The following is a 56,990-nucleotide window of genomic DNA, read 5'->3' as shown; positions in this document are numbered from 1 at the left end:
GCCGTCTTCCGTGACAAACACCTCGCCATGCTGGAAAGGGCTCATCGTGCCGGGATCGACATTGATGTAGGGATCTAGCTTGAGGAGGGTGACTTTGAGGCCGCGCGACTCGAGAATGGCCGCGAGCGAAGCAGCAGCGATGCCCTTGCCGAGAGAAGAGACGACGCCACCGGTGACGAAGACGAATTTGGTCATAAACCGAGCTTGCCGGGGAAATCGGGATTATACATGAGAGCCCGCCTGCTGCAGCGCCGCATTTGTGACAGGCGGCCGCGCCGCGGGCCGGGCGAGCGCATGCGGCGTTTGCCTCTCATCCCGTCATCAGAGCCGCTGGCCGGCCTCGCGCCGCATGCCGCCGAGCAGCTCGTGGATCAGCGCGGCGGTCTGCTCCGGGCGCTCCATCGGGTACAGGTGCCCGCCTTCGATGAAGCGCAGGCGCTCGCCCACCAGCTTGCGCGTGGCGCCAAGCCCGCATTGCCGGACCTCGCGCGAGTGCTTGCCGGCGACAAAGCCGACCGGCACCGGCGCGCCGCGCGACACGCGCGCGCCAAGGCCGGTCGGCAGCGTGCGGTAGATCTGGTATTCGATCTCGCGCTCGAAGCGCAGGCGGCGCTCGGCGTCGCGTCCGGTGGGTTCGGTGCCGTGCTCGGCATAGTCGCGCAGCACGTCTTCGTCCCACGCCGCGAACAGCGGCTTGCTGCGAAAGTGCTGCCAGACCGCCTCGGCATCGGGCCAATGCGTGCGCCGCCTGCGCGTCACCGCCGCCGGGCCGGGCGCCTCGTCCAGGCCGAAGCGCTGCCCCGCCTTGAGCAGCGCCGCGCGCCAGCCGGCGATCACCGGCGAGTCGAGCATGACCACGCCGCGCACCAGCTGCGGGCGCCGCAGGGCCGCCATCAGCGACAGGAAGCCCCCCAGGGAATGCCCCACCAGCCACACCGGCTCGCGGTACTTCTGCTCTACCGAGGCCAGCAGTTCATCCACCAGGTGCGGCCACTCGCGCGTGACCGGGTATTTCGGGTCGTGCCCGTAGCGGTCCACCGCGCGGATCTCGAACTCGTCTTCCAGGCGCGAAAACAGTTTGCGGTAGGTGCTGACCGGGAAACCGTTGGCATGCGAGAAATGCAGGATGTCACGCATGGCGAACCCTCAGCCGCGGCCGTTGCTGCGCTCGCGCTTGGCGCGCACGGGCTGGCCCCAGCGATCGGCTTCGCCCGGGCGCGCCAGCGGAAACTCCGCCGGGGCTGCCGCATCCCATTCGGGGTCGTGGATTTCGCCGAAGACCTGGCGCAGGCGCTGGCCCCAGGTATCGCGGATCATGCGGAAGTAGGCGTTCTTCTCGTCGATGTTGACGAAGCGGCTCACCCGCAGCGCATTGGCTTCATACACCAGCAGGTCCAGCGGCAGGCCTACCGAGATATTCGACTTGAGCGTGGAGTCCATCGAGATCAGCGCGCACTTGGCGGCCTCGCCCAGCGGCAGCGAAGGCTCCACCACACGGTCGATGATGGGCTTGCCGTACTTGGCCTCGCCGATCTGGAAATAGCAGTTCTCGGGCGTGGCTTCGACAAAGTTGCCGGCCGCGTACACATTGAACAGGCGCACGCGCTCCCCGCGGATCTGCCCGCCGAAGATCAGGCTGACATTGAACTCGATACCGGCATCGCGCAGCGCGTGGGCATCATGCTTGTGCACCTGGCGCACGGCGTCGCCGACGATGGTGGCGGCTTCGAACAGATCGCGCGCGGTCCACAGCGAGCGCTTCTCGTCACGCCCTTCGGCCAGGATCTGCCGCACCGCCTGGCTGATTGCCAGGTTGCCGGCCGTGAGCAGCACCATGACGCGGTCGCCGGGCTCTTCGAACACGGTCATCTTGCGCGCGCTGGAAATCGCGTCGACACCCGCATTCGTGCGCGAGTCGGAGAGAAACACCAGGCCGGCGTCCAGGCGCATGGCAACACAGTACGTCATGATCTTGTCTAGTTATGGTGAACACTCAGCGTGCACACTCGGCGCGCACATTCAGCGTGGACATTCCGCGCACGTCCGGCCTTGCCATGCCATGCCATGCCATCTGGCACGAGGCCACTTCAATGCCGCATTCTAGCGCCGCGGGGGCGCGTTCGATACCGCAACGGGCGCCCGCGCGTGGTGCGCGGCGCACCGTCCGATTCACTGTTCCGGTGCAATCGCGATCTCGACCGCCAGCCGCTCGCCACTGCCCCCCTCGCGCACGCCGCGAACCGGCGCGGCCATGCGGTAGTCGCGGCCCACGGCCAGCCGCACGTGGCGCGCATCGCTGAGGCAGCGATGGGTCACGTCGACGCTGCACCACAATTCCCTGCCCGCATCCACGCAGATATCGGCCCAGGCATGGCCGGCCAGCGCCGCGGCCGCAGGGTCGTAGAAATAACCGCTGACATAGCGCGCCGGCACGCCGAGGGCGCGGCAGCATGCCACCATCACCTGCGCCTGGTCCTGGCAGACGCCGCCGCCCAGCGCGAACGCCTCGCTGGCCGAAGTGCCGACATCGGTGCTGTCGGGCACGTAGCGCACGCGCTCGGCAATGCCGCCGGCCAGCGCCAGCAGCGCAGGCACCTCATGCCCCGCCGCGAGGTAAGGCGCGGCAAAGCGGATCATCTCGGGTTCGGCCGCGGTCAGCGGCGTGCCGCCCAGGTAATACAGCGGCGACACGCGCGCCTCGCCCGCGGGCGGCGCATCGCAGAACAGCGGCGCGCTGCCGCCCGCCGCCGGCGTCACTTCCACCACGCCGCTGGCTTCGATCACCAGGGTCCGGGCCGGACCGGCGACGGTGAAGCTGTGCACGATATTGCCGAAACCGTCGCGCGCCTCGGACAGGTTGCCCGGCACCGACAGGTGCCACTCCCGCACGGTCTGGAGCGGCCCCGAGCGCGGTGCCAGGCGCAGTTCGTGCACGCTGCGGCGGACCGGCTCGGCATAGCGGTAGACGGTCTTGTGATGGATCTTGTATTTCACGATATGGCGAGGCCGGCGCGACTACCACGCGAGTGGTTCAGGCAGCCAGCAGCGGCACGAGGAAATCCCGGCTGATGCCGTTGCCGAGGTCGCCGATGCGCTCTAGGAAACTGGTCAGGTAAGCGTGCAGGCCGACGGCGAAGATGTCGTCGATGCGCGCGTATTTCAAATCGGCGTGGAGTTTACCAGCCTGCCGCTCGGTCTCCGAGGAATGCTGGTTGCCCACCAGCGCCAGGATCGCCACCACCTCGTCCAGGCTCGACACCAGCGAACGCGGCATGTCCGGGCGCAGCACCAGCAGCTCCGCCACGCGCTCGGGCGTGATCACCGTGCGGTAGATCTTGCGGTAGACCTCGAACCCCGACACCGAGCGCAGCACCGCCGCCCAGTGATAGAAATCGTTGGCGTCGCGGTTGGGATCGCTGTCGTCGACGGTGCTGGCCTGGAACTTCACGTCGAGGATCCGCGCGGTATTGTCAGCGCGCTCGAGGAAGGTGCCCAGCCGCATGAAGTGGAAGGCGTCGTCCTTGAGCATGGTGCCGAACTGCACGCCGCGCGCCAGGTGCGAGCGGAACTTGACCCACTCGAAGAACTGCGCCGGGTCCTCGCACAGCACGCCATCTGCGATCAGGCGCTGCACATCGAGCCAGGTGGTGTTGATGGTTTCCCAGACCTCGGTGGTGAGCGAGCCGCGCACCGCGCGCGCGTTCTCGCGGGCAGCGCGCAGGCAGCTCATGATCGACGACGGATTGGTCATGTCGCGCACCATGAAGTCGATCACATCGTCGCGCGTGAGCAGGCCGTATTTGTTGTCGAACACGGCGGTCAGCTCGGAAATGTCGAGCATCGCCCACCAGCCCTGCTCCGCCACTTCCGCCGATTGCGGCAGCAGCGAAGTCTGGTAGTTCACGTCGAGCATGCGCGCGGTGTTCTCCGCGCGTTCGGTATAGCGCGCCATCCAGAACAGATGGTCGGCGGTGCGGCTTAGCATGGTCAGTCCCCTCGTACTGCGCTGTTCGTCCACGCCGCCCGCGCATGGACAGCGGCGGCGCGGCAATCCCAACAATCCGCGGGCACGCCTGGCGCGCCCCGCATCCGGCCATTCCGGCGCTTCAGCGCTCCAGCACCCAGGTGTCCTTGGTGCCGCCGCCCTGCGACGAATTGACCACCAGCGAGCCTTCGCGCAAGGCCACGCGCGTCAGCCCGCCCGGCACCATGCGCACATCCTTGCCCGACAGCACGAAGGGCCGCAGGTCGATATGGCGCGGCGCGATGCCCGCTTCCACGTAGGTCGGGCAGGTCGACAGCGCCAGCGTGGGCTGCGCGATGTACTGCTCCGGACGCGCGCGCACCACTTCACGGAAAGTGTCGATCTCCGCGCGCGTGGCGGCGGGCCCCACCAGCATGCCGTAGCCGCCGGCGCCGTGGGTTTCCTTGACCACCAGTTCGTCCATGTGGTCGAGCACGTACTGCAGGTCGTCGGGGCGCCTGCACATATAGGTCGGCACGTTGTTGAGGATCGCTTCCTCGCCGAGGTAGAAGCGGATCATGTCGGGCACGTAGGGGTAGATCGACTTGTCGTCGGCCACGCCGGTGCCGATGGCATTGCAGATGGTCACGTTGCCGGCACGGTAGACCGACAGCAGCCCCGCCGCGCCCAGCGTGGAGTCGGGACGGAACACGAGCGGATCGAGGAAATCGTCGTCGACGCGACGGTAGATCACGTCGATGCGCTGCGGCCCCTGCGTGGTGCGCATGTAGAGGTGCTCGTCCTGCACGAACAGGTCGCTGCCCTCGACCAGTTCCACGCCCATCTGCTGCGCGAGGAAGGCGTGCTCGAAGTAGGCCGAGTTGTACATGCCCGGCGTGAGCACCACCACGGTCGGATCGGCGATGTTCTGCGGCGAGACGCCGCGCAGCATGTCGAGCAGCAGGTCGGGATAGTGGGCCACCGGCGCCACGCGGTTGCGCGCGAACAGGTCCGGGAACAGCCGCATCATCATCTTGCGGTTTTCCAGCATGTAGGACACGCCGGAGGGCACGCGCAGGTTGTCTTCCAGCACGTAGAACTCGCCCTCGCCCGCGCGCACCACGTCGATGCCGGCCACGTGGGCGTAGATGTCGCGCGGCACGTCGATGCCGAGCATCTCTGGCCGGTACTGGGCGTTGTTGTAGATCTGGTCGGGCGGGATCACGCCGGCGCGGATGATGTCCTGGCCGTGGTAGATGTCATGGATGAAGCGGTTCAGCGCCGATACGCGCTGGCGCAGCCCGCGCTCCAGCGTGGCCCACTCGCTGGCGGGAAAGATGCGGGGAATCACGTCGAACGGAATGGTGCGCTCGGTGCCGCTGTTGGACTCGTCCTTGTCGCCGTAGACAGCGAAGGTGATGCCCACGCGCCGGAAGATCAGGTCCGCCTCCGCGCGCTTGTTGCCCATGGTTCCTTCGGACTGGCGCGCCAGCCAGTCCGCGAACTGCTTGTAGTGCCCGCGCACCGCCCCTGCCGGCAGGGGCTGCCCCGCGTGGATTGCCGCTGCCACGCCATCTTGCCAATCGAGCATCTCGTCGAAAAACCGCGCCGCCATGATGGCCGTTCCCCCATGATTTGGGCGCCGCCCAAGCTGCCGGCGATCCCGTTTTGATTGGCTTGTTCTTCCCGGCACAGCATTTCGAGGCCACCACCCGGGCCGGCGAAGCCGCTGGCCATGCGTCATGCGTCGAAGTGCTGTCCTGATTGGGATGATACCCATGGCCACGAAAGCCGCAAGCAGCAAGCGTCCGCGCCATCGATGATATATGTAGCAAGATGCCTGCCAGCCCCGGCGCGCCCAAGGGGAAAAGCGCGCCCCGGACCGGAGTCACCCCCCTAGCGCACCGCCGCGGTCGCGGGCACCTGGGCCAGGATGCGCTGCACCAGCGCCTCCGGCGTCTGCCGGATATCGAGCACCAGCGCGTCGCTCGGCTCTTCCAGCGTCTCGAACTGGCTTTGCAGCAAGGCCGGGTTGAAGAAGTGGTCGCTGCGCTCGGACAGGCGCCCGCCGATCACCGCGGCGTCGCCTTTCATATAGACGAAGGTCACGCCGCCCTCGGACGGCAACAGGCGGTCGCGGTAGACCTGGCGCAGCGCCGAGCAGGTGAACACATGGGTACGGCCCTCGGCGCGGGCCGCGTCGATCGCCGCGCGCATGGCGGCCAGCCAGGGCCAGCGGTCTTCGTCGGTCAGGGGGATGCCGTTATGCATCTTCTCCTTGTTGGCCGCGCTGTGGAATTCATCGGCGTCATGGAAGCCGCAATGCAGGTTCTTGGCCAGCAACTGGCCGACCGTGGTTTTCCCGCTGCCGGAAACGCCCATCAGGATGTAGATCATGTCTGCTCCAACGATCGTGATCGGATGGTTTTCCCATCCTTGTCGGTAGTCCCCGCGCCGTGCGACGGGTGGTTCCTGGAAACCGCCCGTCCCTGCAGCCATGTTCCATGATAGGTCTGGCGTGCGCAGGCTTGGGGTCGCCCCTGCCCGCCGGACGGCGGACAGGGGCACAAAACGGATGAATTGCCCGGGGCGCGGCCTATTGTGCGACGGCCACGGCGGTTTGGACAGCGCCAGGCGCGTCGGCCTCGGACAGGTCGAGCGCGCTGCCGCCCTCTTCGGCGATCCGCGCATGGCGGCGGAACAGCCCGAACAGGCCGCGGCCGACGCTGAAACTGGCGAAGTCGTCGTCCGGCGAGGGCGCCAGCGCGCGCGCCTCGAGCGCGGATTCGCCGGGCGCGCCGCCAAGCCATTCGAGCGTGCCGGCGACAGCGTCGACGCGGATGCGGTCACCGTCGCGCACGCGCGCCAGCGGTCCGCCAGAAAGCGCCTCCGGACACACATGAATCACCGCCGGCACCTTGCCGGAGGCGCCCGACATGCGGCCGTCGGTCACCAGCGCGACCTTGTGCCCGGCGTCCTGCAGCGAGCCCAGCACCGGCGTGAGGCGGTGCAGTTCGGGCATGCCGTTGGCGTTGGGCCCCTGGAAGCGCACCACCGCGACCATGTCGCCGGTCAGCTCGCCGGCCTCGAAGGCGGCCTGCAGGCCTTCCTGCGAATCGAACACGCGCGCCGGCGCCTCCACCACGCGGTGCTCGGGCGCCACCGCCGACACCTTGATCATGCCGCGGCCGAGATTGCCCTGCAGCAGGCGCAGCCCGCCTTCGGGCGAGAACGGCTCGACCGCGCTGGCCAGCACCGCCGCGTCGCCGCTGGCGGTGGGGCCGTCGCGCCACCGCAGCACGCCGTCGGTCATGACCGGTTCCTGCGTATAGCGCGCCAACCCGCGGCCGGCCACGGTTTCCACGTCTTCGTGCAGCAGCCCGGCTGCGAGCAGCTGGCGGATCACGTAGGCCACGCCGCCGGCGGCATGGAAATGGTTCACGTCGGCCGAGCCGTTGGGATAGACCCGTGCCAGCAGCGGCGTGATGCGCGACAGGCGGTCGAAATCGTCCCAGTCGATCACGATCCCGGCCGCGCGTGCCATCGCCACCAGGTGGATGGTGTGGTTGGTCGAGCCACCGGTGGCCAGCAGGCCGACGATGGCGTTGACCACCGCGCGTTCGTCGACGATGCGTGCCAGCGGCAGGTAGTCCGGGCCACGGGCCGTGAGCGCCAGCGCGCGCTGCGCGGCGGCCGCGGTCAGCGCGTCGCGCAGGCCGCTGTCCGGATGGACGAAGGCCGAGCCCGGCATATGCAGGCCCATGATCTCCATCAGGAACTGGTTGCTGTTGGCGGTACCGTAGAAGGTGCAGGTGCCGGCCCCGTGATAGGCCTCGCACTCTGCCTCCAGCAAGGCTTCGCGGCCAACCTGTCCGGTCGCGTAGAGCTGGCGCACGCGCGCCTTTTCCTTGTTGGACAGGCCCGTCGCCATGGGCCCGGCCGGCACGAACACCACCGGCAGGTGGCCGAACTGCAGCGCGCCCATCAGCAGGCCCGGCACGATCTTGTCGCACACGCCAAGCATCACGGCGGCGTCGAAGGTGTTGTGCGACAGCGATACCGCCGTGGCCATGGCGATGGCGTCGCGCGAGAACAGCGACAGCTCCATGCCGGCATTGCCTTGCGTGATGCCGTCGCACATCGCCGGCACGCCGCCCGCCACCTGCGCCACCGCGCCCACCGCGCGGGCGGCCTCGCGGATCACGCCGGGATAGCGCTCGTACGGCTGGTGGGCGGAAAGCATGTCGTTGTAGGCCGTGACAATGCCGAGATTGGCGGCATGTTCGACCCGCAGCTTGAGCTTGTCATGCGCGGGCAGCGCAGCGATGCCGTGCGCCACGTTGGCACACGACAAGCCACGCAGCGGCCCCAGTTCTTGCTGGGCCCGCTCGCAGCGCGCCAGGTAGGCAGCGCGACCGCGCTGGCTGCGCGCGACCACGCGCGCGGTGACGGCCTGCACTTCGGAATGGAGGGCTTGCGACATTCGTGGGAGTTCCTGGTTTGTAGATCCGTGAACGTGTTTTCTTGTAGATTTTCTACATTATATAGAAAGGATCGACAAAAGCATCTCGCGCATGGATCACAATGCGTCGACTAATCCTCAAATATGGCCGGAATAGGTGAAATCCCTAGCAGAAACGCGGGCTCACAGGCGCGGCATTCCATCGCCATTTATGTAGAATATCTACATACTCATCGAACCGCCGGCACATGAATCCGGCAGGCATGCCCGACGAAATCGCCGGCACGCCAACACCGGCCTCCCCCACCATGCGCGACCGAATTCTTGCTGTCTACGACACGCTTCGCCCCTCCGAACGCCGCCTGGCGGATTACGTGACCCGCCACGGCGCCAGCGTGATCCGCTTGTCCATGCCCGAACTGGCCGAACGCGCGGGCGTCTCGCAACCCACCATCGCGCGCTTCTGCGCCGCGCTCGGCTACGACGGCTTCCGCGAGTTCAAGCTGCAGTTCGCCCAGAACGTCGGTGGCGGCACGCCCTTCGTGCACCAGGACGTCAAGGCCGAGGACCGCCCCGCCGATATCGCCGGCAAGGTGTTCGACCGCACCATCGCCACCCTGATGACGGTGCGCAACGCGCTGTCCGCGGATCAGATCGAGCACGGCATCAAGCTGCTCGCCGCGGCGCATCGCATCGAGTTCTATGGCTGCGGCAATTCCGGCATCGTCGCGCTGGACATCCAGCACAAGTTCTTCCGCCTCGGCATCCCCACCACCGCCTACTCGGATTCGCACGTGTTCAGCATGTCCGCCGCCCTGCTCGGCCCGGGCGACGTTGCCGTGCTGGTGTCCAACAGCGGCCGCACCTGGGACATGCTGGCCGCCGCCACGCTGGCCCGCGCGAGCGGCGCCAGCGTGCTGGCGCTGACGCACAGCGGCTCGCCGCTGGCCAAGCTGGCCGATGTCTGCGTGTTCTCCGACGTCGAGGAAGACAGCGAGGTCTACACCCCGATGACCTCGCGCATCTGCCACCTGGTGCTGGGCGACGTGCTGGCGGCGGGCGTTGCGCTGGAGCGTGCCGACATTGTCTCTGCCGGCCTGCAGCGCGCCAAGGCCCACCTGCGCGAGCGCCGCATCGCCCAGGCCGAACCCGCCCAGGTCAACGGGGCGCAGGCGGCGCCGCGCGCCAGTAGCGCCGCTCGTGCTGACGGTAAGCCTGCAGCGCGTAAGCGCCGCCCCGCGTCGTGATCTGCACCGCGCCGGTCTCGTCGCTGCGGTAGCGGGCGATCTCGCGCGAGGCGTAGCGCTCCCACACGTCCGCGCGCGGATGCCGGTAGCGGTTGCCGTGGCCGAGCTGGAACAACGCCAGCTCGGGCGCCACCACGGCCAGGAACGACGCGCTCGATGAGGTGCCGCTGCCATGGTGCGGCACCTGCAGGAAGTCCGCGCGCAGGTCTTGCCCCGGCAGGCGCGCCAGCAAGGCGGCCTCATCGCGCCGGCCGATGTCTCCGGTCAGCAAGAGGCTGCGCCCGCTGCCCGCCACCTTCAGTACGCACGAACGCGCATTGCTGTCGAACGCGGCATTGCCTGCCGCCTGCGGCAGCGGATGCAACATCGAAAAGCGTACGCCGTCCCATTCCCACGCCTGCCCCGCCGCGCAGGGACCGACAGCGGGCAATGCCATGCCGGGGGGCAGCACCAGCAGCGGGTGCGCCGCTGGCGCGGCCGTCAGCACTGCCTGCACCGGCAGCGCCGCCATCACGTCGCGCGCGCCGCCGGCATGGTCGGCGTCTTCATGGCTGATCACCAGGCGGTCGAGCGCGCGCACGCCGGCGCCGCGCAGGTAAGGCACGATGACGCGCGCACCGGCGCTGTTGCCCGGCTGCGCCGCGTCGGCGCCCCAGCCATAGGCTGGCCCGGCGTCGTAGAGCAGCACGTGCGAGCGCGTCTCCACCAGGACCGCGGTGCCCTGGCCGATATCGAGCGCGGTGGCGCGGAATTCGCCATGCGCCACCGGCTGCCGCCCGGCCAGCACCATCGGCAACAACAACATGGCGCCGTGCAGGCGCGCACGCAGTCCGCAGCGCATCGGGGCCAGCAACACCAGCGCGCCGGCCAGCGCCAGGGCAACCGCCAGCGGGCCGGCGCGCGCCGCCTGCCAGACCGCCCACGGCGGCGCCGCCATCGCCTCGAGCGCAACCATCAGCCAGTCCAGCAGCAAGTGCGCCGGCGCCAGCAGCCAGCCGGCCGCCGGTGCCGGCAAGGCAGCCGCAAGCAGTGCCAGCGGCGTCACCAGCAGGCTGATCAGCGGAATCGCCACCGCATTCGCCAGCGGGGAGATCACGGAAACCTGCTGGAACAACAGCAGGGTCAGCGGCACCAGGCCGATGGTCACGACCCATTGCGTGCGCGCGGCCTGCGCCAGCGCGTGGCGCGCGCGCTGCCACCGCGACGCTCCGGGCCCGCGGGCGGGCGCCGTGGCGCACAGGAAGATCACGCCCACCGCGCCGAACGAAAGCCAGAACCCCGGCGACAATACCGCCCACGGATCGAGCGCGACCGCCACGAACGCGGCCCAGGCCAGCACCAGCGAGGCCGGCGGCGCGCGTCCGCTCCACAGCGCCAGCGCCGCCACCGCCAGCATCGATACGGTGCGCTGGGCCGGCACCTGCATGCCCGCCAGCAAGCTGTAGGCGAAGGCCGCCAGCACCGCCACCACCAGCGCCGCGCGCCGCGCCGGCCACCACAGCGGCAAGGGCCGGCGCAGCCAGCGCCCCAGGCCGAAGGAATGCCGCCATAGCCAGGCCGCCAGCGTGGAACAGAGACCGGAGATCATGGTGATGTGCAAGCCCGAGATGCTGATATTGTGTCTATGAATACATACAGTGCCACCGGAAGTCTTGACTTGGATAGCGAACCAGTGGCAGACCGGGAACCGGTATGAAGATGGCGAACCAATGCAGCAGTCGGCCAGTTGCTGCACAGTCGATGCCACCATTGCGTAAGCCATCGTGGTATTGCAGACCGGTTCACATCTTCGTCATTGGAGAGCGCCCATGTCACGCCCACGTAGGAAAAGAAGGAGCGACGAACTGCTACAGCGTTCGGGCGAAATTAAGCGGCTTCGCGCCAGCTTGGGTATTCGCGCCGACAGACCCCGATCATTGCCGCCAGAACGGGTGACCATGCTCACCATGCACGTCGAGGGTGAACTCACAGAACCGATAGCAGGAACTTCGCAGTTTTCCATCATGGCCTATGTCAATGCGAACCCGGTCGTCGGTCGGGTGGAGGTGCCATCGATTGGCGCAATCATTGCTATCAAGCCGGTTCTACAGGGCGTTATCGACCTATCCCCAAGTGAATTTCAGTCTCTACTAGCGATGGCGTCTACTGGAATGCTTCGATCATGTTATCTTGTCGTCACAAAACCTCGTTACCGCTCGGCCTTGATTGTCACCATCGACTTCAATTCGAAGACGGTGGATGAGGTGGACGAATAGCCGATACCCATCGATGTATCAGTCGGCCAATCACTAGCATTGCAACGGTCGCCACTACTACAGCCGATGACTGTGTTCGGTCAGTGCCCCAGCCCATTTGGCAATGGTCATAGTCAAAGCAGGCAGTCCGACACTCACAGTGCGGGCTGTAAACCATTGGAAGCGCCATGCGTTTCCATACGTGACCAATGGTTGCAACAGTCGCACGACACTGGTCCCAGCAGTCATTGGTGGGCAGTGGTCCTATCCGCGCCATTGCTACCATTGGAAGCGCCAGCCGCTACCATATGCAGCCAACGGCCCAATAGTCAGGAGAACGAATTTGACAGAAGAAAATGATGGATTCGCAGGACTGTTGCCGGATCATGGGTCCAATGCGGCCATTGGCGGACTGGTCGGCTTACTGGTTGGCGATGCGCTCGGGGTCGGTTACGAGTTTCATCCGCCAGAAGACTTGCCGAGTCGGGACCAGATCGAGATGGAACCACCGGTTGGCTTCAGGCGTGCGCATGCTGGCGTACCCATTGGGACCTACAGTGACGATGGTGCCCAAGCCCTTTGTCTTCTCGCCAGTCTGCTGGAATGCGGCAAATTCTCACTGACCGACTTCGCGGACAGGCTGCTGCGCTGGCTGGATGATGGTTACATGGCCGTTGATGGCGATGTCTTTGATTGTGGCAACCAGACCGCTGAAGCCTTGGGCTACCTGCGCGACGGCGTGGCACCGCACGAATCTGGTGGTACATCCGAGAGGGACAACGGAAACGGATCACTGATGCGTGTTCTGCCGTTGGCCCTATGGCATACCGGCAGCGATGAAGCATTGGTCCGGGACGCACACCTTCAGTCATTACCGACCCATGCCCATCCCCGGTCACTGGTAGCCTGTGCGTTCTACTGTTTGGCCGCAAGGGGATACTTGAACCAGCTTCCCGATCCGTGGGTCTGGGCTGATGGCCGTCTGGCCGAAATTTACCAAGACTGGCCCAATGAACGAGAACGGAAGGCGTTCTTGCGCGAACTGGACGTGCTGAGAGGCTTCCCAAAGACTGACCAGCCGCGAGGGACCGGGTATGTCATTGACACAGTCTGGTCCACGCGTCGCGCACTGGAAGAAGCGTCGTTCGAAGCCGTGGTCCGCGCTGCTATCCAATTCGGGCACGACACTGACACGACTGCTGCCGTCGCTGGTGGGCTGGCCGGGATCAGGTTCGGACTGGCCGGGATGCCAACGCGATGGCTGGAACAGCTTCGCGGGTTCGAAGTGGTGGAACCATTGATCTTCCGATTCGAGGCGACGATGCCAGACAACCCGTAGTCGTCATTTAGCGAATTCGCCCCACGGCGTGCAGGAATGCATGGCCGTGGGGCGTGATGCGACTGGAGGTCTGTGGCTCAGGAAAGCAATGTCGTGATAGCGGCTGTGAGACCAGAGGCAATAAGGTTTCCGGCTGCGCCTTCACAAACCTGCCGGATGGAGTTCAGCGCGGTTCTAAGCCTACCTTCATCAGGTTCGGACTTGCATGTTTCACGGTCGAGGTCGTCCAAGAGTTGTGATACCTGATTTGCCGTGTTGGCAGGTAGCGCATTGATTGATGCTCTTGTTTGCTGAACTAGATCACGCACACTATCAACAGATAGCGATCCTGTGACCTGTTGATTGTTAGTCACCGTTGCGTTGTCGGAAACGTTTCCTACAACGCCTGCATTTTGGATAAAAAACTGTTGTGTCACTGGTTTCGCCTCCTGCTTTTCCGTAAGGGTGAACGACATGTTTTCACCCAGAACGCCAGCCTGTTCCAGCTTGAGACTCCAATCAAGGGTAAGATTTCGAACTGAATCGAAGATTCCAGTTAGGTGTCCCTTCGACAAGCGGAGACTGAACTTCATGTCTTCGCGAAACAGTTGTTGGAGACCCCGTTGCTGTTCGAAGGGGAACGGAAGCATTGCATGATCGCTATCATCGGCGAGCAACGGTTCCATCGATCCAAGAGATTGGCCCACCCGTGCCTCTGAACAAAGGTCGTGAAGTTCCGAATCTGGAAACTGCACAGGAATCCACCCACGAATTGGGTTGAATGCTTGGCATTCGCCAGTAAAGATTCGATACTTTGGCAGATAGGATAGGTCGCGGTATCCGTTCAGCTCGCAATCGATCCAGTCCACTGCATCAGCCACTGCAAGTTTTGTCGCCACCAGTTTTGCCGTTCGGACTAACTGAACAACGGACGCGCTTTGATCCACGGCCATACGTTGTAGTTCTATAACCAGCGGGAGGCTCATCGCATTACTGGTGTAGTTTGAAAGCAACAGTATGCCACACGGAAATTCCGTCGATGGCTGAACTCGCCATCCTCATCGGCAACGACACAGACACAACTGCTGCCGTCGCTGGTGGGCTGACCGGGATCAGGTTCGGACTGGCCGGGATGCCAACGCGATGGCTGGAACAGTTGCCGGACACTGACCGGACGACATTGTTAGCAGTTGAGGATGTAGCCGTCAGCGATGGCCCACGCCGTCGTCAACAGCTTGACGGCGTCTGCTTCCGGGACGACATCGGGTTCTCCGTGACGTGTTGCCCGCGCTGCGGTTTCCAGTAACCTTGTTGCAGATTCATCACAACCTGCGATCTGACGTAAGGTGTTCCACTGCGTTGCCTTGTTTGTCCGGTCGAGTGATCGGGTGGCAATGCAGTGCTGTCGCAGCGATTCAATGGCGCGGTAACAGTGGAACGCAACGTCATCGGGTTCCTTCATCGCCGTGATAAGGTCCCGCAAGCAACGGTGGATGAAAACCCCCGCTTCGCCTTGCAGCTTGGGACGCATGGCCGCAATTCGAACGTCAAGATCGACCCCGCGATTTAGGTCGCTGATACACCGCACGTCAATGCCAAAGACTTGATCGAGGCCGACTTCCGGGCAAATCGCCCTTCGGATTTCGACATCGTGGGTGTGGCCTAGGACGTATCCCACCATGTCCATTTCCAACTGGACAAAGTACTTGACGACGTTTCTCAGGTCCAGTGCGTTCCACTCAACGTCTGTTTCAACCCAGACGGCAACCTGATTCAGAAGAATTCGAACATCGGCTTTCGCATCGACGCCGGATGCAGCATGCCTGAACTTCGCGGAGATGCGGTGATCCGGTATCTGAGCGCGTTCGGGATGGACTATGCCATCAAGGAAGTATCGGTACATGGGTCGTGCTTACCCGTTTAGCCATTAATTCCGTCATGCGCGAGAACGCTCGGATGTTCAACGCGCTCCCAGTTTGCCAATGCGGAAGTCAAGCCGTGCGCATGTCGATCCAAAATACTGTCTCCGCCATCTAGCTGCGGCATCAGCAGTCGTATCGATGTCCATAGGCGACGCACATGCTGTACCGAATCAGGAAGTAGAAAGGCGTCGGGTGACAGGCGAGACGCATACTTTCGCAACAGCATTCGGGCTCTTGGATGCGGGTGTCCTCCAACTTCGCAATGGTGCCAATACTCTTGATCGCGGAAAATTCCGCCTGACGCCTTGCGCATGGCCTGCGGTGTGAACTGCCGACGTAAGGCAACCGGGTCCGCGCCATACCATCTTTCAAGCTGCGAAGGGTCGGCATAGGCTTGGAACGCGAGATATTCAACCTCGATAAGTTGCCTGAGAAGAGTCCCTGCCGGGTACTCTCGCTGTGCGCGAAGCAGGATCGCAATTCCACTTGCAAGCTCCGACGCAAGGTTGGCTAGAAGGGCGGCAGCGAGTAGTCGGTCGCTTTTGAAGAGATGACCCGCGACGTGCAATTCGCCAGCTATTCCGCTGAACGCAACGGACGCCGATTCGAGTGCTTCGTAGCGCGATGAAACAATCTCGTCGTTTGCTGCGGCGGCCATGAACGACTCGATCATGCCTAATCCGTTCGAACCTGAACTCATGTTAGTGCCTCATGGCTGTCGCAATCTGAAGCATGTGATTATCCTCTGGCATCTGACGGACATCGCCAGTATCGGCGCAGAACATGAAGTCGATCCCATCGAAGACCTTCGACCGGCCTGTCCGAACTGCCACGCGATGCCGGTCCCCGACGTTGCTTCGGGCGACCGTAACACCCACCAGTATCGACGACAAGTGTTACCGCTGGCCTTTCTTGGCACGTACTCGGGCACGATCCCAATCGACCACGGCACAGGGTACGCCATTCGGGCCAAGCACGCCTTGTTCAACTTCATCGTCCTCTTCCTGCTGACCGCTGTCGGCAACAACCGTCAGCGCAGGTGCGGCTACCGCATGCTTCGACTTGCCATCCGGCTGGACCGATTGCTGAATATCCAGTCGTGGCAGCGACCGAACGATCTTCATCGTTTCCAGACTTACCGTCACCACGCGCTGGAACAATTCCAGTGGGTAGCGTGGGTTGCCTATGGTTTCCGCCGCCCAATCGTTCGCGTCATTGACAATGCCGCTGTCCTTGTCGGTCTTCACGCACTGGCGTTCTACTACCCAATCCAGCGCCGGTTTGCCGTTCACCACGTACTCATAGGCTTCCAGCGGGATGCCGGTCAGGGTGATCTTGTCGTTGTAGTGCAGCGTAGTCAGGTCTTTGTCCTTGCCCTTCTTGCCATAGCGCATCTTCTCGACGCGGTAGTCGGCATCGGTCAACAGCAAGCCGCCGCCGACGATGTTCAGCGGGTACTTCTCCACCGATTCATAGTTGACGTGCAGATCGGCCAGCTTTCGGCCAGCCTTCGAGAAGGCCCAGAAGGCAGCAGCGGTCTTCACGCAAGGGATACGGGGCAGTTCCTTGCGCAGCGTGTCGGCGTATCGTTCCCGGTAGTCCGGCGCGTGCAGCAGGCCGTAGACGTAGTAGAACACATCGTCTTTGCCAATGTGCTCACCCGGATAGGCCGCTTGGACGTGCATCAGACCTTCGTCCGTCAGCGCATCTCGGCGTTCGTGCTGTGCCGTGGCTGCGGTCGGTGTTTCGAACAGTTCGGCGTTCGGTGACGCTTCGGCGATTTCATCGACAGGTTCGTCATACAAGTACAACGGGAAGCATTGGGACCCGTCGATGTCCGCCGTATGCAGACTTGGCACGCTGTTGACCATCAATGCCGTGAATGCTGTACGCCCGCCAGTACCTGACAAGACGATGACCAGATTCTCCGCTTCCGCGTGCGGGAACATGCGTGGCACCCGGTACACCATTTCATTGAAGCGACGGTTGAAGTACAGCCACTGTTTTGTGAACGGGCGATACACGCTAGGGATGAGGCATTGCGCTTCAAACTCAAAGCGGCGGTCTTTCACCAGTTCTTGCTTCAGTGCACGCGTCCAACTGATCTTCGTGGGGTCGGTGTCGATGAAGCCATCGACCTTGGCTTCCCGCGCCTTTTTGTCCACCCCTGCCGTGGCTTTGGCAAACCGCATCGCTTCATCGTTGTAAGCGTCGATCATGCGGGTCATGTTCGCCACTACGTCGGCCTTGGAAGAGTTGTAACACCAAGCATCGCGCTGAGTCTTGACGCCACCGGAGTAGCTTTCAAACAGCGCCTGCTGTTCCTTCCCATCCTTGTCGCCAAGGGCGATGTACTCACCAAAGCGGTCGTCCCGCTGCTTCAACCAATCGCCATGCTGGTCCGGCGTGATAGACCGCCAGCCGTCACCTTCCGTGATCCCGGCGATGCTGGCGAAAGCACCAATCCTGTCCAGCTTCTCTTCGCGGGTCAGGTAGTCGCCGATGTCGTGGAAGTAAATCTGGCCGTGCCGAGTTGCGTTTGGATTCTTGATCAGCACCGAAATCGCAATCGGCGCACGGCTGCCACCGCCAAAAATCTTGCCGCCTTCCCTACGCGATACTTCACCAGAAGTTCTCTGATTTCCCCGCAGATGGAACACATAGATGCTGCTGAACTCGTCGGCCAAGCACTTACGCAGGCCATCGGCGGTGTTGGCATCCAAAAATCCCGCATTGGTGACAAAGCCGATCACACCGCTGTTGCCGACGCGGTCGCTGGCCCACCGGATCGCGCGGATGTAGCTGTCGTACAGCGCATTCTTGTTCGTGGCACTGGACCGCTCGGCATACGTGCTTCGGATGCGGCTGTCGAGATGTGGGTATGCCACATTCTGGTTGTTGTCGTTCGCGCTGTCCTGACCAGCCGAGTATGGCGGGTTGCCGAAGATGACGCGGATGTCCAACTTCTTCTGGCGCTTGCGGCGGGCGCTGTTGTTCGCCAGCAAGGCGTCCACCATATCTTCCTTCTCGTAAAGCTGGAAGGTGTCGGTGAGACAGATGCCTTCAAAGGGCTGGTACTTACCGCCGACAATGCCGTGATACACCGCTTCGATGTTGATTGCGGCGATGTAATACGCCAGCAGCACGATCTCGTTCGCGTGAATTTCGTGCTTGTACTTATGCGGCAGTTCTTCCGGCTTGATCAGTCCGCTTTGCAGTAGCCGAGTGATGAAGGTTCCAGTTCCGGTGAACGGATCGATAATGTGCACGCCCTTGCTGCCAAGCGTCTGGCCGAATTCGGCTTGCAGGATGTGGGCAACGCTGTGGATGATGAAGTCCACCACTTCGACTGGCGTGTAGACGATGCCCAACCGCTCGGTCATCTTGGGGAAGGCATTGCGGAAGAATTTATCGTACAACTCCACGACGATCTTTTGCTTGCCCGCCGCATTGTCGATGCCTTCGGCACGCAGCTTCACGCTTTCATAGAAGCGTTCCAGTGTGTCCGCTTCCTTGTCCAGTCGGTGTTCATGTAGCACATCCAGAACGTTCTGCATGGCGATGGACATTGGATTGTGCTGTGCGAAGCTGTAGTCTTGGAACAGTGCGTCGAACACCGGCTTGGTGATGAGATGCTGCGCCAGCATCTCGATGATTTCGCCGTCCGTGATGCTGCCGTTCAGGTCGTCGCGTAGTTCGTGGGCGAAGGCGTGGAAGGCTTCCCGTTCCTTGGCATTGTCGGGGTTCTCGATGATGCCGGTGATGCGGTCGATGTGGGTGCGGGCGATCTTGGCGATGTCGTTGGCCCAATCTTCCCAATGGTGGCGGTTGCCGACCTTCTGTACCAGCTTGGCATAGATGGCCTTCTCGATCTCGCCGATCTCAAATTGCAGGTCGATCTGATCTTCTTTACTAGAACGTTTGCCGACTTCGCCGATGGTATAGCCGCCCTTCGCGGCGTCCTTGTTCTTGGCACCCTTGGACTTCTTATCCTGCTTCTTCTGGATTTTGTCGGTGATGGCGATGATCTCCATCTTGCTGGTGTCCTTGCCGACCAAATCCAACTTGTTCACCATCGCATCGAAGCGGTCATCGTGCGAGCGCAGGGCTTGCAGAACTTGCCACACCACACCATAGGTCTTGTTGTCGTTGAGTGCGTCATGCGCTTCCACGCCTGCCGGGATCACCACGGGCAGGATGACGTATCCCCGCTTCTTTCCGGGGGCGGTGCGCATAACACGACCCACAGACTGCACTACGTCTACCTGAGAGTTGCGCGGCGTCAGGAACAGCACGGCATCCAATGCGGGAACGTCCACACCTTCGGAAAGGCAACGGACATTGCTAAGGATACGGCAGGTGTTTTCCGGTGTTTCAGCCTTGAGCCACGTGAGCTTTTGTTCTTTTTCGCTGGCGTTCATGCTGCCATCCACGTGTTCGGCTTCGCAGGTAAGGCGGGCCACCTGTTCGAATTCTTCCTGTTCCTGATACGCCTCAACCACGGCTTGGAACATGCCTGCGATCTGCTTCGAACTGACCTTATGCGCCTTCGCACCTTTCGAGACTTCAATGACCTGACAGAAGGCCACGGCACGTTGCATGGCTGCGCCATCGCCCACCAAGTCATCAGTCAGCCCCTGTTTCGAGAGTGCCTTCCAACAGCCGACGATCTTGGCGGCGTCGTCCACCTTGAGTTGGTTGTTGTCATCTGCCAGCAGGGATTGCAGGCGACGGCTGACGTGGGCTTCTTCCACCGCCAGTACGATGACTTTGTAATCGACCAGCAGACCACGCTTGACGGCTTCCGAAAATGTGATGACGAACAGTTCCGTGCCGAACAGTTCTTCGTCATCCATCGAACACAGCGCCACATTGTCCTTTTCGGCGCTGGCCTTCGCGGCATCGCCATAGATACGCGGCGTGGCAGTCATGTACAGGCGCTTGGCACTGCGGATGAAGTCGGCGTCGTGGACCTTGACGAAGGCGCTTTCGTCGTCGCTGTCGAAGGTGGCCCCGGTGGTGCGGTGCGCTTCGTCACAGACGATCAGGTCGAACGCCGGTAGGCCGGATTCCTTCTGGGCACGGCTGATGACATCAATGGAATGGTAAGTGCTGAAAACGACGCTCATATGCTGCGCGTCGTGTCGCTTGTTCATTTCCGCCGCAAGGCGTGCCGGTTCGGTCGTCGCCGGATAGCGCAATTCGTGAACGAAGGTCTGAACAGCGTCATCTTCCTTCTTCCGCTTTTTGCCCACGTCGCTGTCCGAACACACGGCAAAGCTATGAAGCGGCGTCTCGCTTTCCTGTGTCCATTCGGTCAAGGATTGCGACAGCAATGACAGGCTTGGAACAAGGAACAGGACGCGCTTGCCAGCACCAGCCAATGCTTCCGCAATCTTCAAACTGCAAAAAGTCTTCCCCGTACCACATGCCATTATCAACTTGCCACGGTCGGCATCCGCAAGACCATGAACGACCGCGTTCAACGCACTCGTTTGGTGCTCGCGCAACAGCTTTTTCGGCTTGATGACCGGTACGGCCTTCGGCTGGTACTGGCTCCAATCGATCTGGCTCTCTTCAAGGGCGGTCAGGTCGATCTTGCTGACAGGCGGCTGCTGGTCAAGCAACGCGTCTTCGGCGTGGTCACTCCAATGATTCGTCGTGGCGACGATGATCCGGCGCGTGAAGGGCTTCTTGCCCGATGCCGTGAAGAAGCTGTCGATGTCGCTCTTCTGGACCTTATGATCCGGCGCAAACAGCTTGCACTGAATGGCGTGATATTCGCCGGTGCCCTGCGTCTTCGAAACAAGGTCGATACCAGCGTCGCGTTTGTCCAGTCCTTGTAGGTCCGCCCACTGTGCATAAGTCCACACATCGCTGTACAGATCGCGGTAAGTGGCTTCGTTGCGCAGGTAGCAGACGATCAACTCTTCGAAGTAGGTTCCTTTCTCACGTTCGGACGCGGCGGCTTGGCGGAAGGTATCGAGCAGTTTTTCTAGGGCGGTCATTCTTGGCTTGTCGTCCGAAGGTCGCTTGGCGCAACGTGAAGGTGGCTATTATGCCTTCGCGTTCCGACGTATCGGGCGGATCAGTTGTTGCGAATGACAGACGGTGGCTAAAGATCGGTTGCCCGAAGCAGCATTTGTGATGGCGATGCAATCGGGCCAATCCGGAAGCACATGAAAAGTCCCGCCGAAGCGCCGGGGGGCGTTGGGGCGGGCAGAAGTGTGGGAATCAGGGAGTGTGATCCCGTACATCTGATGTATAGGACCGTTGATGCTTATGTTCAATCCTTCATATGACGACGCATGGTCCACGCCGATCCGAGAAAGCTGGCCTGCGCGGCATGTCCGAAACCGAGCACATGCGGACTGCCCGAATTTGCATGTCCGAAACTATGCTTGTAAACATTTCGGACGGGGTGTAATATTCGTACTCCACTTTCGGACACATGAGGTGCGGATGTCACGACTTTTTGCTTACTGCCGGGTATCGACTGCGGACCAGACGACTGAGAACCAAGTCAGGGAGATTGAAGCGGCGGGATTCACTGTGGCGAAGCAGCGGATTATTGCGGAAACGATATCAGGTTCCGTCGCCGCATCCGAACGCAAGGGCTTCTCCAAGCTGCTGGATCGGCTTGAAGGTGGAGATGTACTTATCGTCACAAAACTTGATCGGCTCGGCAGAAATGCCATCGACGTGCGAACCACGGTGGACCGTCTGGAAGCTGCCGGGGTCCGCGTTCACTGCTTGGCGCTCGGTGGTGTGGACCTCACCAGCCCGGCAGGGAAGATGACCATGCAAGTCATCAATGCCGTGGCCGAATTCGAACGCGACCTTTTGATTGAACGGACGCAGGCTGGCATTCGTCGGGCGCAGGCTGAAGGCAAGGTATTCGGCAGGCCATCAGCCTTATCCGAAGAACAGCGTGCCGTGGTGTTGGAACGCTTGAATGCTGGTGCTCCCGTTGCCCAGATAGCACGCGACATGAAGACCAGCAGGCAAACGATTATGCGGGTGCGGGAGGCGGCGATGGGCGACATACAAGTCACGCCATGATGTAGTCACCAGCTTGACCGGAAGCCGCCCTTGTCCTATGACCCATGACTAAAGGATGGGAACCAACCATGTCTTCTCTACCGCTGACCGCTGGCAACCGCGTGACAATGACCGTCGGCGGGCAGGATGTTCAAACGCTTCGTGACATTCTTCCCACGCGTCCCGGACTTGAAGTTCTGTTCGTTGCCAAGACGCCAGCGCCGGTAAGTGTCGCTGCGGGCCACTACTTTCAAGGCGCTCAGGGCAAGATGTTCTGGAATCGATTGAAGGAATATGGTCTGTTCAACCCTACTACCCGGTTTGAAGATGATTCACTGCTCGACCACGGCTTCGGTATAACGGACCTTGTGAAGGTCCCGCGTGCGTATGGAAGCGAACCTTCATCAGAGGAATATGTGGCAGGGATGGATCGCATCCTCGAACTGATATGCGTGCATCATCCGCGTGTGGTTGTCTTCGTTTACAAGCGCGTTCTCGACAACTTGCTTCGGTATCGGTTTGGGTTGCGACAGAAGTCGGAATACGGCTTCAATGCAGGTCTTAACCTTCATTTCTCCAACGCACAGGTGTTCGCCTTTCCCCTTCCCGGAACGCCATGTACGGCAGCGAAAGCGGCCACGGCGATGCGCGAATTTGCCGACGTAGTGGGACGCCGTTGAGTGCGGCCAGCGCCTTGGCCCGGACCTATGGTATCTCGCGGGCCAGCGTTCTTGCAGTGGTAAATCCATAGCGGGCTGCGGGCCAGCAAGGCGAAATCTACTTCGCCGCACTACCACCACTGCAGTGGCCCATGCTGTCTGCCGGGTCCTGACTTGGCGACCCATCCTCACGTAATACGGGATCGTTGCGACATATCCAACGCATGGCGACGACCAGTGCAATGAGTAAGAACAAGGCGTAGCAGCCCAACGTCAGCGTAGCAAGCATGTAGACCCCTTCGATGTTCCGGGTTCTTGGGCGACCCGACTATCGCGGTAGTATGGACACATTTGGTGCCGGTTTGAACCAGACATCGGTGGGGACGACCAATGAATCGATGCGCGGCTGGCGAGACGGTCAGTGCCTTGGCCCGAACCTATGGCATCTCACGGGCATCTGTTCTGGCGGTGGTGAATCCGTAGGGCGTACCGGAAATCCGAGAATATTTTGGAGGATCGCGCCCATGATCTACGGGTTTCTAACATGTGCTGACTTGCCATCGATGCGAGGCGCGGTTGCGGCTGCACATGGACCCCGTGGAGACCGACCGCAAGCAGGATGATGGCCGAATAGCGGATTGATCACTGATGGTGAAAGGCATACACCGGAAGACGCCAGCTTCAAAGCAGCGGTCAACCTCTGTGTGAAAACGCCATGCCACTGTCTGATCCCGAAAGGCTTGCTCAATTCGTTCGATCTCTTCCAGACTTCGTCGTCTACGAGACTATTGACGGCAACTATGAGCACATCGGCGCGACTGTTGCCGATGCCGTCCTGCAAGCCAACCTGCGGTACGTAAGCCATGTGAAGCCGCGAGTGAACCGCATCTTGGCCGAATACCCGGAGGCAAGGACGACAAGCATAGTTCTACGCCTGTTGGGAACAAGCAGTGCCACGGAGTTCCTTCACTGGCGGGGCGAGGACCGCGCCGAACGCTTCTGCCACGTGCTTGACCTGTTCGCCGCTGAAAGCGTAGAAACCGAAGCAGACCTCCGCGACTGGCTGTCCGATGCCGCCAATCTACAAAAACTACGGTCCATCAAGGGTATCGGTCCCAAGACCGTGGACTACTTCAAAATCTTGGTCGGGGTATCGACCAGTGCTATCGACCGACATCTGCGCAACTTTCTCTGGCTGGCAGGGCTGGCACCCAGAGGCTATGGTGAGGACCAAGCCGTGATCAACGCTGCGGCGGACATCCTTGGCATCGACCGCGCCCACTTCGATCACAGCATCTGGCAGTACATGAGCAGGCGTGGGACGACATCTGGCATTGGCAATTGCAGTCACGTCAGCGCCCGTGGCAAATTGCAGTGGATATGCTGACCCGACGGTGAGATGGGTTACCTTGATGGCCGCCACTTCCGACCGTCAGGTAGTTACCGAAGCAACGGTCTGTCCCCGTTGAGCAAACCATTCAGACAGCTTCTGGCGTTCGGTCGCCGGGTCTGATTGGAAGCCGCAACCCGGCTTGGCACGGATCGGAAACGCGTAGATGAATTCTGATTCTTCGCCAAGATAATCGGTCTTGGTGGAATATCCCATGACCTGAAGTTCCTTCGAGAGTGTCTGGTTGTCCGCCATGATGTCGAGCTTACGCAGGAATTTTTGAAGGGATTCCCGTTTGCGTGCCCGGTCTGTCGAATCGATGTTCGGATGTTTGCGGTCGATCCATCGGTCGAGGGCGGTCTTTAGATCGATAACCAGCCCGCCACGCTTGTTTCTCAGTTTCAGGATGTAGACCACAAAGTCCCGTTTGGTGGGCGGGCACTGGCGAATAAAGGCTTGAATCTCGATTGTTCGCAATGATACCGAAGGTCCAGTCGTCGCGCCTTGCTTACGCGCTTGCGCGTTCGTCAGAATCTCGCCGGTATCGGTATCGACCCATTCATTGGGTTCGAGGTAGATGATCTTGGGGGCCTTCTTGGGGCGTTTCCATCCCGCCAATTTCAAGAGCCAATCGGGAATCGTCTTCTGGACCACGGAGAACACTTGAAGTTGCGATTGCGCCCTCTGATGATGTCGGGCCGGATAGTGGTCAGCGCCGGTCGGCCTCGCGGGATGGGTGTACGGATCAGCGGGCCATTTGCGTTCTCCGTCGTGGGACGGCACTTCATCCGCATTGAATGTCCGCGTAAGAGGCAAATGCGGATGATTGCTGGTGTCGGGTTCGGTAACGCCGGTCTTGGCAGCGAGTGAAACTGCATTGAGTTCTTCGATACTGTTGTGCATGTGAATTCTGGGCCGGTGATACTGGTGGCATCGTCGCAATCGATGATGCGTCGGATCACCGGTCGTTTCTTGTTGGTGATGGCTCGAATCCGGCTCCGAATCCAAGCTATGACTTCGGAAAAAACTGCGGTAAAACCGCAACTTTTTTCAAGAAATATCCTTATATATCAATGGTTTGCGATGTTTCCTATGAATACATAAAGACAGTTTTAAAAGACGACGTGTTGATGTTGTCTTGATTTGTTGCGGCTGGTCCTATTTGCTAAGAACCAGTGGCACGTGATGGCCGAAGCGCAGCGCAGGCCAGCAACGTCCTCGGACGCGACAGCGGACGAGCAACATAGTCATCAAACAAGATCAACTGGTGGGTTCCCATCAGATTCGATGGGTTAAATGCCCGCCATGTGAGGTCTTCATAGCGAACAGGGAACCGATGCCTGCGGCCTCGGTGAATCGCCGCCACTTCGTGCCGTCGAATTCACGGACAGGTGACGTGGAATTGCAGGCAACTAGTTGGTCTTCATCGATCAGACGAAGTCCAATTCGTGCGCTGGTCCTTCTTTGATCGACCAGTAGGTGGACAGACCCGGTATCTCAGGTCATCACCTATTAGTGGTTCAGATCAGTGACAGCGATGCGCAGGTAATGCACGACCTGTCATGGATTGGCACGGCTGATGTATGCCAGTAACCAATCTTGTTCGTTCGCTTCGCGTCCGAACTGCGTTGGCCCCGCTGGCGCGAAGCCACCACGCAGCAACTGGTGTGTCGAAGCAGATCAAGTCCGGTGTTCGAAAATTGGATTCGGCAGCCGGAAATGAGGTCCTGATATTCAGCGCCAGTCCTGATTGGACATCATGGAAGCACCGCAGTCGGTCGCTGCGCGTCCTCATGGCGTTGCAGGCTTCGCTGGCGCTTCGCCATCACCGGGGTGCTTCGAGTCAGATCAAATCCGATGTTCGAACATCGGATTCCGAACTCGAATATATGAGGTCCGATCTACACCGGCAGTGCTAATCGGTCATCCTTGGCGACATGCATCATTCGTCCGCTATCGCGTCCGAATGCGTTGCTGGCCTGCACTGCGCTTCGGCCATCACCGGGTACTGCCTTGTCCGCCTACCGGTGCTCACTTGGAACATGAAGTCCCATCTATTGCCGATAGGGGCGGCAATCTTCACCGCTGGCGGAAACCGGTCCTTTGGTCGTCAATGGCGACAGCCGCTGAGGCAGGGTTCGGCCCTTGGCCTCACGCCGTGCCTTGCGTTCCTGACGTTGGTTCCTTGGTCAAACTGGAACCTGATCAAGTCCAGCCGTTGACAATGGTGGCAACTTCATGCGAAAATTTACAATTCGGCGAAATTTCAACCAAACGCGGATAGCATTATACCAGAGATTGGTGTTGCTGTCGAGTGTTTCCGTTCGTTTGGTGTTTCTTCGCCGTTGTGCCTGCTTCCTCATTGACGCAGGAACTAGGGGGATTTGTCCAGCTTGCCGTCCCTGACACGTTGTCGAATACCGGCTAAAACGGAGATTTGCTATGCCTGCAACAGGTAGCGCACGCCTGCCCTTATCCTTGGGCACCAGCGCCACAAAGGTTTTCGACCTTATCCACTTCTCCGCATATCTAGCCAGCAAGGTTGCACCACGCGAACGCGTCGGCTTACTTCCAAGCTGCCGGTCGCAATCGACTGCACAGGCTACTTCATAACCCGGCTTCGTCTATCCCGACACTTCGTCAATGAAGGCGATGACCTTGGCACGTTGCTTCTTGTTCAGACGGTGAAATCTGAGAAGCAATTCGGCTTCTTCGTCGTTGGCTGAATGAAGGTACGCGGCCGGTACGCCCAATACGGCGGCGATCCGTTCGACAAGCTGTGCGTCGGGTGCACGCTTTCCTTGCTCATAGCGATTCATCCGTGCGCTGGCCGACATCGGATCAAGTCCGGCCTCGATGCCGAGACGTTCCTGCGATAGTCCGGTGCGTAGGCGTGCTGCTTTGAGCCGTTGTGCGAATACCGACATACCTGCCTTCAAGTGGCTGAAGACAAAGATCGTCCGGTTTTGGCTCGTCTCAGATGCTACCGATTTGGTAGTATTGCGGGCGCATCTATTCAGAACAGTACAGGGGGGAAACTACATGCAGAACAATCAGAATCAGCCGATATGGAATCCATCGACCGTCGCCGGTCTTAGTGTCATGTTTACCCCGGCATTTGGAAGCTACCTACAGGCATCGAACTGGCGCTCTCTGGGACAGCCGGAACGGGAAGCCACGTCGAAGGCGTGGTTCTATGTCAGCTTGCTCGTCTTGGCCGCGATGGCTGCTGCGGTTTGCTTTGCAGCCAAGGCTGGTGGTGACAGCGACGCAGTTCGCGGGTTCGTCAACATCGGCGGGCTGATCTACTTCTTCATCTGGTACGTGGCCTCCGGTCGCAAGCAAGTCAGCTATGTGAAGGACGGCTTCGGGAAAACCTATGCGAAAAAGTCGCTGGTGAAGCCGGTATTGGCGGCGCTTGGGGTGGCGGTCCTGTATGCCGTCGCCGTCGCCGGCCTGCTGTTCGCCACGCAAGGGTCCAGCGATGACGACGCCCAACCAACCGATCAGGCTTCGTCGGCTGGATCATCGTTCAGCCTTGCAAGCCTGTTCGGTGATACAGCCAAGCTGGACTGCGCGTCGCCGGACGTGAAGGAAATCATTACGGACAACTATGCTGACCAGCTTACCGGTACCGGGATTCCCGATCTGGGGATGGCGATTGAGCGCAAGCGCATCAACTTCCGGGTCGAGATGATTACCGAAACGGGGCGCAACACGGCATCGCAATTCGTGAACTGCAAAGGCAATCTGATCATCACTTTCCCGGACGAGGATTTGGCAAGGGCAAGGAAAACGCTTGGTGATGGTGGGCTGAACGGGATTTTTGCTGAGGCCATCCGCAAGACTGGACCGGCGTTCAACGAAGAAATTGCCTACAGGGTATCGGTCCCGGCAGACAAAGAGGAAAGGAAGAACGGGCCGCTTGTTGAAATCACCTTTGTGAATGCCAAAGAAGCATCAAGTAACTTTCGTATGTATGGCGCAGCGTATGGTGCGTTGGCATACACGGTCGCCGATGTCTCGGCATCAAAACGGAACGATGTGAAGTGGGACAAGGCGTACAAGGACGCCGTTGCTCAGGAATGCGGCAAACAGTCGAATCTTGATCTTTGCCGGTGCAGGCTGGACCAGTTCGAACAGGTTTTCAACCAAGACGATTTCCAGCGCATCGGCTACATCGTTCAAACGAAAACTCTGGACCCGGACAAGTACCCCAATTTCATTGCTCTGTCGGACAGCTTGAACAGGCAGTGCCCGCTGCCACAGGGTATCGCCAGCGTTCTGAAGGCATCGGCTGAGGCGGCACCGTCGCCGGTACCTCAGTCCGAAGGGAAGTCCGCTGTCGAAACTGCACCAGCAACAGCAGCGGCAGCACCGCAACCGGCACCGCAGGCACCGACAGCACAGCCGGAAGCATCGACGCCCGCAATTGCAGCCAGCTTTGACTGCGGGAAGGCGTCGTCCAAGATCGAGAAGCTGATCTGTTCGACCCCGGAAACCGCCGACGCTGACCGGCGCCTTGCAGCCGCATACGCCGCCGCCAAGTCGAAATCCGCCGATCCAAGTGCGGCCAAGGCCGATCAGGTGGCATGGATCAAGCAGCAACGCAATGCCTGCGGTGATGCGGCCTGTCTTCTGAAGACGACCGAAGCCCGCATCCAAGCCCTGTCCACGATGTGACGCCGTTCCAAGACTAGACCCGACCGCCGTTCATCGGCGGTTCTTCATTATTCGACCACTGACAACCGGAGAAGTCTATGAAAGCTCAATTGATTATTGGTTTGTTGCTGGCTGCTGGCGCGACGGCAGCGAACGCACACGTCATCGGCACCATCAAGGATGGCAGCGAACGCATCACGCTGACGGACAAGCGTTCATGTGATGGCTGCGAATATGAGGCCAGCACGACCGCGAAGGGCATGAATGCAAACTGGAACTACACGGACATCGACGGCATCATCCAAGTTGACGAATTCGATGGTATTCACCCGGCAGAGTCGCGGAAGTACAACCTTGGCAAAGATGTGCATCTGACTACGTTCGGCAAGAAGTTCATCGGACCGGCTAACGACTAAGCCCACGAGGCTGTCATAGCGGGACGACAGTACGCCGGATGTCGTCCCGGTCGTTCAACCAAGACCAGCGGAGTCTACGGATGGAGAACCTATTTGACGAAAATCTTCGCTGAATCCGACATCGCCATCGACGCCCTTGAAGCCCACATCCGCGACAGCGGCTTGGTTCCTCACAAGGTCCAGCCTGACGGCATCTGGCTACGCACCGAGAACGGCATCGGGTTCCGCGTTTCTATCATCGAGGACCGGAAGTTCTTCCGCATCGGGACTAGACGCACAAGATCATTTTTTTGATGGACTTCCGGTGCCCTGCTCAAAAAATAGGCAATGTTTGTTCATCATGAGATAGGTACACCCGGTATTTGCATCAGGCTTGTCCGATGTATCAACATCACCAGTGATGGTCAGCCGGATTGGTTCATCATCGAATGTGGGATGGTACAGGTAGCCCTTGATAAGACCCCTGAAGAACGTTCGGCCTTCGTGTTTTGCGAAGTTCTCCTTCACGATCTTTTTCACGTAGGTCAGTTGATCTTCCCAAGACCATGTCGATATATCGTCTGGCAGGCGGGTGTTGAAGCGACCGTTTCCACCTGTGACGCAATACAGGGTTATCTGGGTCGGGCGGGAAAGTTCAGGGATCACTTCGATGAAAGGGTGGAAGCATTTCCTTACTTCATCTTCCTCACGTTTGGCTTCGTCCGCACGCCTTTGCTGCATCTGTACATCGTTGGCGGCCATCACCACAGCGAGTTGGTCACTGCCCACGGCGAACCGGCTGGCTTGAATCCTATCCAGCAGCAACGCGTTGCCTTCACCCCACTCAAGCCAGCCATCAAGGGATGCCATGACCTTGCTGAAATTTGAATAGCCAAGTTCAGCAAAGAAATCCTTCGGGGCCAATCCTGACCGGGCCATCACGTCCAGAAGCAGCTTGCCGATGGGATAGTCGGAGAAACGAGGTTTCATGATCAGTCTCCCACACGGTTTTCGAACCGCCCATGCTCGGCATATGGAACAAGGGCAACGAGGAAACTGGCGATGTGCGGCAGGTCGTATGCGTACACCGGAAGCAGACTTTGCTTCATCCAGTGCGCCGAACGGATCACACGAAATCCGCCAATGGCACCGTTCGTGCAGCGCGCAGCTACGGCATCCCGCACTTCATTACGTGGCTTGGTGAAGAGGAAGGAACTGGTGCGGACAGTGCCGGGCAGTCCGGTTAGCAGGACGTGGTCTGGTGGCGGCGTATCCCGTTGGAACTGGAAGTTCTCGAACAGTCTGTCCAAGGAAGGCAGAACACCCAATATCGGCTGTGCCATTTGCATCTCCGTGCCCCGATGATTCCGGCGATCACCGGCCTTCGGGGTAGAGAGGCATGGCGACCCTTTAGCAAGCATTTGTGAGTCGCGCTGCAAGTAGTCATAACTCCGCGACGTAAAACGAAAAAACCCGTTCAGCTTGCAAAAAGCTAAACGGGTCTCCCACGCTTTAGCTGCATTTTTAACGCCCCCGCAAGCTGATCTTCAAATCGGGGCGAAGTGATCCTATCAAGGCAGAATACTGCTGTCAAGCCACGCCGGGATAACTCAAAACAGCCGAATGTGTCACATTTATCGCTGGATATGAGCGCCCTAGATACGCTTCGACGGTCGGCTTGAACCAACCTGCCGCATATGGGCAGACGACGATGCCTTCGATCAGTTCAGCAATGTCGATGTCTACGCGTCGCGAACCGTCCGTGATTGGGTCTTCCAGCATTTCCTTATAGCTGTTGAAGGTCTTGCCAACCGGCAGTTTGAGACCAACTACCAACCGATACTCTCGTTCGTGTTCGTAGAACCGCGCCTTATGGAAGAGGTGTTCGAACCCACTGCTATAGCCATTAGGCTGGAAGTCGTCGCGGCTGTAGTCAATGTATCGGACATTGCCGTCGTGGAAAAGTTGGTCATGGCATGCCCGCAATGCCTGCTTCAGCCGCCCAACGGTTGTCTTGATGGCTATCCCATCGTTGCCGTTGGTGAACGCCTTCCACATCGCATAGGATTCCATGTCGCTTCTATGCCAGCAACTGACTGCGAAGTGGTGTAGGTGCTTGGTATCGTCGGCAACGTCAGCCAGTATGCGGGCACGGACATCTGGTTCGAGGCCGGTGATCGAATCTAGCTGCCGCGTCGTCTCGGCGATAACACCAGCTACACGGGACACCGGAACCCGCAGTTCATACGGCTCCTTCTTGCGCAATTCCAAGGCAGTCGTGAAGTGCAGTTGCTTGCTTTCCAGCATGCCGAAGAACTTCGAAAAATCCGTGTAGTGCCATATCACCTGATCGTCTGGCACTGGTTCATACGGAAGGCATCTGATCATTGGGGTAGCCTATGGATATTCGGTACCCCAATATTAGCCCGGACAGCCCGGTTGATCTGGAAGGAGATCGACTTCCAGATGGCCTTCAGTCATGGATGCCCTGTCCGGTCAACCTATCGTCTTCGCCAGATCGGCAGCAGACGGATGGTAGTACCGTTTCAACATGGTCAGGCTGCGATGTCCCGATACCGCCGCTACCAATATCAGTCCCACGTTCCCAATTCAATGACTGCTACTGAAGGATCATCGAAGGTTGGACTAACGACACTGTACCCGCCTTTCTTGGTTTGGATCAGGAAATGCCTGTCTATATCCCTGCGCGATGCATAACGTCCCCGCCCCCCTCTCCCTTGCTTTCTGGGAGAGGTTTGATACGTCAGCATGTGACTTTCGATACTCGCTTCATCAAACCCACTTTCGATCAGCCCCGCCCTTATACGTTCGATCTGTTCCGGTGTCTTTAGGCTACCTGCCGGATATACTTTCACGACTTCAATCACTCGCCTAATTTGTGCAGCCAGCGCAACACGAACAGCAAACAAGGCTTCGCCATCCAATGATTCCATCCGGGAAATTAAATCACGGATCGTTTCACCGGCCAACTCAAAATCGCGTTTCGCGTCTGCGATGATATTCAGTTCCGCATCAAGTTTCTTTTCCGATTCATTCAGCCGATCTAATTCATCTTCCAAGATACGAATCCTATCAAGGATAACGGCAGGTGCCTTCCCAACGGCGATGGCATCGGTTAGATTTTTCGATTGGTGGCGATTTTCCTCAATTTCTGCCTTCACAGCCTGCAATTGCTCCTCAATCGAAAGTGCACGGTCCTTCGCTTTCGCAGGTTCTGCAACTGCCAAAATCTGCCCCAATTCAAGCCCGCGACAGAATGACAAGAAACTAGTTTCGAATTCCTTATAACCCCACTGGACGGCATAGCAGCCTAATCCACGTCGCGCACCGTCACATACAAGCACTTTCTTTGACGGTCTCTTGGTTTCACTTCCATCGTCATTCTTGACTCGTTTCGCAGCCGCTCCCGCCAGAACCATCGTACTATTGCAGTACCCACACTTAACCACGCCGCTTAATAGATTCGGTACATCAGCGCCCTTCCTAGCCTTACCTCCGCCGAAAGCGTTTTGCGATCGAAGACTTTGCAAGAAGTAGAAATCTTGCTTCGAAATAAGCGCCGGATAATAGTCCACAACCGGATCGCCGTGGGGTACAGCCTTCCCACCTTCAAAAACTGCCGGTTGAAACTCCCCATATAATGCAGGCGAAGTGAGAATCTTCTGAATATAGCTTGAATGCCAGCCGTTTCCATGATTTGAAAATGGCGGAACCGACCGGGCATTCAGGATTTTGGCGATTTGTGACTGCCCCATCCCGTTTTTCGCCGACCGGACGATTTCTCGTACAATTTCAACGCGATCCGGGATGAACTCAAATGTACACTTATCATCACTCAGTCGCATCCATTTTGGACACTGCGCCGTCAGCTTCTTTTCGGAAATAAGCTCACGCTTATTACTCCACGCCGCCCTTATCCGATGACTTTTCATCAGAGATTCATCGTGTGCCCGCGCCATGATCGTTATGGAGATGATCAGGTCAGACACATCTTGTTTGCCGGGATCATAGACCCGCCCATCGGCCAGCGTGACAATCGTAATTCCCTTCTCCAAGATCGACATAAAGAGCGTCAGTGCGGCGCGAACCTTGTCGCGGGACAGCCGGTCAAGCGACTCAACCAGCAGATAGGACCCAGCCGCTACATAACCTTCCTCCACGGCGGTCAAGAAAGCCCCTAACTCGCCACGTTCGATATTCGACCTATCAAATGCGGATACGCCAAGATCATGCAGATTAAGCGATGTGTCGAGCGTCAGGCCGTGGTCGGCAGCGTACTTCTCAGAAAGCGCCATCTGACGACGCAACGAATCGCCCTTCTTTTGCTCTGGGGTGGAGAACCGTATGTACGAGTATGCTGTGGGCACAATACTTCTCTTTTTGTCGACTGACATCATTGTAGTCGAAAGATGTATTCATAGCCTCGACTTTCTGATCAGGTGGCCGATGCCGGTGCGCGTGAACAAGGTCCAGTCCTGCGGCCGGATGCCGCGCTGGTCGCCCACCACCAGCGCCGCCAGCACGGGCGCAAAGCGGGCGTCGTCGGGCAGGCTGCCGAGCACGTGGTCGCGCACGCGGGCGCGCCAGCGCGCGATCCGCCATTCGAGGCGTTCGCCGACGGCCTCGCGCACGGGCCCGCGCTCGGCGCGGACGTAGCCTGTCGCCCCGAACCCGCCCGCCAGCAGCCAGAATTCGTAGTCGAAGCCGTGCGGATTGGCCAGGCCATGTGGCCGCGTCAGGCGCAGCGCGAAGACCCGCCGCTGGCCGGGCAGCAGGTCGTCCGGCGCATCCTCCCAGCCCAGCACGACGCGCGGCGGCAGCTGCGGCGCGCGCGCCGTCCCCGCAGCCGGCTCGTCAGGTGCGAATTCGAAGCGCTGGCCACGTGCCGCCTGCGCGGGCAGGCCCGCAACCACGCCGCCGACAACCAGGTTGACGCCCTGGAGCTCCGGCGCGAGCCGCTCTTGCAGGCGCGCGTCCGCGCGCCACGCCGACCAGCCGAAGCCGGCCAGCACCGCAACAGGAAGAAGGGCCAGGCGTGACCAGGCCGGATGCCGGTTGCGCAGGAGGATGGCCATGAGCAGCGCCGCCGTGCCCGCCATCGACAGCACGCAGGCGGCCGCGCGGCCCGGCAGCGCGCCTTGCTGTTGCAGCCACCAGCTCCCCGCCACGAAGGCGAGCAGGACCAGGCGCATGCCAGTCTCCGCAGAGATTCACAAGCGCCCGTTTATACGGTCAATGCACGGTGAGGAGCGTGTCAGGAGGAAACCGGAAGGTTGCCGTTTGTGTCGCCAGCCGAGGCCAAAGACGATGCCTCCGGGAACATGACGGCCTCGAACGCCGCCAGGCGCGGCAGCGCCGCCACCGAGTTGCGCCACATTGCCCGCGCCAGCGGCGCGGCGTCGATGCCGCGCAATTCGCCCAGCACCCGGGCCACCCCGACCACCTCGGCAGGCGTGTTGCGCGCCTTGTACTGCTCGCCGAACTGGTCGTCGGAGAGCCAGGCCGGCGCGATGTCGGGCGCGTCAGTCTCCAGCACGATGGCATCGAGCGGCAGCTCCTGCGCCAGGCGCCGGATCTGCTTCGCGCGGCTGAAGGTCAGATTGCCGCCGAAGCCCAGTTTCAGGCCCTGGTCGACAAAACCCTGCGCCTGCTGCGCGCTGCCGTTGAAGGCGTGGGCGATGCCCTGGCGCACGCCGGCGCGACGCAACTGGGCAGCGACCTGGTCCTGCGACTTGCGCACGTGCAGCAGCACCGGCAGCTCGAACTCGCGGGCGATCCTGAGCTGCTCGGCATAGATCCACGTCTGGTGCGCGGCATCGAGCCCCGGCACGAAGAAATCGAGGCCGATCTCGCCGATGCCGACAAAGCGCGGATCGCCGAGCGAGGCCTCCACTTCGCGGCGCAGGGCGTCGAGGTCGGCCTGCCCGGTGCCCGGCGTGTACAAGGGATGGATGCCCAGCGCATAGACGCAGCTGGCATGGCGCCGCGCCAGCGCGCGCACCGCGGCGAAGTTCGACACGGCCACCGCCGGCAGCACGATGCCGCTGACGCCGGCCGCGGCCGCGGCTTCGGTCACGGCCTCGCGGTCGGTGTCGAACTCACTCGCATCGAGATGGCAATGGGTATCGATCCACATGGCGGCTGCGGCGGCGCGGTGAACGGCTCAGCGTTCGCGGTGGAGATGCCCGTCGCGCAGGCGCAGCACGCGGTCGCAGCGGCTGGCGAGGTCGAGGTCATGGGTCACGATCACGAAGCTGGTGCCGAGCGTGCGCGACAGCTCCAGCATCAGGTCGTAGACGCCGCCCGCGGTGTGGTCGTCGAGGTTGCCGGTCGGTTCGTCGGCCAGCACGCAGGCCGGGCTACCCACCAGCGCGCGCGCGATCGCCACGCGCTGACGCTCGCCGCCGGAGAGCTCGCCGGGGCGGTGCTGCGCGCGGTCGCCCAGGCCCACGCGCTCCAGCACGCCCTGCGCGGCCGCGCGCGCCTCGCGTTGCCTGAGACCGCGGATGCGCATCGGCATGGCCACGTTGTCCAGCGCGGTGAATTCGGGCAGCAGGTGGTGGAACTGGTAGATAAAGCCCAGGTCGCGGTTGCGCGCGATATTGCGCTCGCTTTCGCGCAGCGAGGTGAAAGGCTTGCCCTTCAGGGCCACCCTGCCGCTGTCCGGGTTGTCGAGCCCGCCCAGCACATGCAGCAGCGTGCTCTTGCCTGAACCGGATGCGCCGACGATGGCGACCTTCTCGCCGGCGTCGACGTGCACGTCCACGCCCCTGAGCACGGTCACGTCCAGCCCGCCCTGACGGAAGCGCTTGGTCAGGCCTTCGCCCTGCAGCACCGGGGTGCCGGTGGCGGCAGCGACGGGACTGGAGGCGGCATCGCCTTGCGGCGCGTTGCGCAGCATGGTCTCACTCATAGCGCAGCGCCTCCGCCGGGTTGACGCGGGCAGCGCGCCAGCTGGGGTAGAGCGTGGCCAGCGTGGCCAGCACGAAGGAGAGGATGCCGATGGTGGCGATGTCGTTCACGCGGGGGTCCGAAGGCAGTTCGCTGATGAAGTAGATGTCGCGCGGCAGGAACTGCACGTGCAGCAGCCGCTCGATGAAGGGCACGATCACATCGATATTGCAGGCGATCAGGGCACCGCCCGCCACGCCCGCCAGGGTGCCGATGAAGCCGATGGCGACGCCCTGCACGATGAAGATCTTGGTGATCGAACTCGGCTGCGCGCCCATGGTGCGCAGGATGGCGATGTCGGCCTGCTTGTCGGTCACCGTCATCACCAGCGTGGACACCAGGTTGAAGGCCGCCACCGCGATGATCAGCGTCAGGATGATGAACATCATGCGCTTCTCGGTCTGTACCGCGGCGAACCAGTTGCGGTTCTGCTTGGACCAGTCGCGCAGGTAGAGCTCGCCGGAGAGCGTGCCGGCCAGCGCGTCGGCTACCTGCGGCGCGCGCTGCATGTCGGTCAGCTTGAGGCGCACGCCGGTCGGCCCGGTCAGGCGGAACATGGTCTCGGCGTCGTGCAGGTTGATCAGCGCCAGCGCGTTGTCGAACTCGAAATGTCCCGACGAGAAGATGCCGGTCACGGTGAACTGCTTGAGCCGCGGCAGCACGCCGGCCGGCGTGATGGTGCCCTGCGGCACCACCAGCGTCACCTTGTCGCCGACCTGCACGCCCATGGCGTTGGCCAGTTCGTTGCCCAGCGCGATGCCGAATTCGCCGGGCAGCAGGCCATCCATGCTGCCGGCACGGAACTGCTTGCCGATGTCGGAAACCCTGGGCTCCTCGCCCGGCTCGACGCCGCGCAGCAGCACGCCGCGCACCGCGTCCTCGCGGGTCAGCATGGCCTGCGCCGCCACATAGGGCGCCGCGCCGATCACTTCCTTGTTCTGCATGGCCTCGGCGGCGGTCTTCTGCCAGTCCGGTAGCGCGCCGGGGCCGACCACCTCGATATGCGAGAGTACCGACAGCATGCGGTCGCGCACTTCTTTCTGGAAGCCGTTCATGACCGACAACACCACGATCAGCGCCGCCACGCCAAGGGCGATGCCTAGCATGGAGATCATCGAGATGAAGGAAATGAAGGTGTTGCGGCTGGCGCGCTTGCTTGCGCGGGTATATCGCCAGCCGATCTGCCATTCGTACGGAAAGTTCAAGAAGGATCCCTGTCGTTGAGGAGGAACGCCGGCGCCACATTGCCGGCAACATCTGCCATTGTCTGCCACAGCCTGTCCGGACGATATTTCAGCCGCCCGCCAGCCGGAAGTTTACAATCTCGGCCACCATGATGACGCACCTGACCCTGATTGTGCCCTTTTCCGTCCCGCCGGGCGCCGCCACAGAAGCGCACGGCGGCGGCAACAACGCCATGCTCGAGGCGCTCCTGCGGCAGTTGGAGTTGCCGGCGCTGGGAAAGTTGCTTACCCGCGCCAGCCCCGGCCCGCGCGAACGGCACGACGATCCCTTCCTGCGCTCGCTGCCGCACGAGCGATGGCTGGCCGGACGCGCCGGGCTGGATACCGTCCGCGTGCCCAGCGCCCCGTTCATGCGGCTGGCCGACATGGCCGCCGCCGGCACCCCGGGGGCCGACGACGGCCAGGCCTGGGCCTGCCTGCAGCCGGTCCATATCCATGCCGCGCGCGACCACCTGGTGCTGATGAACCCGGTCCACCTGCGCTTGCGCGCCGGCGAGGCGGCTGCCCTGTACGAGGCGGTCTCCGGCCTGCTCCAGGAGTCGGGCATCGCGCTTGAAACGCCCCAGCCGGATCGCTGGTACCTGCCGGAAGCGGCGTTCGGTCCACTGGTCGCGGCCAGCCCCCTGCGCGCCACCGGCCGCAATATCGACGCCTGGATGCAGTCCGGCGAGCGCGCGCGCGACTGGCGCCGGCTCCAGAACGAAATCCAGATGACCTGGCATGACCATCCGGTCAACCAGGCCCGCGAGGCCGCCGGCGAGCAGACCGTGAATTCGGTCTGGCTGCATGGCGGCGGCAAGCTGCAGGCGGTGCCGCGCCTGGCCGACACCGCGCTGACCGATGACGCCTTCCTGCGCGGCCTGGCGCTGGCCGGCGGCGGTGCCTGCCGGCCAGCGCCGCCGCGCTTCGGGGCGATCGACGCCACGCCGGCCCCAGGGCGCACGATGGTGCTGCTGGAGGATGCCGTCGAAGCCCATATCGGCGAGGACTGGGGACTATGGATAGAGCGCATGCATGCGCTCGAAGCCAGCTGGTTCGCGCCGGCACTGGCCGCACTGGAAGACGGCACGCTGCCGGCCCTGACCCTGGTGCTGGCCGGCGACAACCATTACGCCGAATTTACCGTGCGCCGCGCCGACCTGCGCAAGTTCTGGCGCGGCCTGGGCGCGCGCGGCGACTGGCGCGCGTTGCTGTCCGACCTGGCCTACGCCGCCTGATCGCCTCACCCCGTCTCTTGCCTGTCCCTACATGACCCGAATCGCCGTACGATCCTTTTCCGCCGAACACGCCGGCACGCTGGCCAGCGCCGGCCTGCATCCCACGCTGGCCCGCATCCTGTCGGCGCGCGGCGTGCGCGAGCCGGCCGAGCTCGCCACCGAACTGCCCGGCCTGGTACCGCCGGCAGCAATGAAGGGGATCGACCACGCCGCCACCTACCTGGCCGATGCCATCGCCGCCGGCCGCCGCCTGCTGATCGTGGCGGACTACGATTGCGACGGCGCCACCGCCTGCGCGGTGGGCGTGCGCGGCCTGCGCATGCTGGGCGCGCGCATCGACTACATCGTGCCGAACCGCTTCGAGTACGGCTACGGGCTGACCCCGGAGATCGTCGCGCTGGCCGCGCAGCAGAAGCCCGACGTGATCGTCACGGTGGACAACGGCATCGCCAGCGTGGACGGCGTGGCCGCGGCCAATGCCCTCGGCATCGACGTGGTGGTGACCGATCACCACCTCCCCGGCGACCAGCTGCCGGCGGCAGCGGTCATCGTCAACCCGAACCAGCCTGGCTGTGAATTCCCCAGCAAGAACCTGGCCGGCGTGGGCGTGATGTTCTATGTGCTGCTGGCGCTACGTGCGGAACTGCGCCGCCGCGGCGTGTTCGATGCCCAGACCCAGCCGCGCCTCGACGCCCTGCTCGACCTGGTCGCGCTGGGCACCGTGGCCGACGTGGTCAAGCTCGACGGCAACAACCGCATCCTGGTGGCGCAAGGCCTCAAGCGCATGCGCGCCGGGCGCATGCACGCCGGCGTGGCCGCCCTGTTCCGCGCCGCCGGGCGCGAGGCGGCGCGCGCCAATACCTTCGACCTGGGTTTCGGCGTGGGCCCGCGCCTGAACGCCGCCGGGCGGCTGGCCGACATGTCGCTCGGCATCGAGTGCCTGCTGACCGACGACGCCAACCGCGCCTGGGAGATCGCCCAGGAACTCGACGGCATGAACCGCGAGCGCCGCGACATCGAGGCCGGCATGCAGCAAGAAGCGCTGCAGATCCTGGAAGGCCCGCTGGGCGCGCTGGACCCCGCGGCGCGCTTTACCGTCAGCGTGTTCAACGACACCTGGCACCAGGGCGTGATCGGCATCGTGGCCTCGCGACTCAAGGAGAAATACCATCGGCCGACGATCACCTTCGCCCCGGGCGACGAGGACACCATCAAGGGCTCGGGCCGCTCGATCCCGGGCTTCCACCTGCGCGACGCGCTGGACCTGGTGTCCAAGCGCCACCCCGGCCTGCTGGTCAAGTTCGGCGGCCATGCCATGGCGGCCGGCCTGACGCTGCGCGCCGACACCTTCGGGCAGTTCATGGAAGCGTTCGAAGCGGTGGGGCGCGAATGGCTCAGCGATGAGCAGCTGGCACGCGTGATCGAGACCGACGGCGATATCGAGGATGGCTGCTTCAGCCCGGAATTCGTCGCGCTGCTCGAGCAGCAGGTGTGGGGCCAGGGCTTCCCGGCGCCGACCTTCTGCGGCGAGTTCGACGTGCTGCGCCAGAGCGTGCTCAAGGGCAAGCACCTCAAGCTGCAGCTCGGGCGCGGCAGCCAGCGCTTCGATGCAATCTGGTTCAACCACGCCGACTCGCTCGGCGCCAGCGCGCTGGTGGCCTACCGCCTGGACAACAATACCTTCAATGGCGTCACCCGCGTGCAGATGGTCATCGAGCACGCGCAGTAGCGCACGCCTTAGCCGCCGTCCCGCGCCTCGGCCCCGCCCCTCAGCCCCGCGCGGGCAGCAGGCCCGCCGGGTCGACCGGCTTGCCGTTGTTGCGCACCTCGAAGTGCAGTTCGCGCTCGGCGACCCCCATGCGGCCAACCTCCTGCCCGCCGGATACCTGCGAGCCCTCGCTGACCGTGGGCTTGTCCAGGTTGCCATAGACCGTCAGCCAGTTGTCGTCGTGCTTGATGATCACCAGCATGCCGTAGCCGCGCAGGTTGCCCACATGGATGGCCTTGCCCGCGGCGGCGGCGCGCACCGCGCCGCCGGGCGCCGTGTTGATGCTCAGGCCCTTGCTGGCGGGTGGCCCGAAATTCGCCGTGACGCGGCCCTCTGCCGGCCATTGCAGGCGGATGCCGGTGGCCGGCGCGCGCGCCGGCGGGCCGTTGTCCACGCGCGGGGTGTCGCCCACGGCCACCGGCCCGTTGCCGGAACCCGCGGAACCCGCGCTGGCCGTGGCACCGGCGGGCGGCCGGATGCGCAGCAATTGCCCGACTTCGATGCGCTCGGCGCTGGGCAGCTGGTTCCAGCGCGCCAGGTCGCGCACCGAGCGCTTGTGGCGGCGCGCCACGCTGTACAGGGTGTCGCCGCTCTGCACACGGTAGTAGCCGTCCGGCGCGGGCTCGCTGGCCAGGGTGCCGCAACCGGCCGCAAGGCACGCGGCGGCCGCTGCTGCCAACAGGCCGAGCGCGCGGCGGCGGGTGTGGGTGGTCTCGTGATTGCTTGGCTTCATGCGTGCTTATCGTCCATCCTTGTCCATGTCTGAACAGTTGATTGGCGGTTGTCCAGCGGCTTGCTGGAAGGCGCTTCCGAAGACCCCGGCGGCGCGGCGCCGGCCCGCGCCCGGTGCAGGTCTGCCATGACGCACCTAGCCAGTGTAGACCGCAACTGTAGACCGTTCGGCAAGCGAACCGTTCGAAATCGTGCCGGAAGTGCCATCGCAGCGCGCGGCGAGACCCCCCGATCCGCTATAATTCAAGGTTTTGAAAGCGCAGGAACATCATGGAAGCAGAACGCCTCAACGCCATCTCCGGTGCCATCTCCGATCTCCGTTCGCGAACGGAAGATCTACGGGGGTATCTTTGACTACGATGTCAAAGTAGGACGACTCGACGAAGTCAACGGCGAACTCGAGGATCCCGCGGTCTGGAACAACCCCAAGAAGGCCCAGGATCTCGGCAAGGAAAAGAAGATGCTGGAGGGCGTGGTCGGCGTCCTCGGCAAGCTCACGGACGATCTGGCCGGCGCCGAGGAGCTGTTCGAGCTCGCGCGCGAGGAAGCCGACGACGACACGCTCGAAGCCATCGAGACCGACGTCAAGGGCTTCGAGGCCATCGTCGCGGACATGGAATTTCGCCGCATGTTTGCCGGCGAGATGGACCAGGCCAACGCGTTCATCGACATCCAGGCCGGCGCCGGCGGCACCGAAGCCTGCGACTGGGCCTCGATGCTGCTGCGCCAGTACCTGAAGTACTGCGAGCGCAAGGGCTTCAAGGCCGAAGTGCTGGAAGAATCCGAAGGCGACGTGGCCGGCATCAAGAGCGCCACCATCAAGATCGAGGGCGAATACGCGTTCGGTTACCTGCGTACGGAAACCGGCGTGCACCGGCTGGTGCGCAAGTCGCCGTTCGACTCGTCGGGCGGCCGGCATACCTCGTTCTCGTCGGTGTTCGTCTACCCCGAGGTGGATGACTCGTTCGAAGTCGAGATCAACCCGGCGGACCTGCGCGTGGATACCTACCGCGCGTCGGGCGCCGGCGGCCAGCACATCAACAAGACCGATTCGGCCGTGCGGATCACGCACATCCCGAGCGGTATCGTCGTGCAGTGCCAGAACGATCGTTCGCAGCACCGCAACCGCGCCGAGGCCATGTCGATGCTGAAGTCGCGCCTGTACGAGCACGAGATGCGCAAGCGCCAGGCCGAAGCCGACAAGCTCGAAGCGGGCAAGACCGATGTGGGCTGGGGCCACCAGATCCGCTCCTACGTACTGGACCAGAGCCGCATCAAGGATCTGCGCACCAACGTGGAAATGTCCAACACGCAAAAGGTGCTGGACGGCGACCTGGACCCGTTCATCGAGGCCAGCCTGAAGCAAGGCCTGTAACACGCCCCGCCGCCCCGCCGCCAGATGGCGGCGGGCGCGCGAATCAACTGCCGGACAATACCGACCATGACCGCAGCATCGACCGCAGCAACGCACCTGATCATCATCACCGGCACGTCACGCGGGCTCGGTGCCGCGCTGACGCGAGCCCTGCTCAAGCCGGGCAACCGCCTGGTCTGCGTGGCGCGCAGCCGCAACCCCGAGCTGGAGCAGGCCGCCGCGGCCAGCGGCGTCAGGGTGGCCTGGCACCTGCAGGACCTGTCGCAGGCGGGCCCCGCGGCAAGCTGGCTGGGCAGCGTGCTCGATGCCGTCGACGAGGCGCCCGCCAGCGCCACGCTGATCCTCAACGCGGGCGTGATCGAACCGATCGGCCCGGTTGCCGGCCTGCACGAAGCCACGCTGGTGCCGCACCTGCTCACCAACCTGGCCACGCCGATGACCATGACCGCGGCCTTCCTGGCGCGCACCGAACGCTTCGGCTGCCCGCGCAAGGTGCTGGCGATCTCGTCCGGCGCGGCGCGCCGCCCGGTCGAGGGCTGGGCCGCCTACTGCGCCGGCAAGGCGGGCCTGGACATGTTCGTGCGCTCGGTCAACGCCGAGTACGCGCAGGCGCCGGCCGAACGCAGCGTGCGCGCGGTGGCGCTGGCGCCGGGCGTGGTCGATACCGGCATGCAGGCCACCATCCGCGGCGCCGATTTCGCGCAGGTGCAGCGTTTCCGCGACCTCAAGGACAACGACCAGCTCGCCTCGGCCGAGGACACCGCACACCGCATCGCGGCCTACCTGGATCGGCCCGACTTCGGCAGCACCGAGCTCGACGACATCCGCAATACCTGACATGCGCGCGGACCGCCGCGCGACTCACCAAGACATCATGACCGACTCCAACCGCGCTCCCGCCGAGGCCAACGCCCCCGCCGCAGCCGACGAAAACAAGATCATCGCGGAACGGCGCGAGAAGCTGCAGGCCCTGCGCCAGCAAGGCGTGGCCTTCCCCAACGATTTCCGCCCGACCCACCAGTCCGCCGCGCTGCACGCGCAGTACGGCGAAACCGACCAGGCCGCGCTCGAAGCGGCTCCGGCCGAGGTCGCCATCGCCGGGCGCATGATGCTCAAGCGCGTGATGGGCAAGGCCAGCTTCGCCACCGTGCAGGACGGCGCGGGCCGCATCCAGTTCTATATCAGCCGCGACGCCATCGGCGAAGACGTCTATGCCGCCTTCAAGAAGTGGGACCTGGGCGATATCGTCGCCGCGCGCGGCACGCTGATGAAGACCAAGACCGGCGAACTGTCGGTGGCCGTCACCGAGCTGCGCCTGCTGTCCAAGAGCCTGCGCCCGCTGCCCGGCGACTTCTACGGCCTGGCCGACCAGGAGCTGAAATACCGCCAGCGCTATGTGGACCTGATCGTGTCGCCGGAAACGCGCGCCACCTTCCGGGCCCGCACGCAGGCCATCGCCTCGCTGCGCCGGCACATGGCCGAAGCCGACTTCATGGAAGTCGAGACGCCGATGCTCCACCCGATCCCGGGCGGCGCCACGGCCAAGCCCTTCATCACCCATCACAACGCGCTGGACATGCAGATGTTCCTGCGCATCGCGCCCGAGCTGTATCTGAAGCGCCTGGTGGTGGGCGGTTTCGAGCGCGTGTTCGAGATCAACCGCAATTTCCGCAACGAGGGGGTGAGCCCGCGCCACAACCCTGAGTTCACCATGATGGAGTTCTACGCCGCGTACACCGATTACCGCTGGCTGATGGATTTCACCGAGAACCTGATCCGCCAGGCCGCCATCGACGCGCGCGGCAGCGCCACCGTGACCTACCAGGGCCGCGAGCTGGACCTGTCCAAGCCCTTCCATCGCCTCACCATCTGCCAGGCGATCCAGAAATTCGCGCCGCAATACACCGATGCGCAACTGGCCGACACGGAATTCCTGCGCACCGAGCTGAAGAAGTTCGGCGTCAACACCAATGCGCCGCAGTTCCTCAACGCGGGCCTGGGCACGCTGCAACTGGTGCTGTTCGAGGAAACCGCCGAAAGCCAGCTGTGGGAGCCGACCTTCATCATCGACTACCCGGTGGAAGTCTCGCCGCTGGCGCGCGCGTCGGACACCATGCCCGGCATCACCGAGCGTTTCGAGCTGTTCATCACCGGCCGCGAGATCGCCAACGGTTTCTCGGAGCTGAACGACGCCGAAGACCAGGCCGAGCGTTTCCGCAAGCAGGTCGACCAGAAGGATGCCGGCGACGAGGAAGCCATGTACTTCGACGCCGACTACATCCGCGCACTGGAATATGGCATGCCCCCGACGGGCGGCTGCGGCATCGGCATCGACCGCCTGGTGATGCTGCTGACCGACAGTCCCAATATCCGCGACGTCATTTTGTTCCCGCATCTGCGCCGCGAGGACTGAACGGCGCCAGCGCTTCCCGCGCCAAAGGGAAGCCGGCGCCAGGCAAGAAGCCCCACCTTTGCGGTGGGGCTTTTTTGTTTTTGCGGCCCGATTGTTACAACCGGTCGCATCGACGCACACCGAAATGGCAGCTAAAGCACTGATTTACAAGAGAATTAATACCTACACAAACTTACAAAATCAAACGGATAACGGCGGCGGAATCGGCCAAACTCGGACCTGGAATCATCGATGCGTAGTGCGTTTGTGCTGACCGCATAAGGAAAACAAAATGCCCAATCCGACACCAAACCCGTCGACGCAGAACACGGCCAATACACCTGCCGCCATGCCGGCCACCGCCCTGCCCGCCCAGCGCCGCCTGCACCCGCTGCTGGGCGCCGCCGCGGTGGCGATCGTCGTCGCCAGCCTGACGGCGGTCGCGGCGATGACGGGCTTGCTGCCCGTCAGCAAGGCCACCCAGGACGCACCGCAATCCCTGACCGCACCGATCGCGGCCCAGAATGCGGCAGCCAGCCAGCAGCAGGCGACGCCGGGCAGCACCACGCGTCCGCCCGAGGCGATGAATCCCGCACTGGCGCAGGCTGCTGACGTGCCCGTCGCGCAGCCGTCCGCGGCCCGCCCGGCACCGCAACGCGCCGCACGGGCGGACACCGGCTACGGCCCCGAGCCCGCCCGCGCCGAAAACGCCGGGGCCCAGCCTCAGCGCCAGCCGGCGCAAGGCGGCGCATCCCTTGGCCGCGTGGTGGCCATCACGCCGATCGAGACCGCCAAGCCCGCCAGCGGGCTGGGCGCGGTCGGCGGCGCCGTGGTCGGCGGTCTGCTGGGCAACCAGATCGGCAAGGGCAACGGCCGCATCCTGGGCACGGTGGCAGGCGCGGTGGGCGGGGGCTTCGCCGGCAACCAGATCGAGAAGAGCGTGCGCAAGGACACCAGCTACCAGGTCCGCGTGCAGATGGACAACGGCACGCACCGTACCTTTACCTATCACGCCGCGCCGGACTTCGAGGTGGGCGAACGCGTGCGGCTGCAGGATGGCGGCCTGGTGGCCGCCTGAGGCGGCGCGCCAGCGCCCCCTTCGCAACCTCGGCGAGCACTGGTTTGCGATCTTCACCATGGCATTGCCGCGCAGCCATGGCTGGGGCGCGGCTTCTTCCGCGACAAGCTGACGCTGCGTGGGGGACTGGGGCCGTATTTCGCCATCGACGTGAACAGCGCGCCGGGCAATGGCGGCAGCGATGGCAGGAATGTGGCGACGCTGCTGACCTTGTCGGCCAGCTACCGGCGCGAGGAGCGCCGGCTGGCCAGCCTGTCGTGGAACCGCACGATGACAGGCCATGACCGCGATACCGGCGTGTTACCGGGGCGGCGCATCGGCTACCGCTTCTGAGAAGCGGTAGCGCGGGTGGCGCGGGGCACGGCGCCGCGCCACCCGGCGTGGCTTATTCCGCCTCTTCGATCCAGGCGGCCTGGATGGCTTCCAGGATCTTCTCGCCGGAGCGCTCCGGGACGTCGGCAAAGCCGTCGAGCTCGAGGACCCAGCGGTGCAGGTCGGTGAAACGGATCGTGGCAGGATCGATATCGGGGTACTTGTCGTACAGCGCGGCCGCGATATCGTAGGTGTCGGTCCACTTCATTGGCATTCTCTCCGGTCAGGTCGTCAGGGCAACAGGCGCGCGATGCTCAGCGCTCAGTGCTCTTCCTTGGCATGGTTGATCGTGTACTTCGGAATCTGGACGGTGAGGTCGTCTTCCGCGACCAGCGCCTGGCAGGAAAGCCGCGAGTTGGGCTCGAGGCCCCAGGCCTTGTCGAGCAGGTCTTCTTCTTTCTCTTCCGCTTCCTCGAGCGAATTGAAGCCCTCGCGCACCACCACGTGGCAGGTCGTGCAGGCGCACGATTTTTCGCAGGCGTGCTCGATCTCGATGCCGTTGCTGAGCAAGGCATCGCAGATGCTGGTGCCCGTCTTGGCTTCGAACACGGCGCCCTCGGGGCAGAGTTCGACGTGAGGCAATACGATGATCTGTGGCATGGGTTGTCCTGGGTAGAGATACGGTGCGACGGCCTCGGGGATCAGCCCAGGTCCTGCACCTTGCGGCCCGCCAGCGCGCTCTTGATCGAGCGGTCCATGCGGCGGGCGGCGAATTCGTCGGTGCCGTGGGAGAGCGCTTCCACGGCCGCCTTGATGGCGTGGTGGTCTTCGCCGGCGGCAATGTCGCTGACCGCGAGGATGAGCCGCTCCACGGCGGCGCGTTCCTCGGCGGAGAGCAGGTCGCCGTCGGTCTCCAGCGCGCGGCTGGTAGCCTCGACCAGGCGCGCGGCATCGACGCGCTCCTCGGCCAGGGCCCGGCTCTGCATGTCGTGCTCGGCCTCGCGGAAGCTGTCCTGCAGCATGCGCGCGATCTCGTCATCGGCCAGGCCGTAGGACGGCTTGACGGTGATGGTCGCCTCCACGCCGGAGTGTGTTTCGCGCGCGAAGACCGAAAGCAGCCCGTCGGCGTCGACCTGGTAGGTCACGCGGATGCGCGCCGCGCCGGCCACCATCGGCGGAATGCCGCGCAACTCGAAGCGCGCCAGCGAGCGGCAGTCGGCCGCCAGTTCGCGCTCGCCCTGCAACACATGGATGGCCATGGCCGTCTGGCCATCCTTGAAGGTGGTGAATTCCTGCGCGCGCGCCACCGGAATCGTGCTGTTGCGCGCGATGATCTTCTCGACCAGGCCGCCCATCGTTTCCACGCCCAGCGAGAGCGGGATCACGTCGAGCAGCAGCCAGTCCTCGCCGGGCGCGCCGTTGCCGGCCAGCAGGTTGGCCTGCATGGCCGCGCCCAGCGCCACCACCCGGTCCGGGTCGAGGTTGGTCAGCGGCGGCTGGGCGAAGAAATCGCCAACCGCCTTGCGGATTGACGGCATGCGGGTAGCGCCGCCGACCAGCACCACGCCCTTGACTTCGTCGACCGCCACGCCGGCATCGCGCAGTGCCTTGCGCACCGGCGCCAGGGTCTTCTGCACCAGCGGTGCGGTCATCTCGACGAAGGCGGCCGCCGACAGCGTCAGGTGCACGATCTCGCCGCTGTTGAGCACCGCGTCGATCACGGTGGCATCGGCTGCCGACAGCGCTTCCTTGGCGGCGCGCGCGCGCACCATCAGCAGGCGCATGTCTTCGGCCGAGAGCGGCTGCAGGCTGGCCTGCTCGACGATCCAGCACATCAGGCGCTGGTCGAAGTCGTCGCCGCCGAGCGCGGAGTCGCCACCCGTGGCCATGACCTCGAACACACCCTTGGTGAGCTTGAGGATGGAGATGTCGAAGGTGCCGCCGCCGAGGTCATACACCGCGTAGATGCCTTCGGAGGCATTGTCCAGGCCGTAGGCAATGGCGGCGGCGGTCGGCTCGTTGAGCAGGCGCAGCACTTCCAGGCCGGCCAGTTGCGCGGCATCCTTGGTTGCCTGGCGCTGGGCGTCGTCGAAGTACGCGGGCACCGTGATCACGGCGCCGACCAGTTCGTCGCCAAGGGAATCCTCGGCGCGCTGGCGCAGCGTGGCCAGGATCTCAGCCGACACTTCCACCGGGCTCTTCACGCCGGCCACGGTCTTGATCTGCACCATGCCTGGCGCGTCGACGAAATCGTAGGGGCTGTGCTCGATGTGAGCCACGTCGCGCAGGCCGCGGCCCATGAAGCGCTTGACCGAGATGATGGTGTTCTTGGGATCGTGCACCGCCTCGTCCTGCGCGCGGTAGCCGATCTGCGTGCCCTTGTTGGGCAGGTAGCGCACCACGGACGGCAGCAGCGCGCGGCCGCTGTCGTCGCTCAGGACTTCGGGAATGCTGTTGCGAACCGCCGCCACCAGGGAATTGGTGGTGCCGAGGTCGATGCCGACCGCGAGCCGCTTCTGGTGGGGCGCCGGCGACATGCCGGGTTCGGAGATCTGGAGCAGTGCCATGATGAATCTTCTTTATTCGTGCGGTTGCAGGCAGGGCTGCTTAAGCAGTCCCGCCCGCGCCGGGGCGCCATTGTGGCATGGCCGAAGCGAACTTGCCCGGAGGCAGGCTAGTCTTCCAGGCGGTCGATCGCTTCGCTGGTGTCGTGTTCGATCTTTTCGATAAACATCAATTGCCTGGCCGCGCTGCCGGCACCCGCATCGTCGCCGGCATCCAGCAACGCGCCGAGCGCCGCATGGCGCTCGCGCTTTTCGCCGCGCAGTTCGCGCAGCAGCGCATCGAGGCGTGCGATGTCCTTGTCGCCCACCGCATCCTGCAGCGCTTCGCGCCATTCCATCTGCTGCATCAGGAAGGTGGGCGCCATGGCGGTATTGCTTTCGGCCTGGATATCCACCCCGCGCAACGACAGCAGGTAGATCGCGCGCTTGAGCGGCTGGCGCAGCGTGCGGTAAGCCTCGTTGGCGTGCGCGGCCCACTGCATGGCCACGCGGCGCTCGGCGTCGCCGGCGTTGGCGAAACGGTCCGGGTGCGCCTGCGACTGCACCGTACGGTAGGCCGCATCGAGCGCCGCTTCGTCGACCGTGTAGCTGGCCGGCAGGCCGAACAGCGCGAAATAATCGTCTTTCAACACCTTCCCCAACAAAAAAGAGCGGCTGCGCCGCCCCCTTGAACATCTTTTGCCGACATGGCCAGCCGTGCGGCGCGCCGCTCAGGCAGCCGCCCAGTCGGCGGGCGGCTCGCCACGGTCGCACTTGAGGCAATTCACGACCTCGCCGATCCGCGCGGCGCGCCCGTGCGCCGTCTGGGTCCAGGGCCGCATCTGCCAGGGCGGATCATGGCGCATATGCTGGCCATGGCCGCAATCGAGTTCGGCCACCCAGTGGCTTTCCTCGTCCTGGTGAAACCCCACGATGCCGCGCTTCATCGCAATCCGCCGTGCGACTCGCTCAGACCCGGAACGACTCTCCGCAGCCGCACTCGTCCTTGACGTTGGGGTTGTTGAAGCGGAACCCCTCGTTCAGGCCTTCGCGCGCGAAGTCGAGTTCGGTGCCGTCGATATACGGCAGGCTCTTGGGATCGACGATCACCTTGATGCCGTGCGACTCGAACACGCTGTCTTCCGGCAACAGGTCATCGACGTATTCCAGCTTATAGGCCAGGCCCGAGCAGCCGGTGGTCTTGACGCCCAGGCGCAGGCCAACGCCCTTGCCGCGGCGGTCCAGGTAGCGCGCCACATGCTTGGCGGCCTTCTCGGTAAGCGTGATCATCGCTGCGTCATCCCTTGCGTTGAACTCAGGCGGCCTTCTGTTCGGCTGCGCCTTCGTGCTTCTTCTTGTAGTCCTCGACCGCCGCCTTGATGGCGTCCTCGGCCAGGATCGAGCAGTGGATCTTCACCGGCGGCAGCGCCAGTTCTTCGGCGATGTGCGTGTTCTTGATTTCCAGCGCCTGATCAACGGTCTTGCCCTTGACCCACTCGGTCACGAGCGAGGACGAGGCGATGGCCGAGCCGCAGCCATAGGTCTTGAACTTGGCGTCTTCGATCACGCCGGCTTCGTTGACCTTGATCTGCAGCTTCATCACATCGCCACAAGCCGGCGCGCCGACCATGCCGGTGCCCACGGCGTCGTCGTTCTTGTCGAACGAGCCAACGTTGCGGGGGTTTTCATAGTGGTCGAGAACCTTGGTGCTGTATGACATTTTGGCTACCTCTTGGCGTATTTATGGGGTCTTGCGGGGGCCTCGGCGCTTAGTGCGCGGCCCACTGGATGGAATTCAGGTCCACGCCGTCCTTGAACATTTCCCACAGCGGCGACAGGTCGCGCAGCTTGGCGATCTTGCCCTTGAGCAGTTCGACGGTGTAGTCGACTTCTTCCTCGGTGGTGAAGCGGCCCACCGTGAAGCGGATCGAGCTGTGCGCGAGTTCGTCGTTGCGGCCCAGGGCGCGCAGCACGTACGACGGCTCCAGCGAAGCCGAGGTGCAGGCCGAGCCCGACGACACGGCCACGTCCTTGATCGCCATGATCAGGGATTCGCCTTCGACGAAGTTGAAGCTGACGTTGAGGTTGTGCGGCACACGCTGTTCCATGTCGCCGTTCAGGTAGACCTCTTCCATGCCCGACAGGCCGCGCCACAGGCGGTCGCGCAGCATGCGGATGCGTTCGTTCTCGGTGGCCATTTCCTCGCGGGCGATGCGGAAGGCTTCGCCCATGCCGACGATCTGGTGCGTGGCCAGGGTGCCCGAGCGCATGCCGCGCTCATGGCCGCCGCCGTGCATCTGCGCTTCCAGGCGCACGCGCGGCTTGCGGCGCACGTACAGCGCGCCGACGCCCTTGGGGCCGTAGGTCTTGTGCGCCGAGAACGACATCAGGTCGCATTTCAGCGTGTTCAGGTCGATGGCGACCTTGCCGGTGGCCTGGGCCGCATCGCAATGGAAGATGATGCCCTTGGCGCGGCAGATCTCGCCGATCTGCCCGACGTCCTGGATCACGCCGATCTCGTTGTTGACCAGCATCACCGAAACCAGGATGGTGTCCGGGCGGATCGCCGCCTTGAGCACGTCCATGTCGATCAGGCCGTCGTCCTTCACGTCGAGATAGGTCACCTCGAAGCCCTGGCGCTCCAGCTCGCGGGTGGTGTCGAGCACGGCCTTGTGCTCGGTCTTGACCGTGATGATGTGCTTGCCCTTGCCGGCATAGAAATTGGCGGCGCCCTTGATGGCCAGGTTGTTCGATTCGGTCGCGCCCGAAGTCCACACGATCTCGCGCGGATCGGCGCCCACCAGCGCGGCCACCTGCTCGCGCGCCGCTTCCACCGCGCGCTCGGCATCCCAGCCGTAGGCGTGGCTGCGCGAAGCCGGATTGCCGAACTGCTCGCGCAGGTACGGAATCATCTTGTCCGCCACGCGCGGGTCCACCGGGGTGGTGGCCGAGTAATCCATGTAGATGGGGAAATGTGGGGTGCTCATCGTTATGACTGCCTTTATTAGGGACCGCTAATACTGAGGTTGCTCCGGGGACCGCCTGCCTGTCCTATGACTGCGCCAGGCTGAAGACCGAGTTCACCACCCGCGGGCGCGCGGGTTTTTCCTTTTCGGCGCCGGCACGCGGTGCGGACACTGCCAGCGCGGCAGGCTCCTCGCGCATGTCGTGCAGCACCGTCGGGCACTTGGCGCGCTGCTGGTCGACCAGGTTCTTGAGGGAGACGGAATCGAGATACTCGACCATTTTCTGGTTGAGCGTGGCCCACAGCTCGTGGGTCATGCAGCGCCCGCTTCCTTCATCTCCGTTACAATTGCCCTTTCCGCCGCACTGCGTGGCGTCGAGTGGCTCGTCGACCGCGATGATGATGTCGGCAACCGTGACGTCCTCGGCCTTGCGCGCGAGGCTGTAGCCGCCGCCCGGGCCGCGCACGCTTTCGACGATCTCGTGACGGCGCAACTTGCCGAACAGCTGCTCGAGGTAGGAGAGGGAGATTTTCTGGCGCTGGCTGATACCGGCCAGCGTAACGGGCCCTTGATCCTGGCGCATGGCCAGGTCAATCATGGCGGTTACCGCGAAGCGGCCTTTGGTAGTCAGTCTCATGATGCAGGGGAATACTTGATCATTTTGGTCGAGTATAAAAGATCCCGACTAATTCAGTCAAGTACCCCTGCCGCATTGCATCAAGCGCGCTCCCCACCCGCCTGCGCGGCGGCGTCTGGCCCGCGCGGCGGCACCATCAGCGCCCAGGGCTGTTTCAGGATGCGCTGCCGCACGATCGCGCTCAGCCCGCGGCGCCCAGGCCTTTGCTGCGCAGCAGGGCGATGACGCCGTCGCAGGCATCCTCGACATAGTCGAGCACGCGTTCGAAGCCGTCGCCCTCCCCGTAATAGGGATCCGGCACTTCGTCGGCATCGTGCCGCGTGGCAAAGCTCATCAGCAGGAGCAGCCTGTCGCGGCTGGCCGGCGGGCAGATGGCGCTGAGCGCCTGCAGGTTGTCCCAGTCCATGGCCAGGACCAGATCGAAGCGGGCGAAATCGGCCGCCACGGCCTGCCGTGCCCGCTGCGCGGAAAGATCGTAGCCGCGGGCCAGCGCATGGCGCTGCGCGCGCGCGTCCGGCGCGCGGCCGATGTGATAGCCGTGGGTACCCGCCGAATCCAGTTCGACCTGGGCGGCCATGCCGGCGGCCTGCAATTTGGCGCGCAGCACGCCCTCGGCTGTCGGCGAGCGGCAGATATTACCCATGCAGCACATGAGAATCGCGAATGTCTTCATCGGAATCCTGGGTTCGGCGCCATCGGTCGGCGCCAGGGCAAGGACGCGCACCGGGAGAGTGGCAAGCCCGCTCCGGGACACGTACAAGGGCGGATTTTACCGCCCTGCAAGGTGCGCACTGGCGGGAGGCACAAACGAGTGCCGGGGGGCGATGAACCGCAAAAAAGGTGACGTAAAGGTTTCGTGCCACGCATAATGCCGACGGTGAACAGTCTGCTCAGTCCCCTTCTTCTCTGCGGCGCACTCTCGTGCGCAAGCCTTGCGCTTGCCGCCGAGCCATCTTCCAACCCCGCCAGCGACGCGGGCTGCGCGAACTTGCTCGCCGTCGTCCTGCGCAGCCTGGAAGAAGAGTTCGGCGCGGCCTGCCCGGCTCCCGCCTCGATTCCGGCCGCCGCCACCGCTTGCACTGCGCAGCGCGAGCCGCTTGGCGCGATCGTGGATTTCATCAGCACGCGTCGTGCGGCGCAAGCCGACGCGTGCGAGACACTGCTGGAAGTCAACAAGCGGCTGCGCTCCCTGCCACCGAAGAACTAGCACTAGGCGCCCGCCGCGCAGGCAAGCCCCCTTCCGGACTCAGGGCAACTTGGCTGCCAGCACGTCCAGCTTCTCGATCGAAGGCGGCTTGGCGAACAGGTCCGGCGCCTTGGCCATCAGGGCCGCGGCAACCTTGCCGGAGAGATGTGCCTGGCGGCCGGCCTCGTCCGGGAAGGCGTCGAAGATCCCGTACATGGATGGTCCGAGCCTGAGCGCGAACCAGGCCGTGGTGCCGGTTTCCTCCTGCACCAGCGGCAAGCCGCCAAGCAGGAATTCCTCGACTTCCTTTTCCTTGCCGGGCTTCGCATGCAGCGGAACCCACAGCGCGAACTTGACCATGAGGCACCTCCTCATCACCGTGCGGGATTCCAACTATAGACCGTAACGGAAGGGCCTGGCGGGTTCCCCCCCGGCCTCAGGAGGCGGCCGCGGCAGGCGGCAGGTGCTCGCCGTCGCCGCTGGCGCCAAACACCTGGCGCTTGAGCTTGGCCAACTGGTCGCGCACCTGGCCGGCCTTCTCGAACTCGAGGTTCTTGGCATGCTCGAACATGAGCTTTTCGAGCCGCTTGATCTCCTTCGAAACCTGCTTCTCGGTCATGTCCTCGTACCTTGCGCGCTCCTCGGCGGCCAGCAGTTCGGCCTTGACCTCGCCCGGATCATAGACGCCGTCGATGATGTCCTTGATGCGCTTGACCACGCCGCGCGGCACGATGCCGTTGGCCTCGTTGAAGGCGATCTGCCTGGCGCGCCGGCGCTCGGTCTCGCCGATCGCGCGCTTCATCGAATCGGTCATGCGGTCGGCATACAGGATTGCAGTGCCGTTGACGTTGCGCGCGGCGCGGCCGATGGTCTGGATCAGCGAGCGCTCGGCGCGCAGGAAGCCTTCCTTGTCGGCATCGAGGATCGCCACCAGCGACACCTCGGGAATATCCAGGCCTTCGCGCAGCAGGTTGATGCCGACCAGCACGTCGAAGGTGCCCAGGCGCAGGTCGCGGATGATTTCGACCCGCTCCACGGTATCGATGTCCGAATGCAGGTAGCGCACCTTGACGCCGTTTTCCGTCAGGAACTCGGTGAGCTGCTCCGACATGCGCTTGGTCAGCGTGGTCACCAGCACGCGCTCGCCGAGCGCGACCTTGGCATGGATCTCGGACAGCAGGTCGTCCACCTGCGTGGTGGCCGGGCGCACGTGGATGATCGGATCGACCAGGCCGGTCGGCCTCACCACCTGCTCCACCACCTGGCCCGCGTGCTCGTTCTCGTAGTTGGCCGGCGTGGCCGAGACAAACATCACCTGGCGCATCTTGCGCTCGAACTCCTCGAACTTGAGCGGGCGGTTGTCCAGCGCGGACGGCAGGCGGAAGCCGTATTCCACCAGCGTGGTCTTGCGCGCCTTGTCGCCGTTGTACATGCCGTTGAACTGGCCGATCAGCACGTGCGACTCGTCCAGGAACATCAGCGCGTCCGGCGGCAGGTAGTCGACCAGCGTCGGCGGCGGCTCGCCGGGCTTGGCGCCCGACAGGTGCCGCGAGTAGTTCTCGATGCCCTTGCAGAAGCCCAGCTCGGTGAGCATTTCCAGATCGAAGCGCGAGCGCTGCTCGAGCCGCTGCGCCTCCACCAGCCGGTTCTCCTTGTAGAAGAAATCCAGGCGTTCGCGCAGCTCGACCTTGATGTCCTCTATGGCACGCAACACGGTTTCGCGCGGCGTCACGTAGTGGCTCGACGGATAGACGGTAAAGCGCGGGATCTTCTGGCGCACGCGCCCGGTGAGCGGATCGAAGAACAGCAGCGAGTCGATCTCGTCGTCGAACATGTCGACGCGCACCGCCAGTTCGGCATGCTCGGCCGGGAAGATGTCGAGCGTGTCGCCGCGCACGCGGAAGGTGCCGCGCTGGAAATCGGTCTCGTTGCGGGTGTACTGCATGGCGATCAGGCGCGCGATCACGTCGCGCTGGCTGATCTTGTCGCCCGTGCGCAGCGTCAGGATCATCTTGTGGTATTCGGACGGGTTGCCGATACCGTAGATGGCCGAGACCGTGGCCACGATGATGGTGTCGCGCCGCTCCAGCAGGCTCTTGGTGGCCGACAGCCGCATCTGCTCGATATGCTCGTTGATCGAGGAGTCTTTCTCGATGAACAGGTCGCGCTGGGGCACGTACGCTTCGGGCTGGTAGTAGTCGTAATAGCTGACGAAGTACTCCACCGCGTTGCGGGGGAAGAACTCGCGGAATTCCGAGTACAACTGCGCCGCCAGCGTCTTGTTGGGCGCGAACACGATGGCGGGACGCCCCATGCGGGCGATCACGTTGGCCATGGTGAAGGTCTTGCCCGACCCGGTCACGCCCAGCAAGGTCTGGTACGACAGGCCGTCTTCCACGCCCTCCACCAGCTGGCGGATGGCCTCGGGCTGGTCGCCGGCGGCCTCATAGGGCTGGTAGAGCTGGAACGGCGAGCCGGGGAAGGTCGCGAACTTCTCTTCGTCCAGCGCGGGCGCGACTTCAACAAGATTCGACATAGGCTGCTAGGGAAAACCTCAGGAAAACGGGCGGATACGCTAGAATCTTGGGGTTGGCGGCCAGGTATCAAGATGGGGGCCGCCGGCACTCTCCAGCGCAGTCCGGAGCATTCTACGCCCTCCCGTTTTGTTACATAGCTGACCACGAGATCCCAAATGAGTTTGTTTTCTGCCGTCGAGATGGCCCCGCGCGACCCGATTCTGGGCCTGAATGAAGCCTTCAATGCCGACACCCGTGCGACCAAGGTCAATCTGGGCGTGGGCGTGTACTTCACCGACGAAGGGAAAATCCCTCTGCTGCGCGCAGTGCAGGAAGCCGAAAAGGCCCGCCTGACCACCGCCACCCCGCGCGGCTACCTGCCGATCGAAGGCATCGCCGCCTACGACCAGGCCGTGCAGACCCTGCTGTTCGGCAAGGAATCGCCGCTGATCACCGAAGGCCGCGTTGTGACGGCCCAGGCTCTGGGCGGCACGGGCGCGCTGAAGATCGGCGCCGACTTCCTCAAGCGCCTGTATCCGGATGCCAAGGTCGCCATCAGCGACCCGAGCTGGGAAAACCACCGCGCCCTGTTCGAGGCCGCCGGGTTCCCCGTGGTCAACTATGCGTACTACGACGCGCCCAGCCACGGCCTGAATTTCGCCGGCATGGTCGAGTCACTCAAGTCCTACCCCGCCAACACCATCGTGGTGCTGCACGCCTGCTGCCACAACCCGACCGGGGTCGACCTGTCGGCCGAG

Annotated in this window: 53 protein-coding genes, 2 pseudogenes and 1 riboswitch (2 of these 56 running past the window's edge); of the genes and pseudogenes, 19 read left to right on the top strand and 36 right to left on the bottom strand. The window is 63.0% G+C overall.

Going from position 1 to position 56,990, the window contains the following annotated elements; all coding sequences use genetic code 11:
• The 8 genes from AC1DK4_RS14550 to edd all read right to left on the bottom strand — a co-directional run.
• Positions 1–195 carry the beginning of a CTP synthase gene (locus tag AC1DK4_RS14550; RefSeq protein WP_441618844.1) on the bottom strand. The gene continues 1,458 nt to the left of window position 1, outside the view, so the window shows 195 of its 1,653 coding nt (coding positions 1–195); the start codon lies at positions 193–195; the stop codon falls past the left edge of the window.
• 126 nt (positions 196–321) lie between these two features.
• Entirely contained in the window at positions 322–1,137 is an 816-nt protein-coding gene (locus tag AC1DK4_RS14545) for an alpha/beta fold hydrolase (protein WP_441618842.1), read from the bottom strand.
• A 9-nt stretch (positions 1,138–1,146) separates the two neighbouring features.
• Positions 1,147–1,968: a proteasome-type protease gene (locus AC1DK4_RS14540; protein ID WP_441618840.1), complete on the bottom strand. Its 822-nt coding sequence runs from the start codon at positions 1,966–1,968 to the stop codon at positions 1,147–1,149.
• A gap of 201 nt (positions 1,969–2,169) precedes the next feature.
• Positions 2,170–2,994 (bottom strand): transglutaminase family protein, encoded by an 825-nt coding sequence (locus tag AC1DK4_RS14535; RefSeq protein WP_441643389.1) that lies wholly within the window; start codon positions 2,992–2,994, stop codon positions 2,170–2,172.
• 37 nt (positions 2,995–3,031) lie between these two features.
• Complete coding sequence (locus tag AC1DK4_RS14530) at positions 3,032–3,985, bottom strand: alpha-E domain-containing protein (protein WP_441618836.1); 954 nt, start codon at positions 3,983–3,985, stop codon at positions 3,032–3,034.
• Between the two features lie 121 nt (positions 3,986–4,106).
• Positions 4,107–5,579, bottom strand: coding sequence for a circularly permuted type 2 ATP-grasp protein (locus AC1DK4_RS14525; RefSeq protein ID WP_441618834.1), 1,473 nt, complete (start codon positions 5,577–5,579; stop codon positions 4,107–4,109).
• Between the two features lie 281 nt (positions 5,580–5,860).
• Positions 5,861–6,361 carry a gluconokinase gene (locus AC1DK4_RS14520; protein WP_441618832.1) on the bottom strand — a complete coding sequence of 167 codons (501 nt, stop codon included), beginning with the start codon at positions 6,359–6,361 and terminating at the stop codon, positions 5,861–5,863.
• A gap of 199 nt (positions 6,362–6,560) precedes the next feature.
• The gene (gene edd / locus AC1DK4_RS14515) at positions 6,561–8,447 is read right to left on the bottom strand and encodes a phosphogluconate dehydratase (protein ID WP_441618830.1); all 1,887 of its coding nucleotides are present in this window, start codon (positions 8,445–8,447) and stop codon (positions 6,561–6,563) included.
• A 287-nt stretch (positions 8,448–8,734) separates the two neighbouring features.
• On the opposite strand from edd, the gene AC1DK4_RS14510 reads away from it, so the two are divergent.
• Entirely contained in the window at positions 8,735–9,673 is a 939-nt protein-coding gene (locus AC1DK4_RS14510; RefSeq protein ID WP_441618932.1) for a MurR/RpiR family transcriptional regulator, read from the top strand.
• Here the strand turns inward: AC1DK4_RS14510 and AC1DK4_RS14505 are convergent.
• Positions 9,585–11,294: pseudogene (locus AC1DK4_RS14505) on the bottom strand (DNA internalization-related competence protein ComEC/Rec2); the annotation flags it as partial. The gene AC1DK4_RS14510 and the pseudogene AC1DK4_RS14505 overlap by 89 nt on opposite strands.
• A 187-nt stretch (positions 11,295–11,481) precedes the next feature.
• Between AC1DK4_RS14505 and AC1DK4_RS14500 the strand changes: the two are divergent.
• The gene (locus AC1DK4_RS14500; protein WP_477116934.1) at positions 11,482–11,928 is read left to right on the top strand and encodes a hypothetical protein; all 447 of its coding nucleotides are present in this window, start codon (positions 11,482–11,484) and stop codon (positions 11,926–11,928) included.
• A 322-nt stretch (positions 11,929–12,250) separates the two neighbouring features.
• Positions 12,251–13,246 carry an ADP-ribosylglycohydrolase family protein gene (locus tag AC1DK4_RS14495; protein WP_477131609.1) on the top strand — a complete coding sequence of 332 codons (996 nt, stop codon included), beginning with the start codon at positions 12,251–12,253 and terminating at the stop codon, positions 13,244–13,246.
• A 77-nt stretch (positions 13,247–13,323) separates the two neighbouring features.
• Here AC1DK4_RS14495 and AC1DK4_RS14490 read toward each other — a convergent pair whose 3' ends face one another.
• A complete protein-coding gene (locus tag AC1DK4_RS14490; protein WP_477117218.1) occupies positions 13,324–14,211 on the bottom strand; it encodes an AbiTii domain-containing protein in 888 nt (295 codons plus the stop codon).
• Between the two features lie 17 nt (positions 14,212–14,228).
• Between AC1DK4_RS14490 and AC1DK4_RS14485 the strand changes: the two are divergent.
• Positions 14,229–14,357, top strand: a pseudogene (locus tag AC1DK4_RS14485) (ADP-ribosylglycohydrolase family protein); the annotation flags it as partial.
• A 51-nt stretch (positions 14,358–14,408) separates the two neighbouring features.
• On the opposite strand, the gene AC1DK4_RS14480 reads toward AC1DK4_RS14485, so the two are convergent.
• From AC1DK4_RS14480 to AC1DK4_RS14470, 3 genes are all read right to left on the bottom strand, one after another.
• Positions 14,409–15,128 carry a DUF8168 domain-containing protein gene (locus AC1DK4_RS14480; protein WP_477117219.1) on the bottom strand — a complete coding sequence of 240 codons (720 nt, stop codon included), beginning with the start codon at positions 15,126–15,128 and terminating at the stop codon, positions 14,409–14,411.
• Between the two features lie 17 nt (positions 15,129–15,145).
• Positions 15,146–15,820 carry a hypothetical protein gene (locus AC1DK4_RS14475; RefSeq protein ID WP_477117220.1) on the bottom strand — a complete coding sequence of 225 codons (675 nt, stop codon included), beginning with the start codon at positions 15,818–15,820 and terminating at the stop codon, positions 15,146–15,148.
• 223 nt (positions 15,821–16,043) lie between these two features.
• The gene (locus AC1DK4_RS14470; RefSeq protein WP_477131608.1) at positions 16,044–21,155 is read right to left on the bottom strand and encodes a DEAD/DEAH box helicase; all 5,112 of its coding nucleotides are present in this window, start codon (positions 21,153–21,155) and stop codon (positions 16,044–16,046) included.
• Positions 21,156–21,609: 454 nt separating this feature from the next.
• On the opposite strand from AC1DK4_RS14470, the gene AC1DK4_RS14465 reads away from it, so the two are divergent.
• From AC1DK4_RS14465 to AC1DK4_RS14455, 3 genes are all read left to right on the top strand, one after another.
• Positions 21,610–22,209, top strand: coding sequence for a recombinase family protein (locus AC1DK4_RS14465; RefSeq protein WP_477131607.1), 600 nt, complete (start codon positions 21,610–21,612; stop codon positions 22,207–22,209).
• A 68-nt stretch (positions 22,210–22,277) separates the two neighbouring features.
• On the top strand, positions 22,278–22,868 hold the full coding sequence (locus tag AC1DK4_RS14460) for a uracil-DNA glycosylase family protein (RefSeq protein WP_477131606.1): 591 nt from the start codon (positions 22,278–22,280) through the stop codon (positions 22,866–22,868).
• Between the two features lie 694 nt (positions 22,869–23,562).
• Complete coding sequence (locus tag AC1DK4_RS14455; RefSeq protein WP_477117549.1) at positions 23,563–24,234, top strand: hypothetical protein; 672 nt, start codon at positions 23,563–23,565, stop codon at positions 24,232–24,234.
• Positions 24,235–24,279: 45 nt separating this feature from the next.
• On the opposite strand, the gene AC1DK4_RS14450 is transcribed toward AC1DK4_RS14455, so the two are convergent.
• Complete coding sequence (locus tag AC1DK4_RS14450; protein ID WP_477131605.1) at positions 24,280–25,140, bottom strand: hypothetical protein; 861 nt, start codon at positions 25,138–25,140, stop codon at positions 24,280–24,282.
• A 1,721-nt stretch (positions 25,141–26,861) separates the two neighbouring features.
• Entirely contained in the window at positions 26,862–27,164 is a 303-nt protein-coding gene (locus AC1DK4_RS14445; RefSeq protein ID WP_477131604.1) for a helix-turn-helix domain-containing protein, read from the bottom strand.
• A gap of 115 nt (positions 27,165–27,279) precedes the next feature.
• On the opposite strand from AC1DK4_RS14445, the gene AC1DK4_RS14440 reads away from it, so the two are divergent.
• The 3 genes from AC1DK4_RS14440 (at position 27,280) to AC1DK4_RS14430 (ending at position 29,609) form a co-directional block, all read left to right on the top strand.
• A complete protein-coding gene (locus AC1DK4_RS14440; RefSeq protein ID WP_477131603.1) occupies positions 27,280–28,920 on the top strand; it encodes a lysozyme inhibitor LprI family protein in 1,641 nt (546 codons plus the stop codon).
• Between the two features lie 77 nt (positions 28,921–28,997).
• On the top strand, positions 28,998–29,315 hold the full coding sequence (locus AC1DK4_RS14435) for a hypothetical protein (protein WP_477117405.1): 318 nt from the start codon (positions 28,998–29,000) through the stop codon (positions 29,313–29,315).
• Positions 29,316–29,408: 93 nt separating this feature from the next.
• Positions 29,409–29,609, top strand: coding sequence for a hypothetical protein (locus tag AC1DK4_RS14430; protein ID WP_477117404.1), 201 nt, complete (start codon positions 29,409–29,411; stop codon positions 29,607–29,609).
• On the opposite strand, the gene AC1DK4_RS14425 is transcribed toward AC1DK4_RS14430, so the two are convergent.
• The 8 genes from AC1DK4_RS14425 to AC1DK4_RS14390 all read right to left on the bottom strand — a co-directional run bounded on the left by AC1DK4_RS14425 (position 29,598) and on the right by AC1DK4_RS14390 (position 37,471).
• The gene (locus tag AC1DK4_RS14425; protein WP_477117403.1) at positions 29,598–30,284 is read right to left on the bottom strand and encodes a hypothetical protein; all 687 of its coding nucleotides are present in this window, start codon (positions 30,282–30,284) and stop codon (positions 29,598–29,600) included. The genes AC1DK4_RS14430 and AC1DK4_RS14425 overlap by 12 nt on opposite strands.
• Positions 30,285–30,286: 2 nt before the next feature.
• Entirely contained in the window at positions 30,287–30,637 is a 351-nt protein-coding gene (locus tag AC1DK4_RS14420; RefSeq protein WP_477117402.1) for a hypothetical protein, read from the bottom strand.
• A 152-nt stretch (positions 30,638–30,789) separates the two neighbouring features.
• Positions 30,790–30,863: riboswitch (SAM riboswitch) on the bottom strand.
• 21 nt (positions 30,864–30,884) lie between these two features.
• Complete coding sequence (locus AC1DK4_RS14415; RefSeq protein ID WP_477131602.1) at positions 30,885–31,655, bottom strand: DUF2971 domain-containing protein; 771 nt, start codon at positions 31,653–31,655, stop codon at positions 30,885–30,887.
• 230 nt (positions 31,656–31,885) lie between these two features.
• Positions 31,886–33,712, bottom strand: a complete 1,827-nt coding sequence (locus AC1DK4_RS14410; protein WP_477117400.1) for a recombinase family protein — start codon at positions 33,710–33,712, stop codon at positions 31,886–31,888.
• 18 nt (positions 33,713–33,730) lie between these two features.
• On the bottom strand, positions 33,731–34,507 hold the full coding sequence (locus AC1DK4_RS14405; protein ID WP_477131601.1) for a ComEC/Rec2 family competence protein: 777 nt from the start codon (positions 34,505–34,507) through the stop codon (positions 33,731–33,733).
• A 62-nt stretch (positions 34,508–34,569) separates the two neighbouring features.
• Positions 34,570–35,451, bottom strand: a complete 882-nt coding sequence (locus tag AC1DK4_RS14400) for a TatD family hydrolase (RefSeq protein ID WP_441618826.1) — start codon at positions 35,449–35,451, stop codon at positions 34,570–34,572.
• 27 nt (positions 35,452–35,478) lie between these two features.
• Positions 35,479–36,228, bottom strand: coding sequence for a lipoprotein-releasing ABC transporter ATP-binding protein LolD (lolD, locus tag AC1DK4_RS14395; RefSeq protein ID WP_441618824.1), 750 nt, complete (start codon positions 36,226–36,228; stop codon positions 35,479–35,481).
• Positions 36,221–37,471 carry a lipoprotein-releasing ABC transporter permease subunit gene (locus tag AC1DK4_RS14390; RefSeq protein ID WP_441618822.1) on the bottom strand — a complete coding sequence of 417 codons (1,251 nt, stop codon included), beginning with the start codon at positions 37,469–37,471 and terminating at the stop codon, positions 36,221–36,223. Before AC1DK4_RS14390 ends, lolD begins: the two co-directional genes overlap by 8 nt.
• Positions 37,472–37,599: 128 nt before the next feature.
• On the opposite strand from AC1DK4_RS14390, the gene AC1DK4_RS14385 reads away from it, so the two are divergent.
• On the top strand, positions 37,600–38,727 hold the full coding sequence (locus AC1DK4_RS14385) for a hypothetical protein (RefSeq protein WP_441618820.1): 1,128 nt from the start codon (positions 37,600–37,602) through the stop codon (positions 38,725–38,727).
• A 31-nt stretch (positions 38,728–38,758) separates the two neighbouring features.
• Positions 38,759–40,456, top strand: coding sequence for a single-stranded-DNA-specific exonuclease RecJ (recJ, locus tag AC1DK4_RS14380; RefSeq protein ID WP_441618819.1), 1,698 nt, complete (start codon positions 38,759–38,761; stop codon positions 40,454–40,456).
• A 40-nt stretch (positions 40,457–40,496) separates the two neighbouring features.
• Here the strand turns inward: recJ and AC1DK4_RS14375 are convergent, their stop codons facing one another.
• A complete protein-coding gene (locus AC1DK4_RS14375) occupies positions 40,497–41,228 on the bottom strand; it encodes a peptidoglycan DD-metalloendopeptidase family protein (RefSeq protein ID WP_441618817.1) in 732 nt (243 codons plus the stop codon).
• A gap of 269 nt (positions 41,229–41,497) precedes the next feature.
• On the opposite strand from AC1DK4_RS14375, the gene prfB reads away from it, so the two are divergent.
• From prfB to AC1DK4_RS14350, 5 genes are all read left to right on the top strand, one after another.
• A protein-coding gene (gene prfB, locus AC1DK4_RS14370) for a peptide chain release factor 2 (protein ID WP_441618815.1) occupies positions 41,498–42,602 on the top strand; the annotation gives its coding sequence in 2 pieces (ribosomal slippage) (positions 41,498–41,578 and positions 41,580–42,602; 1,104 coding nt in all).
• Positions 42,603–42,668: 66 nt separating this feature from the next.
• Positions 42,669–43,439 (top strand): SDR family oxidoreductase, encoded by a 771-nt coding sequence (locus tag AC1DK4_RS14365; protein ID WP_441618813.1) that lies wholly within the window; start codon positions 42,669–42,671, stop codon positions 43,437–43,439.
• 37 nt (positions 43,440–43,476) lie between these two features.
• Positions 43,477–45,015, top strand: coding sequence for a lysine--tRNA ligase (gene lysS / locus AC1DK4_RS14360; protein ID WP_441643388.1), 1,539 nt, complete (start codon positions 43,477–43,479; stop codon positions 45,013–45,015).
• Between the two features lie 271 nt (positions 45,016–45,286).
• Complete coding sequence (locus AC1DK4_RS14355; protein WP_441618810.1) at positions 45,287–46,072, top strand: glycine zipper 2TM domain-containing protein; 786 nt, start codon at positions 45,287–45,289, stop codon at positions 46,070–46,072.
• A gap of 150 nt (positions 46,073–46,222) precedes the next feature.
• Entirely contained in the window at positions 46,223–46,405 is a 183-nt protein-coding gene (locus AC1DK4_RS14350) for a hypothetical protein (protein WP_441618808.1), read from the top strand.
• A 52-nt stretch (positions 46,406–46,457) separates the two neighbouring features.
• On the opposite strand, the gene iscX is transcribed toward AC1DK4_RS14350, so the two are convergent.
• From iscX to AC1DK4_RS14300, 10 genes are all read right to left on the bottom strand, one after another.
• Positions 46,458–46,652 carry a Fe-S cluster assembly protein IscX gene (gene iscX / locus AC1DK4_RS14345; RefSeq protein ID WP_441618806.1) on the bottom strand — a complete coding sequence of 65 codons (195 nt, stop codon included), beginning with the start codon at positions 46,650–46,652 and terminating at the stop codon, positions 46,458–46,460.
• A gap of 53 nt (positions 46,653–46,705) precedes the next feature.
• Positions 46,706–47,044, bottom strand: a complete 339-nt coding sequence (fdx, locus tag AC1DK4_RS14340; RefSeq protein WP_441618804.1) for an ISC system 2Fe-2S type ferredoxin — start codon at positions 47,042–47,044, stop codon at positions 46,706–46,708.
• A 41-nt stretch (positions 47,045–47,085) separates the two neighbouring features.
• Positions 47,086–48,951, bottom strand: coding sequence for a Fe-S protein assembly chaperone HscA (gene hscA, locus AC1DK4_RS14335; protein WP_441618802.1), 1,866 nt, complete (start codon positions 48,949–48,951; stop codon positions 47,086–47,088).
• A 107-nt stretch (positions 48,952–49,058) separates the two neighbouring features.
• Positions 49,059–49,577, bottom strand: a complete 519-nt coding sequence (hscB, locus tag AC1DK4_RS14330; RefSeq protein ID WP_441618800.1) for a Fe-S protein assembly co-chaperone HscB — start codon at positions 49,575–49,577, stop codon at positions 49,059–49,061.
• Positions 49,578–49,658: 81 nt separating this feature from the next.
• On the bottom strand, positions 49,659–49,874 hold the full coding sequence (locus AC1DK4_RS14325; protein ID WP_441618798.1) for a DUF3565 domain-containing protein: 216 nt from the start codon (positions 49,872–49,874) through the stop codon (positions 49,659–49,661).
• A gap of 22 nt (positions 49,875–49,896) precedes the next feature.
• Complete coding sequence (gene iscA, locus AC1DK4_RS14320; RefSeq protein WP_017229301.1) at positions 49,897–50,217, bottom strand: iron-sulfur cluster assembly protein IscA; 321 nt, start codon at positions 50,215–50,217, stop codon at positions 49,897–49,899.
• A gap of 25 nt (positions 50,218–50,242) precedes the next feature.
• A complete protein-coding gene (gene iscU / locus AC1DK4_RS14315; protein WP_441618797.1) occupies positions 50,243–50,647 on the bottom strand; it encodes a Fe-S cluster assembly scaffold IscU in 405 nt (134 codons plus the stop codon).
• Between the two features lie 49 nt (positions 50,648–50,696).
• The gene (locus AC1DK4_RS14310) at positions 50,697–51,920 is read right to left on the bottom strand and encodes an IscS subfamily cysteine desulfurase (RefSeq protein WP_441618930.1); all 1,224 of its coding nucleotides are present in this window, start codon (positions 51,918–51,920) and stop codon (positions 50,697–50,699) included.
• Positions 51,921–51,978: 58 nt separating this feature from the next.
• Positions 51,979–52,530: a Fe-S cluster assembly transcriptional regulator IscR gene (gene iscR / locus AC1DK4_RS14305; protein WP_441618795.1), complete on the bottom strand. Its 552-nt coding sequence runs from the start codon at positions 52,528–52,530 to the stop codon at positions 51,979–51,981.
• Between the two features lie 181 nt (positions 52,531–52,711).
• Complete coding sequence (locus AC1DK4_RS14300) at positions 52,712–53,203, bottom strand: low molecular weight protein-tyrosine-phosphatase (protein ID WP_441618793.1); 492 nt, start codon at positions 53,201–53,203, stop codon at positions 52,712–52,714.
• 204 nt (positions 53,204–53,407) lie between these two features.
• Between AC1DK4_RS14300 and AC1DK4_RS14295 the strand changes: the two genes are divergently transcribed.
• Complete coding sequence (locus tag AC1DK4_RS14295) at positions 53,408–53,737, top strand: hypothetical protein (RefSeq protein ID WP_441649849.1); 330 nt, start codon at positions 53,408–53,410, stop codon at positions 53,735–53,737.
• Positions 53,738–53,776: 39 nt separating this feature from the next.
• Here AC1DK4_RS14295 and AC1DK4_RS14290 read toward each other — a convergent pair whose 3' ends face one another.
• On the bottom strand, positions 53,777–54,076 hold the full coding sequence (locus AC1DK4_RS14290) for a putative quinol monooxygenase (RefSeq protein ID WP_441618789.1): 300 nt from the start codon (positions 54,074–54,076) through the stop codon (positions 53,777–53,779).
• Positions 54,077–54,152: 76 nt separating this feature from the next.
• On the bottom strand, positions 54,153–56,252 hold the full coding sequence (gene uvrB / locus AC1DK4_RS14285) for an excinuclease ABC subunit UvrB (protein WP_441618787.1): 2,100 nt from the start codon (positions 56,250–56,252) through the stop codon (positions 54,153–54,155).
• A 156-nt stretch (positions 56,253–56,408) separates the two neighbouring features.
• Between uvrB and AC1DK4_RS14280 the strand changes: the two genes are divergently transcribed.
• On the top strand, positions 56,409–56,990 hold the start of the coding sequence (locus tag AC1DK4_RS14280) for an amino acid aminotransferase (protein WP_441618785.1). Its footprint extends 615 nt past the window's final position; 582 of the gene's 1,197 nt are visible here — the first part of the coding sequence; it begins with the start codon at positions 56,409–56,411; its stop codon lies off the right edge, out of view.

The sequence above is a fragment of the Cupriavidus sp. 05N38 genome (assembly GCF_056397345.1).
Note: the sequence above shows the minus strand (reverse complement) of the source record. Positions and strands in the feature narration are given on the sequence as shown.

Excerpts from the sequence above, each read along its gene's own strand:
- AC1DK4_RS14425 (WP_477117403.1), bottom strand. The coding sequence starts at position 30,284 with ATGAAACCTCGTTTCTCCGACTATCCCATCGGCAAGCTGCTTCTGGAC.
- iscU (WP_441618797.1), bottom strand. The coding sequence starts at position 50,647 with ATGTCATACAGCACCAAGGTTCTCGACCACTATGAAAACCCCCGCAAC.
- AC1DK4_RS14460 (WP_477131606.1), top strand. The coding sequence starts at position 22,278 with ATGTCTTCTCTACCGCTGACCGCTGGCAACCGCGTGACAATGACCGTC.
- AC1DK4_RS14400 (WP_441618826.1), bottom strand. The coding sequence starts at position 35,451 with ATGTGGATCGATACCCATTGCCATCTCGATGCGAGTGAGTTCGACACC.
- AC1DK4_RS14375 (WP_441618817.1), bottom strand. The coding sequence starts at position 41,228 with ATGAAGCCAAGCAATCACGAGACCACCCACACCCGCCGCCGCGCGCTC.
- AC1DK4_RS14385 (WP_441618820.1), top strand. The coding sequence starts at position 37,600 with ATGATGACGCACCTGACCCTGATTGTGCCCTTTTCCGTCCCGCCGGGC.
- AC1DK4_RS14410 (WP_477117400.1), bottom strand. The coding sequence starts at position 33,712 with ATGATGTCAGTCGACAAAAAGAGAAGTATTGTGCCCACAGCATACTCG.
- AC1DK4_RS14465 (WP_477131607.1), top strand. The coding sequence starts at position 21,610 with ATGTCACGACTTTTTGCTTACTGCCGGGTATCGACTGCGGACCAGACG.
- AC1DK4_RS14365 (WP_441618813.1), top strand. The coding sequence starts at position 42,669 with ATGACCGCAGCATCGACCGCAGCAACGCACCTGATCATCATCACCGGC.
- AC1DK4_RS14500 (WP_477116934.1), top strand. The coding sequence starts at position 11,482 with ATGTCACGCCCACGTAGGAAAAGAAGGAGCGACGAACTGCTACAGCGT.
- AC1DK4_RS14520 (WP_441618832.1), bottom strand. The coding sequence starts at position 6,361 with ATGATCTACATCCTGATGGGCGTTTCCGGCAGCGGGAAAACCACGGTC.
- AC1DK4_RS14480 (WP_477117219.1), bottom strand. The coding sequence starts at position 15,128 with ATGTACCGATACTTCCTTGATGGCATAGTCCATCCCGAACGCGCTCAG.
- recJ (WP_441618819.1), top strand. The coding sequence starts at position 38,759 with ATGACCCGAATCGCCGTACGATCCTTTTCCGCCGAACACGCCGGCACG.
- iscX (WP_441618806.1), bottom strand. The coding sequence starts at position 46,652 with ATGAAGTGGACCGACACCTACGATATCGCGGCCGCGCTGTACGACAAG.
- AC1DK4_RS14420 (WP_477117402.1), bottom strand. The coding sequence starts at position 30,637 with ATGGCACAGCCGATATTGGGTGTTCTGCCTTCCTTGGACAGACTGTTC.
- AC1DK4_RS14290 (WP_441618789.1), bottom strand. The coding sequence starts at position 54,076 with ATGGTCAAGTTCGCGCTGTGGGTTCCGCTGCATGCGAAGCCCGGCAAG.
- AC1DK4_RS14490 (WP_477117218.1), bottom strand. The coding sequence starts at position 14,211 with ATGAGCCTCCCGCTGGTTATAGAACTACAACGTATGGCCGTGGATCAA.
- AC1DK4_RS14450 (WP_477131605.1), bottom strand. The coding sequence starts at position 25,140 with ATGCACAACAGTATCGAAGAACTCAATGCAGTTTCACTCGCTGCCAAG.
- AC1DK4_RS14540 (WP_441618840.1), bottom strand. The coding sequence starts at position 1,968 with ATGACGTACTGTGTTGCCATGCGCCTGGACGCCGGCCTGGTGTTTCTC.
- AC1DK4_RS14405 (WP_477131601.1), bottom strand. The coding sequence starts at position 34,507 with ATGCGCCTGGTCCTGCTCGCCTTCGTGGCGGGGAGCTGGTGGCTGCAA.
- AC1DK4_RS14545 (WP_441618842.1), bottom strand. The coding sequence starts at position 1,137 with ATGCGTGACATCCTGCATTTCTCGCATGCCAACGGTTTCCCGGTCAGC.
- AC1DK4_RS14435 (WP_477117405.1), top strand. The coding sequence starts at position 28,998 with ATGAAAGCTCAATTGATTATTGGTTTGTTGCTGGCTGCTGGCGCGACG.
- AC1DK4_RS14455 (WP_477117549.1), top strand. The coding sequence starts at position 23,563 with ATGCCACTGTCTGATCCCGAAAGGCTTGCTCAATTCGTTCGATCTCTT.
- lolD (WP_441618824.1), bottom strand. The coding sequence starts at position 36,228 with ATGAGTGAGACCATGCTGCGCAACGCGCCGCAAGGCGATGCCGCCTCC.
- lysS (WP_441643388.1), top strand. The coding sequence starts at position 43,477 with ATGACCGACTCCAACCGCGCTCCCGCCGAGGCCAACGCCCCCGCCGCA.
- hscA (WP_441618802.1), bottom strand. The coding sequence starts at position 48,951 with ATGGCACTGCTCCAGATCTCCGAACCCGGCATGTCGCCGGCGCCCCAC.
- iscR (WP_441618795.1), bottom strand. The coding sequence starts at position 52,530 with ATGAGACTGACTACCAAAGGCCGCTTCGCGGTAACCGCCATGATTGAC.
- AC1DK4_RS14325 (WP_441618798.1), bottom strand. The coding sequence starts at position 49,874 with ATGAAGCGCGGCATCGTGGGGTTTCACCAGGACGAGGAAAGCCACTGG.
- AC1DK4_RS14300 (WP_441618793.1), bottom strand. The coding sequence starts at position 53,203 with ATGAAGACATTCGCGATTCTCATGTGCTGCATGGGTAATATCTGCCGC.
- AC1DK4_RS14525 (WP_441618834.1), bottom strand. The coding sequence starts at position 5,579 with ATGGCGGCGCGGTTTTTCGACGAGATGCTCGATTGGCAAGATGGCGTG.
- iscA (WP_017229301.1), bottom strand. The coding sequence starts at position 50,217 with ATGATCACGCTTACCGAGAAGGCCGCCAAGCATGTGGCGCGCTACCTG.
- edd (WP_441618830.1), bottom strand. The coding sequence starts at position 8,447 with ATGTCGCAAGCCCTCCATTCCGAAGTGCAGGCCGTCACCGCGCGCGTG.
- AC1DK4_RS14530 (WP_441618836.1), bottom strand. The coding sequence starts at position 3,985 with ATGCTAAGCCGCACCGCCGACCATCTGTTCTGGATGGCGCGCTATACC.
- AC1DK4_RS14510 (WP_441618932.1), top strand. The coding sequence starts at position 8,735 with ATGCGCGACCGAATTCTTGCTGTCTACGACACGCTTCGCCCCTCCGAA.
- AC1DK4_RS14440 (WP_477131603.1), top strand. The coding sequence starts at position 27,280 with ATGCAGAACAATCAGAATCAGCCGATATGGAATCCATCGACCGTCGCC.
- AC1DK4_RS14445 (WP_477131604.1), bottom strand. The coding sequence starts at position 27,164 with ATGTCGGTATTCGCACAACGGCTCAAAGCAGCACGCCTACGCACCGGA.
- AC1DK4_RS14475 (WP_477117220.1), bottom strand. The coding sequence starts at position 15,820 with ATGATCGAGTCGTTCATGGCCGCCGCAGCAAACGACGAGATTGTTTCA.
- fdx (WP_441618804.1), bottom strand. The coding sequence starts at position 47,044 with ATGCCACAGATCATCGTATTGCCTCACGTCGAACTCTGCCCCGAGGGC.
- uvrB (WP_441618787.1), bottom strand. The coding sequence starts at position 56,252 with ATGTCGAATCTTGTTGAAGTCGCGCCCGCGCTGGACGAAGAGAAGTTC.
- AC1DK4_RS14470 (WP_477131608.1), bottom strand. The coding sequence starts at position 21,155 with ATGACCGCCCTAGAAAAACTGCTCGATACCTTCCGCCAAGCCGCCGCG.
- AC1DK4_RS14355 (WP_441618810.1), top strand. The coding sequence starts at position 45,287 with ATGCCCAATCCGACACCAAACCCGTCGACGCAGAACACGGCCAATACA.